Genomic DNA, 57671 nt, shown 5'->3' on the forward strand with positions numbered 1-57671 from the left:
GGTCATCGTGCTGGAACATTGCTTCCTCCGGGCAGAATCCCACGCACATGTAGCATCCCACGCAGTCCTTCTTGTTAAGCCTTACCACTCCCTTGATGTCCTTCACAAGGGCCATTGTAGGGCAGATCTCCGCACAAACTCCGCACTGGGTGCATATTGTTAGTCGGTTCCAGTTTCTGTCTTCAAATTTTTCCACTCTTATTCTAGATTTATTCTCGTTGTTTTCCTTGAAGTATGCCGACGAGCATTTTTCTACGCATGCTCCGCATCCTATGCATTTTGATTCGTCTTTTATGAGTCTTCTCATTGGACACCTCCACTCCTTATTGAAACACCATTTCAAAAATAGTATATCATTAAACCACTGATGGCTCAAGTATTAAATTGCCCTTTTCAAATCTGTCGATGCCCAAAAGGCTCACATCCACAGTCGGTTCGGATTTTGTTATCATTTCCGAAATAACTATTCCAGTCAGAGGTCCAAACATGAAGCCGTGACCGCTGAATCCAACTGCCATATAGAAATTATCAAGGCCTTCTTCAAGTCCGTAAATCGGCTGCTTGTCCGGAGTCATATTGTAAAGACCTGACCATTGTCTTACTACTCTAAGATTTCCAACAGGAGGAAGCGTAGCTGTAACAGTTTTTGCCATTTCTTCCAGGAACTCCCAACTTGAAGTTATCCTCAAGTCTCTAGGTTCGGTGTCATCTCCCCTGCCCATTATGAATGTTCCTTTTGCAGGATTCTGCTGGCAATATATATTTTTGGAGAACGACATGACCATTGGTCCCTGTACATGCTCTATCGGCTCTGTGACAAGAATCTGATGCCTTTCCGAATATACAGGCAGGTCAATTCCCACCATGTCACATATGTTTTTTGAATAACCTCCTGCAGCGTTTACAACTGTATTTGTTCGTATATTTCCTTTAGTTGTCATTACTTCAGTTACCTTATGTCCTTCTCTCTTTATACCGGTAACTTCAGTATATGTCATAAATTCGACACCTCTTTTTTTAGCAGCCTTGTAAAAAGCATCGGTAGTCAGGAAAGGATCAAGGAACCCGTCTTTTTGACAGAAGGCAGCACCTTTGATATCATCAGTATTCAGATGAGGAACTATTTCTTTCGCTTCCTCTATAGATACGATTCTTGACGGAATATCAAGTGAATTCTGAAGCTCAACATTTTTTTCAAACTGCTCCATTTCCTTGTCCGTGGAAGCAAGGAGAAGATATCCACCCTGATAAAAGCTTACATCCCTGTCGTATTCAAGTATTTCATTTGCATTTTCATAAAATTCTATACTTTGCTTGGCAAGTCTGCAATTCATTTCTGTTCCCCACTGCATCCTTACTCCGGCTCCACATCTTCCTGTAGAACCGCTTGCAATATACCCTTTATCTATAACCACTATATTCTTAACACCTTTTTCAGCAAGATGGTATGCTATTGAACAACCTGAAATACCTGCTCCGATTATTACTACATCAGCAATTCTAGTCATCATGACGGGCCTCCTTTGCAATCAAGTTTAGTTTTACGCCAACAATCGGCGGTCTGTTTGTCTGGAATTTCAACTCTGAAACAGGCTTTCCTGTGGCCTTTGACAGTTCCCTTAAAACAATCTGTCCACAGGTTTTTCCCTGACATGGTCCCATTCCTATTCTAGTGATCCTTTTTATTTCTTCAAAAGTGTGGTACCCTTCATCTATCAAATCTCTAAGTTCCTTCATGGTTACATCAGAGCATCTGCAAACAATTACATTTTCGTCCTTCATCATTCTACCTCCACTTCTATATTTCTGAATTTATAAAGCAAATCCCTAGGTACTTCAAGAGTTACAACCAAGGTCCTGTCAAGTGACTTGGAATTGAGCACTTTTACAACCCTTACATCTCCAAGATAATTTCCTTCTCTGTCAAGACCCTTAACAATGCTGTCCTTGACAGGAACAGGCATCATTTCATAAGGAATACTCATGTGAAGATAATCTTCCGATTTTGATCCATCTACCAGCATTATGGCTAGTCCTGGACATTTACCAAGACACACTCCACATCCTACGCAATTTTCGGATGAAACCTGTGGCAAATTGTTAATATCATCTCCCATGTCTATTGCATTGAATTTGCATGATGTTGTACATGGATTGCAGGGAATCTTCTGAAAACATTCAATAACTGCTACAGGTCCCTTGTTTATGGTTTCAATTGAAGGAAATACCTTCAAAATTTGTTCTTCAGTTGCTAATCCGTTAACTTCAAGCATTGTCGCGTCTCCTTTCGATTTGATCTATTCCATCCCTAATATGCTTTCCTACCGGTCCGGACCTCAAGCTGTTAAGCTGACTCTTGTAATCATTTAACAATTCATCATAATTTTCATGCACCTTGCCTACTTTTTTGGCTGTACATAAACCTGCCAGGTATCCCTCAACCATTGCCGCACTTGCTTCTTCTACTCCGCTGCTGTCTCCTGCCGTGAAAATGTTTTCTACAGTAGTTTCATAGTTGTCGTATCTCATTGGAACAAATCCGCTTAAGCTGGGTACATACTTCATTTCACATCCAACCATGGAAAGAAGTTCATTCAGGGGTGCCAGGCCAACGGATATACACATTACATCCACATCAAGCTCTTTTTCTGTACCTTCTATGGGATTCCATTTTTCATCAAGTTCACAGATGACTGCTTTTTCAAGATATTCTTCACCCTTGGCTTCAACAACTGTATGTCTTGTCAAGATTGGTATTCCCATTCTTCTGATTTTTGAAGCATGTACATGATATCCACCGATTTTTGGAGCCGCATCAATGACAGCTTCAACCTTCACTCCAGCCTGCATCAGCTGATAACTTACTATCAACCCTATGTTGCCTGCTCCAACCATAAGGACCTTGTCTCCAGGTCTGACACCATAAACATTCATCAATGTCTGTACTGCCCCGGCACCATATATTCCCGGAAGATCGTTATTCTTGAATGAAAGGAATTTTTCAGAAGCGCCGGTTGCAACTATTACCGCTTCAGGTTTGATTTTATAATATTTAGATTCATCCTCCATAAGAGTTATCATTCCGTCTTCATACAATCCTACTACATTTGTATTATTGATAATTTCAATATTTTCCTTGTATTCTTCCAATTTTTTGAAAAGTATTTCCGGTATATCTATTCCTCTGGTGGATGCATATTGCTTTTCAGATCCAAAGAACATGTGAGTCTGCTTTACAAGCTGTCCTCCAAGATTGCTGTTCCTTTCAATAACCGTCACCTTTGCTCCGGAAGAAGCTGCGCTTATAGCTGCACAAAGTCCCGCAGGACCCCCTCCTACAATTGCTATTTCTGTAGTTTTCATTCCAATCCTCCTTTGCCTCTTTGTGTTTCAACTATCATTCCCTCTTCAAGCTGAGTAACACAGGTCTTTACATTGGATTTTCCGTTTACAACCATAAGACAAGATGAACAATTTCCTATGGCGCAATAGAAGCCTCTAGGTCTGTGCTTGAAAATACTTTCCCCCAAAACCTTTACATTAGATGCATGTAACGCGGCGGCTACTGTTTCCCCTTCATAGCCTTCCATTTTTTCACCATTGAATGTGAATTCGATTTTTTTCCCTCTCTCAAACTTTAAGACAGGATGCTCTTCAATTCTCATAGTTCCCTCCTCAATTAATGTTCATGACTAATATCTATGACATACATTCATGATTAATATCTGACTTATATTAATGCAATTTGCGTGCCAACAAATAATTTTATAAAAAAAGAAAAAAATGTATAAAAAAAGAGAACAAACCACAATTTTTGTGGCTCATTCCCGTATTTTTTTTGTTATTTTTCCGTCAATCCATGTCTGGTTTTCGACATCGCAGTCAGTTTTTCGTCACTTTTGTTGGATTATTTAAAATCTACAGTCCGTATTTTTCAATTTTGTAATACAAATTACTCCTTGGCATTCTAAGATGCTCTGCTGTTTTTTTCTTGTTGTAATTGAATCTGGCAAGAGTCTTGCTGATTATTTCCTTTTCGATTTTCTCCAGGTAGTCTTCAATTCCCTCAGAAAATGAATCATAATCAATGGAAATCTCTTCCTCGATATTAATCTCCTGCAAATAATCCGGCAAAAATTCAACAAGGATCTTTTCATTATTGCTTTCCTTTGCAAGAAGGACACATCGCTGCATTATATTCCTTAGTTCCCTAACATTACCTTCCCAACTGTGTCTTTTGAATATTGCTAATATTTCATTGGGTATTTCAATGATATTCATTCTGTTTTCCATGCATATCTGTTGCAGGAACTTGTTTGCCAAAAGGACAATATCTTCTTTTCTTTCCCTCAGTGGAATCAATCCTATCTGGAATGTATTAAGCCTATAGTACAAGTCCTTCCTGAAGCTTCCGTCATTTACAGCTTCCTTCAAATTCTTGTTTGTAGCCGATACGATCCTTACATCTATTTCTATTTTTTTGTTGCTCCCTATTCTGGTCACATATCCATCTTCAAGGATCCTTAGTATCTTCGGTTGCAAGGAAACAGGCATGTCTCCTATCTCATCAAGAAACAATGTTCCATTGTTGGCCTCTTCAAACTTCCCAGGCTTGCCTTTTTTATTTGCACCGGTAAAGGCTCCTCCCTCATAACCAAAAAGTTCACTTTCAAACAACTCTTCAGGTATTGCAGAACAGTTTACTGCTACAAAATTACCTTTTCTTCCACTTTCATAGTGTACAGCTTTTGAAAAGAGCTCTTTACCAGTACCACTTTCACCGTTCAGCAATATATTCATAGGTGTCCTTGATATATTCTTGCATAAATTTATCCTTTTGATAAATTCAGCATTATTGCTTATTATGTTTGAAAAATATGATTCCATATTTACAGTCGCTGACAGTTCCTTTTCAAGTTCCGCCAAGCTGTTTTGTGTTTTAGAAAGTACATCGCTCAATTTAACATATTCAGTTATGTCGCGATCTCTTGAAAGGCCTCCGATTAAATTACCTTCCTTGTCGTACAAAGGAATAGCACTTATTATCGTATAAGTTTTCTCTCTTGGGCTATTGTAAATATCAAAAAAAGACTTTTCACTTTCAATAACTTTCGGAAGCAGCGAACTGGGAAAAACATCCCTTAAATCCTTCCCAATAATATCTTCTTTCTTTACATCAAAATACTCTTCAGAAGTCTTGTTAAAAAATACGGTGTTTAAATCTGTATCGACAACAGTTATAGCATCTGGGATATTATCAAGTATATATTCAAACACTTCTTTGTTTTCATCGTTGAATTTAATAGTCATTACCTATTTCCTCATTATGATATTTTTCGATAAAGAGATCATCCAGATTCCAGAACTTCTTAAACTCATTGTACTTCATCTTTGCAGTAATTACATCTTGTCCTTTTTTTATTCCCTTAATCATTATATTCTTGGGAGTATGTTCCATAGCTACAAATTCAACAAGTTTGACTTCATACCCTTCATTGTTCAGGTACAACGTCCGCAAAGTATCCGTTACCAGTGATGACAGCCTTTCCTTTATAAGTCCATGTTCAATCATGGGTAAAAGGCTATCATTCTCTATCTTGCTGAAAAATTCATGCTGGCAACATGGTACTGAAAGAATATAATCAACATCCCATTTCACTGCTTTCACAAGGGCTGCATCAGTTGCATTGTTGCATGCATGGAGTGTTACTATCATGTCTATATTGCTTTGAGCATTAAAATCAGATATATCCCCTTTAATGAATTCAAGCTTTTCATAGCCTATGTTCTTACTGGTTTTATTGCAGAAGTCAATAACATCATCCTTCAAGTCCAGGCCTATTATTTCAACATCTTTCTTCAATATATTGTTGAAATAATAGTATAACCCAAATGTCAAATATGCCTTTCCGCACCCAAAATCCACTATTCTTAATTTTTCTTCAAATTTTTCACCATCAATAGTCCCATCAACAATTTCGAGGAATTTGTTTATCTGTCTGAATTTATCATATTTTTTCTTGTAAACCTTTCCGTTTTCATCCATAACTCCGAGTTCCATCAGGAAATCACATTTTTCATTGTCAGGAATTATATATTCTTTTTTTCTGTTATGCGAAAGGTCCAGACATACTTTTCCCGCATCCCTTTTTTTGCAAGTCAGTTTACCTTTTTTCGAAACCATGCATTGATATTCATGGAATTCTGTTCTAATAAATATATTCTTGAAATCTTCAGTCAAGGTTTTTGTGAGCTTTTCGATGGCCTCATCTGCTTCAAGATTTTCATGAAAGGCCTTATTGCTTACAATCGATTCAAATTGAAGTAAATATTCATCCTTTATTGTTACAGGTTTAATATTTATCCTTTTACATTCATTTTGTTTTCTTCTGTAATTCGAAACAACCATATTGACAAGAGAATTACCCCTAATAATATCTTCGATAAATTGATTCAGCTCCATTACAACTCCTTAAAAGGCCGTCATATAAATGACGGCCATATTATTATCCTCTAGCTAGGCTTTATTGCTGTCAAGCCGGCCTATTGTATTATTGGTTTTAAGCTCACTTTTTCTTCCAAGAACTTTTCAGGGAAACTATCCTGTTGAATACAATCTTTTCACTTTCCTCTGTGTTCTTGTCGATTATGAAATATCCATGTCGCAAAAACTGGAACCTGTCTCCTGTTAACGCTTCAGACATATTTGGTTCAATTTTACAGTTTTCAAGTGTCACCTTTGACATAGGATTGAGCTTTTCAAGGAAATTTGTTTTGTCAAAATCCTCATCCTCCATCATGTAGTCATAAAGTCTCACTTCAGCATCAAGTGCATAGTTAGCTGAAACCCAATGAAGAGTTCCCTTTACCTTTCTCTCAGTAAACCCGCTGCCACTTTTTGTTTCCGGATCATAGGTACATCTAAGCTCGACTACTTCACCATTCTCATCCTTAACCACTTCATTGCACTTTACAAAATATGCGTGTCTAAGCCTTACTTCATTTCCTGGAAACAATCTGAAGAATTTTTTTGGTGGCACTTCCATGAAATCTTCTCTCTCAACATATATTTCACGACTGAAAGGTATGCTTCTCTTGCCCATTTCAGGATTTTCCGGATTGACATCTGCATCAAGGTATTCTACTTCTCCCTCCGGATAGTTTGTAATAACAATCTTTAACGGGTCCAAGACAGCCATGGTCCTTGGAGCCTTCATCCTCAAATCTTCCCTTATGGAATGCTCAAGCATTGAAATATCAACAACACTTTGAGCTTTCGAAACTCCTATGTCATCACAAAATTTTCTTATTGATTCCGAAGTGTATCCGCGTCTTCTGTATCCTGAAATTGTCGGCATCCTGGGATCATCCCATCCGTCTACATAGTTCTCATCAACCAATTGCTTAAGGTATCTCTTACCCATCATAGTCTTTGATAGAAATAGCTTTGCAAATTCAATCTGTTTAGGAGCCTGAACCTTGAATCTGTCAATATTTGCCAGAACCCAGTCGTATAGAGGTCTATGATCCTCAAATTCCAATGTGCATATTGAGTGGGTAATTCTCTCAACAGCATCCTGGATAGGATGAGCGAAGTCATACATTGGATAAATGCACCATGAATCTCCCGTATTGTGATGATATGCCCTCAATATTCTATAAATAACAGGATCTCTCATGTTGAGGTTTGGACTAGCCATATCTATCTTGGCCCTCAAAGCCTTCTCGCCATCCTTATACTCGCCATTTCTCATATTCCTGAAAAGTTCAAGATTCACATCTACGGACCTGTCCCTGTACGGACTTTCCTTTCCAGGCTCAGTGAGGGTTCCCCTGTATTCCCTCATTTCATCCGAAGTAAGGTCATCCACATAAGCAAGACCTTTTTCGATCAATTCTTCAGCACATTCATACATTGTCTCGAAATAGTTGGATGCATAGAACACCTCGCCATTCCATTCCGGACACAGCCACTTAACATCCTCGATTATGGCTTTAATATACTTGTCGTCTTCCTTCACAGGATTTGTATCGTCAAATCTAAGGTTAAAGATTCCCTTGTTGTTCATTGCCAGGCTGTAATTCAAACATATTGACTTAGCGTGTCCTATATGCAGATAGCCATTTGGTTCAGGGGGAAATCTTGTATGCACTCTATTGTCATAAATACCTTCTTTATTATCATTATCAATTATTTTCTGTATAAAATTCGAACTTTCGCTGTTTATTTCGGTCATAAGAACCTCCTAATCATTTCAATCGATAGAGATATATTAGCATATTTATGCCATTAAATCAATTTTAGAAAGTATTAAAAAGTATTAAATTGAAATTGTGAATAATTCTGAATTTAAAGAGAGTTCCTTAAGAAAGATTGTTCAGTTGATTAAGCCTTGGTTCAATCTTTCTTGGATAGTCGGTTATAACATCAGCGCCACTCTTATTTATTATTACTGTATCTGAATGTCTAAACCCTCCTATGCCCGGAACATATATACCAGGTTCAATTGAAAACACCATATTTTCCTTAATAATCACATCAGAGTCAAATCTGATATATGATTCTTCATGAAAAGCCAGTCCTATAGCATGTCCTGCTCGATGTATGAAATAATCTCCATAACCTGCATCCTGAACAATTTTTCTGGCAACAGAATCAACTTCACTCATTTTCAATCCAGGTTTTATAAAATCCATACATACCTGCTAAGCCTCAACCATGACATTGAATATTTTTCTTTGATCATCAGATGGTTCACCAATAAAAAACGTCCTTTCACATTCTGCATGATAATCGTATATTCCTGCCTGTCGACTATGAATAACTATATCATTTCTCTGAAATTTCCTTGTATTTGAAAACACATGCGGCATATTAGTTCTATAAATTCCAGATGGAGACATGACCAATAATTCAGAAGCTGTGGCATTTGGGTATTTGATGGATATTTGCTCGTAAAGTTTTTTTGTTCCATATGAATCAAACTCAAGCTCACTTATACCTTCCTGTGCTTTCTCAAAGGATTTAGCTAATGCATAGCTGACGAGTTCTCCTGATCTAACAAGATATTCAATCTCATTTTCATCTTTAATGAATCTCATCCTTTGGATTTTTTTGCCTATATATTTTAATCCGAATCCTTTTGATTTCAATAAATTAGTCATTTCCAAATTAATTGAATTGAATTCTATTCCTATGGAATTGTTCATATTGTAATCCAAAAGTACATCGTCAAACAATGCAAGGAAATTTTTCTTTTCATATGCTTTTTCGGGATGTTCATAATATACATATAGATTATCTACGTCCGCTTCATCTTTAGCGTGATTTTCTTCAAGACATGGAATTATTAGGCTTTTTTTATCTCTTGAAACGATTAGAACAATCGGTCTTGAGTACATAAGAGCTTTAAACCCAGATATATAGTACTGACTTAGAGGATTTGTTATGATGCATAAATCTATTCCCTCATTCTCCATGAAATCTCTTAACTCTTTCATTCTTTTTCCTGTATTCATAGTTTCCTCCATAAATTTTCTATTTACATGCGCTTTCATTTTTCATTTTTATTATATTGCTGTCTTTAGTTACCAAACTCACTATTATCAGAACAATAACTGCTAACGGAAGCGAGACTATGACACTGTTCAGGTTGTATGGTCTTGCCATAGGAATTTCCCAAATCAAAGTAGTAGCAACGCCAGTCAGCATGGATAATATTCCGCCCTGTTTTGTGACATTTTCCCAGAAGAAGACTGCAAGTACTGCAGGACACAAACTAGCTCCATACACGGTATATGCATACATTTGAAGAGATAGTATGCTTGGGAAAAATCTAATCATCACAAAGGCTATTACACCTAAAAGCACTACAAATGTCTTAATGAACATCAACTTTTCCCTGTCTGTTGCATTAGGATTAATAAATTTCCCATAAACATCATACGTTACATTTGTTGCAGCAGATAGCAGATAAGAATTACCCGTAGTTATAATGAATGCTGATGCCAATAGTATTCCGCCTATAACATTTGGCAATACTACAGTAGTTGATATCAAGGCCATACCTGGTGCAATATCCGGGAAAATTGATTTAGCGACATAAGCAATTACTGCAACACTTGGCATAATTATCAATACACCAATGAACCAACCTATCATACCTATTTTTGCAGATTTATCTTCCTTTGAAGAAGCTAGTCTCTGATACATGTTCTGATCGCTTAAAAGCAAAACCAGCAATGGAAGATAAAAACCTATCAGCTGAAGAAAAGAGAGAGAACCAGTTACCGTATTGTTCTCGGCAGGTACAGATGCTGATATATGCTCCCAACCTCCACCGAAGGCAATTATCGCCGGCACAACCAGTTCCAGTCCTATCAACATGAGAAACGAACTCAAGGCATCAGTTGGAGCTACTGACATCAATCCTCCTATTGATGCTAAGAATATGATCAATACTGCACCAATGATAGTTCCTAGTTCCACTGATATTCCCGTAGTTACATTCAAAATAAAACCGAATCCTTTGTACTGATATGATACTATTCCTATGAAAGCTAGAATAATTATTATGGAAGCCAACCCTCTCGCAAAAGGTCCATATTTCTCTTCCAGAATCTCTGAAACTGTATATTTCCCTCTAGCTCTAACCTTTGGAGCAATTTTATAGATTATTACTATTCCTATAATAGAAGGGATTGCGAACATCAGTCCAGGAATCAGCCCGTAACTATATGATAGCGAATTAGGTCCCCCAGTAACTGTGCCACTTCCACACCAAGTGGCAATCAATGTACCCATCAGAATAAACGGACCCAATCCTTTACCAGCTAGAATAAAATCTTCACTGTTTGTAATTTTTTTTGAATATCTTATGCCCATTGCCACCATCACTACACTATACAAAACCAGGTAAATTAATAATTTGGGATTATTCGTAATTTCCATAATCTTTTCTCCTCTATGAATACAATAAAACTGACACAACGTCAAATAAAAGCTCAGGAAACAAAAAATAACATATTTAACTGTGCCATAGAATTGTTTAACTCAGAAGGCTACAACAACGTCACAGTTAATGATATCACTAAAAAAGCAGGTACTGTAAAGGGATCTTTTTATACTCATTTCAAATCAAAAGATCAAATAATAATTGAAGAATTCAAAAAATTCGATATCTATTACGAAGAAATATTTAATAAAATAAAAAAACTAATTCTTATGATATACTCTATGAATTTTTAATTAATTTGCTTGAATATTTTATGGAAGAAGTTGGTTATGATATTTTGTACATCATATACAGTACTCAATTATCATATAAAAAGGAAAAAACATTCATTATAGATGAAAGCCGCCCCCTCTATGTGACAATTAATGAAATAATTAAAAAAGGACAAGACAAAGGAGAATTCCGAAATGATATATCTTCAGCAGAATTGACTAAAATGATATTCAGAACCATTAGAGGCACTTTTTATGAATGGTGTTTGAATGACGGTAAGTTTAATTTGATAGATGATGGTGCAAAGTTTTATAAAATATTTCTATCCTCCTTCAGAAAAGATGTAAGTCAACCATAATATTAAATGCAAATATAATCAAGAAGATTTGGTTTTTAAATCATTTACAAATATTTATACATTTGATATTATATTTAAATAAAATATCAATATGGAGAGTATTATGAACAAGATAGGTTTTATAGGAGCAGGAAATGTTACTAAAGCCATAATTACCGGTATGGCAAAAAATAAATTTGAACTTGATAGGATATATGTAAATTCAAAATCTAATGAATCGAAAGAAAAGCTAAGCTTGGACTTGATGGTTAAATGTGCAAAAAACAATGTTGACCTTGTTAAGAAATGTAAATACATATTTTTTTCAATCAAATCCCAACACTATGCGAAAGTATTCAATGAAATCAAGGATGTAATTGATCCCGAAAGACATGTGATAATAAGTCTTGCACCAGGTTATTCCATTGAGGAATGCAGAGAGCACGCTGAAATAGAAAATTTGAAGGTAGTAAGGGCAATGCCCAATATTCCTTCCCTGGTTGGAGAAGGGATGACAGGAATATATTATGCTAGAAATGTTTTTACTGATGAAGAAAAGAAAGAAATTGAAATCATATTCAAAGGATTTGGTGAAGTCCAGGAACTTGACGAAGAAGAACACATGGATACACTTGTGTCTATCTCAGCAAGTTCACCTGCATACGTATATATAATGATTGAAGCCATGGGTGACGCAGGAGTACTTACCGGTCTTCCAAGGAAAATGTCCTACAACCTTGCTGCCCAGGCTGTAATGGGTGCAGCGAAAATGGTAAAAGAACTTGATGTACATCCGGGCGAACTTAAGGATTCCGTTTGTTCCCCTGGAGGAACTACAATAGAGGCCATCAAGGTTCTTGAAGACAGAGGCTTCAGAAGCGCTCTCATAGAATCAATGTTGGCTTGCTATAAAAAAGCAAAAAATTTAAAAAGATAATCAAATGTTTCATTTTCATAAATTAGAAGGAGCCGTTCTTAAACAGCTCCTTTTTGATTGCAGCATATCTTAATCCCAATGTTAAAAGAGAGAAATCACTGAAAAATATATAAGTGGTATAAACAATGCCGGCAACATGTTCCCAACTTTCAGCCTGTCCCTAATAAAAACATTGAAACCAAGTCCCATAATCAACAAACCTCCTACGGCAGACATTTCATTTATGACAACATCCGTCAATACATCTTTCAAAGACCCGGCAAGAAGAACTATGGATCCCTGATACAGGAATACAGCTGCACTTGAAAATATTACACCTATTCCGAGTGATGCAGTCATTGCAATTGATATGATTCCATCCAAAAGCGACTTGGCAAACAATACGTCATGCTTGCCAAGGAGACCTCCTTCAATTGCTCCTATAATAGCCATTGATCCTACACAATACATAAGTGATGAAGTTACAAATCCCTGGCTTATATTACTGTCTCCGCTTATCCTGTTTTGAAGCATTTCTCCTGCTCCTTCAAGCTTCGACTCTATATCAGCCATCTCTCCAATCAATGTTCCTATTACCATACTGCAGATAACCAAGAGTATATTCTCTGTTCCCGTGGCCATCTTTACGCCTATGAGCACTATAGCCAAACTGATTGATTTCATTATGCTTTCACTGAATCTATCAGGTATCAGATTCTTGAAAAAGTATCCTGTAAGACTTCCAAAAATTATTGCTACTGCATTTACGATTGTTCCCAACATAATTATGTCCTCGCTAAGTAGAATTTAAAATCAAACCGCCATTGCAGCAGTCATGCAAATCATTATAACACAAATATTCAAATGTTAAACTTTGAATTCATTATTTTTTTCAATCACTTCAAGACCGTATCTTTCAAGCTGCTGATCTATCCTTTTCCTCTTAGCAGTGCCCGGTGCTTTTATATCACCCATAAAGAAAAGTCTTTCTATCAAATCTGCATCCTTAAGTATTTCATCATAAGGGCCGTGGTTCTTTCCTTTTTTTGAATGTTTCGAGATGCTTCTGCAAACGATTTCTATCTCTTCACTGTCAAATAGGCCTGTATCCTCTAGAAACCCTTCCACTAAAATAGCTCCCGAAGGACCATGGGCTTTTGTATAGTCATCATTTATTATCCTTCCAACGTCATGGAGCAGCCCGATTATATAACCAAGTTCCGGGTCCAGTCCTTTTGAGTAAGCTGCAGAAGCACAGAAATATGCAACACCATAAGAATGAATCATTTCATCAAAACTTCCGTCATCAAAAACAAAACCCATATCATTCAACATAGTAAGATGCTTGTTCAAATATTCCATTACATACTTGATTCTTTCCACATTATCACCCGTCACAATATCTTTATATGATTAGATTTGTTTGAAGCCTTAATCATATGGATTAAGGCTTCATTCGCGTTTTTATATAGCTTAATAAATACTTGTGCAATTGACGCGGCTAAGCCGCTTTCTTGATTCAGAAAAATTTAATGTTTAAGCTTTGTCTATAGAGCCGAATATCTCCATCTTTTCCTTAACTGTAGCTTTGATCGCTTCAAATCCAGGCGCCAGAAGTTTTCTCGGATCATATCCCTTTCCTTCAAGGTCCTTGCCATCTTCAATATATTTCCTTACAGCCGCTGTAAATGACAGCTGGCACTCGGTATTCACATTGATTTTTGCAACTCCCAGTGAGATGGCTTCCTTGATCATATCTACAGGTATTCCTGTACCACCGTGAAGCACAAGAGGCATATCGCCAGTGAGTTCCTTGATTTTTGCCAATATGTCAAAATTCAAACCAGTCCAGTTGGCAGGATACTTACCGTGGATGTTGCCAATTCCCGCTGCAAGCATTGTAACTCCAAGATCTGCAATCATTTTACATTCCTGTGGATCTGCCATTTCTCCCGTTCCAACAACACCATCTTCTTCACCGCCTATTGCACCAACTTCAGCTTCAACAGTTATTCCTTGAGCTTCGGCAATGGCAATTATTTCTTTTGTCTTCTCAACATTTTCATCTATTCCATATTTAGAACCGTCAAACATTACAGAGGTAAATCCAGCTTCCATAGCTTTCTTTGCACCTTCATAAGAACCATGATCAAGGTGTACGGAAACAGGTACTGTAATATTCAACTCTTCTATCATACCCTTAACCATTCCTACAACAGTTTTAAAGCCGCCCATGTATTTTCCCGCGCCTTCTGATACTCCAAGCATTACAGGCGAATTATTTTCCTGTGCTGTCAATAGTATTGCTTTTGTCCACTCAAGATTGTTAATATTGAATGCCCCAACTGCATACTTCCCTTTTACTGCATCTGCCATCATTTGTTTAGCTGATACCAACATAATAATACCTCCAGATAATTTTGTTATATCAAACCGGATATTGCACAATCATTTTATTTCAAGAAAGCAGCTTCGCTACTTTAACCGCATAATACCAATGCTTCAAGGGATTATGCATTTTAAACTCTCTTAAGCTGCAAAAAAAAAGGATGCGTCAAATCTACTCATCTTTTATTGACAAGTGCTCCCGTTAAGACTATTAATAAAATCACTGCTACAATTCCAGTAATTAATATCATTCTTCAGCACCTTAAATAATTATTCTCGTTTCCCCTATAATTATAGCAGAAATATTTCTTTTTTTCTATAGACAAAGTTTATATTTGAGTAAAATTTCATTCAACATCAATCTATTTCAGTTTTTCGACTTTCTTCTTTATTATTTTGTGTATTTTCTCATAACTCGGCGGCGGTCCCTTTTGAATAGTCTTGCCGTCTACATATACACCGTCCAGTATTCCCCATTCCCTGTAAACGTCAATATCGGTCGTGTCATAGATTTCCACTATGACACTATCCTTAAACTCCTCAACAGCTTTCCTGGTTCTTTCAAAAACAATATTCTGCGCAGGACACCAGCCGTTTACAAAGGCATCTATTTTGACTTTTCCTTCAACAAGTTCAGGTTTTTTTCTCATCTTGATTAAAACCGGCGGTTCTATACCTTCAACAAAAGGTTTCCAAAGCAATACCCTTATACTGTCCTTGTCGATTTTCCTGTAGCCATGTTTCTTGAACCATGAAGCCTTCATGAAAAACGGCACGGAAACACCCCACGCCAGAAGAGCCTTCACACCCATTTCCCTGCAGTCCTTTTCTGCGGCTTCTATCAGCATAGTGCCAATTCCCTTTTTCTGTCGATTGCCTACACCTTCATCATACCCATGCACCCAAATGCACATAATCATATAGAAACCTTCTTTCCCTATGAAAGAGTATTCAGAAGGAACGTATTGAATCATCCCGCAGGCCCTGCCCTCATCATCAACTGCCAGTTTGACCCTAAGCCCCTTATCTTTCATCTTTTCATACCACAGGGACTTATGATTACCTGCATCCTTCATTTCTTCGCTCCAGTCTTCCAGACAATTGAAGTAAGTATTATTATATTCAGTCTTCAAATCCATGATTTTCATATTAACCTCCAACAATTTGAAATGATTTTCAGTCGATACTGTCCGCTTACTACTATTATACACCTTCTTAAAAATATATTAAAATTCTCAGGACACTTTCCTTCGTGGTTAAATATCGACTATGTCGATAACGCAGCAGAGCTGCTTTCCTTCCTTCGAATTATTTGAAATTCTAGCTAATGATAATTTGCAAAAACCGAAATTATCTTAAACGTCATGTAAATAAAAAAGCACTTCCAAACTTAATGCTTGAAAGTGCTCTTACACTGGTGCCGAAGGTGGGACTCGAACCCACACGAGTGTTACCTCACTGGATTTTGAGTCCAGCGCGTCTGCCAGTTCCACCACTTCGGCGCGACCCGTAATTAAGATAATAGCACAAAGTTTCAACCAGTGCAAGTATAATTTTACTTATTTTTAACTTTTGAATAATATAATGTTGTAACCTTTTTATTATCAAGTCCCTTAAGAATCTCTTCTTTACTGAATCTATATTCAAATCCACATTTTTCACTAACTTTTTGTGAATTCTTGTTAAAGTCAAAATGACCGCTCCAGACAATATCCAGCCCCATTTCCTTGAAGCAATATTCAACCAGATAATCTACTGCTTCAGGCACATATCCATTTCCCCAATAATCAGGATTCAATACATATCCTATTTCCCTTTGCTTCAGATCTCTATTTTTAGGATCAGGACATCTTTCATGAATTCCTATGCTTCCGATAACCTTTTTCGTCTTCTTTAATTCTATGGCATAAACTTCTTCACCATTAATAAAAGATTTAATAATCTCCCTGCTTTTGTTAATACTGCTGTGAGGCTTCCACCCGGCATTAGGTCCGACCAGTTCGTTCTGAGCATATTCGAAAAAGTCTTCAAGATCAGAAATTTTCCATTGTCTTAAAATCAATCTTTCAGTTTCAATTGTTTTCATAACGACTCCCCTTCATATTTGATATTTTTAGTTCATTCTTACAGCTCAGGAAAGTCAAAAATGCATAATCCCTTGAACTATTGGTATTATGCGTTCAATGAAACTTTCCTTCGCGTCTTAATAACCGCTTACGCGGTTAACGCGGCAAAGCCGCTTTCTTGTATTATACACGAGCATCTTCAAAAACGCAAAAGCACCTTGAAGTCGATTCTTCAAGGTGCTTTATTACGGTGTTTTGTTTTGGTGCCGAAGGTGGGACTCGAACCCACACGAGTGTTACCTCACTGGATTTTGAGTCCAGCGCGTCTGCCAGTTCCACCACTTCGGCGTAACCCGTAATTAAGATAATAGCACAAAGCGGTATGTAACGCAAGGACAAATTTAATTTTTATTGAATAATTTCTATTCGACTGACATCATTAAAAATCCAGAAAATGAAGCATTGTCGCAACCGGCCTTTATATCAACTTCCCTTCTCATTTCCTTGAAATATTTTTTATATTTCGAATAGAATTCATATGATGGCCTTGGCTTGTATATTATGTCTTCAAGTTCATAATATGCAATGATCTTCTTTACTGTTGTAGGCTTGATAAAAACCTCTTCATCAGGATTATAATACAGAGGACATATTGTTATAATAGGCCATTTTGCAAGTTTTGCCTTTTCAAGGACATCTATCATCAAATCAAAACCCTTTTCCATATCTCCATGTATTGTTTCATAAAGACCTTCCACCAGTTGACTTTTATCCGGTTCTTGGAGAGCTTTCCCATAATCCTTAAATCTTGCCTTTTCAAAAACCGATACCAGAGATGATCTAGATACAATTTTAATCAAGTCTTCCATTACAGCATCTATATCCAAGAATCTATCTTCAGCAAACATTTCTCTCGCCATATCCTTCATTTTGCTTATTTTATGCTTCTCGGCAATCTTCTTCATTTCCTCTTCTTCAAATCCTTTCGGATATCTTGAAAAGAATATCTCTTCCGCTTCCTTTAATTTTTCTAGATTCACTGTTCTCCTCCTGAAAAAAACGTATTCATTCATATTTTAATACAATACCAGTGAAATTGCTACAACTAAAAAAACACGGGAACGACATCAATCATTTCCGTGTTTTTCTTTAATTCTATTCAACTGTTACAGATTTAGCCAGATTCCTTGGCTTGTCGATATCGCAATCTCTGTATAGCGCGGCATAATAAGCCAATAACTGTGCAGGTATTGCAGATACCAGTGGTGTAAGCTTTTCATGTACATCATCAATTATTATCTGGTCTGTTTCAGCACTGAGTCTTCTCATAGAGATGGCGATTACAGCCGCTCCCCTTGCCTTCACTTCCTTGATATTGCTTCTAGTGTTTAGATTAATCTTTTCCTGTGTTATTATGGCAACTACAGGCGTATTGTCTTCTATCAGGGCGATTGTACCATGTTTCAATTCTCCTGCAGCAAAACCTTCAGCCTGGATATACGATATTTCCTTCAGCTTAAGTGCCGCTTCCAGACAAGTATAATAATCAACATGCCTTCCAATATAGAAACAGTTCCTGGATTCAATAAGGTACTCCTTCGCAAGGTTCTCGTAAAGCTCCTTGTTATCGCATAGTCCTTCCATAACACTTGCAGCTCTTGAAAGCTCATTGAGCATGTCGAAACTGCAATCATCCTCTATTGTACATGCCAATATTGAAAGAACCGCTATCTGAGCCGTATACGCCTTGGTGGATGCAACTGCAATCTCAGGTCCGGCATGAAGCAGCATCTGGTAGTCTGTTTCCCTGTAAAGAGTCGCTCCTTTTACATTTGTTATGGCTATTGAAGGATATCCCATTTCTTTAATCTTAACCAACACCGCCCTGCTGTCAGCGGTCTCACCACTTTGTGATATGAATATAAACAGTGGTTTCTCACTTAGAATAGGCGTATTGTAAACAAACTCGCTCGATATATGAACCTCGGTAGGTTTTTTTGAAATGTTTTCAAGAAGGCTTTTCCCGACCAGACCAGCATTATAGCTTGTGCCACATGCTACTATATACAGTCTGTCCGCTTCTTTAACAGCATTTACTATTTCCGACGATACAGCAAGCTTTCCATTCTCATCCTGATAGTTCGCTATGATCCTTCTTAAAACAAATGGCTGTTCATCGATTTCCTTCAGCATGTAATGGGGATATGTACCCTTTTCTATATCCGATGCATCAATCTCACCTTTAAAGGTCTCTCTGTCAAGCTTGATGCCGTACAAATTGTATATCGAAACTTCGTCTCTTCCCAATATTACAAATTCCTTGTCCTGCAATTCATAGAATTCATTTGTATGGTTTATCATGGCCATTGCGTCGCTTGCTATGAGATTGAAATCCTCACCTTTTCCAATAAGAAGAGGCGATTTGTTTTTGGCAGCATAAATCACGTCAGGGTTTTCACTGTCTATTATGGCCAGCGCATAGGATCCTTTAAGAAGCGAAAGGGTATGTCTTATTGCAAGAGGAACATCCCCGTCCTTGTCAGTAAACTTCTGAATAAGCTGTACTATGACTTCAGTATCCGTATCACTTGTAAATTTCGTATCCTGAAGATACTCCTTTTTTAGGATGCTTTCGTTTTCTATTATACCATTGTGCACCAGTGTAAATCTCTCTGAAGAGCTTTGATGCGGATGGGAATTGACCCTGTTGGGTATACCATGTGTAGCCCACCTGGTATGTCCTATGCCCAACGTTCCCATCTGGCTAAAATCCACTACTTCCCTCAGATTGGTAATTCTTCCCTTATCCTTGTAAATATGTATACCGTCTCCATTCAAAATAGCAATACCTGCAGAGTCGTAACCTCTGTATTCAAGTTTTTCAAGCCCTGAAAGTATTGTTTCCTTTACGTCTTCGCGTCCGATGTATCCAACTATTCCGCACATAGTTTTCTCCTTTCAATTGTCATGGTTCGAATTTCAGGATGAATATTTTCTTTGTCCTCAAAATCACTTTTGAGTTTTGAAAATACCTGCGGCAATCCTGTCTACCGTGGGGCATCCGCCGAATTTTCGATACTCCCCATCCTCGTCAACTTGAATGCATTTCCGGTCCCATTCAAGTTCAGGCGCTTAATCGTTTCAACAATAGATTGATCGGACATGGGACTCGTTGTCCAATCCACATCCTCCTTTCATACTAATATATAATACAACAGAGACCTACTTATGTAAATCTCTGTTTTGTATGTTTTGTTAATATTTTATTAAACGACTTTTTTTATACCTATGTATTTGTCTCCAACTTCAGCAATCAATACCGACATGAAAATCACTACAAAGCCTATCAACATGATGCAATTATATCCTTCCTTCAAGAACAGTATGGCCAAAATGCTTCCAAATACAGATTCGAGACTCAGAATGATTGCAGCATGGGATGCCGATGTAAATTTCTGAGCAGTTGTCTGCAATGCAAAACAAACGAAGGTGCTCATTACACCCAGGTATACAGATCCGCCTATATTGGCCATACTTACAGGCATTGAAGATTTATCGAACAATAGTATAACTCCAAAATAAGCAGTTGAAAAAACTATTTGCACCGTGCTCAGTACAATGGGATCCTTGTTCTCAACAAATTTTCCTGTAGACACAATATGGAACGCAAAAAACACTGCTCCAAGAATAGTCAGGAAATCTCCCTTGCTGAAATCTCCAAAATGCTCAAAATCAAATGTCAGTAAAAATATGCCAATTAGCATCATGAATGCAGCAATTATATTGTTTGTTTTAGGTTTCATCCTAATGGTTATCCAATATACAAAGGGAACCATTACCACCGAAGTGCTTGTCAAAAATGCATTATTGGCTGCCGATGTATAGATCAGCCCTACAGTTTGAAACACAAAGCCCGTAGCAAGAAAGAAACCCATTATCGACCCTGACACCATATCTCTTTTATTCATACCTTTAAGTCTTTTCCTGAAAAATACTGAAGATATTATTCCTGCAGTTAAAAACCGGTAAAACATTATCTGCATCGCCGAAAGAGTATCAAGAGAATTTTTAGTGACTACAAATCCACTTCCCCATATTAAAGCAACGATCAACATAGTCAGATCGGCTTGTTTTGATGTTAATTTCTTCATTATTCACCTGCCTTAATGATATACGGTTATTCTACATCATATGCCCAAATTGTCAATACAAATAAAAAGTTATGACAGCAAATTAATATTTTTTAATGGCAAAAAAAAAGTGCCGAAGCACTTTTAATGTAATTTTACATTTTCAATAAATCCGATCCTCATAAAATCAAGATAATTGAAAAGTCTTCTCTTCATGTCTTCTACACCACCATTAGACAAAATTATGTAATTAACACCTTTTGTGAGGGATGTAGAAAGGGTCATGCATAGATTCTCCAAATCCTCATCGGTCATGTCGTTTTTCCTACAGAAATTCTTTGCAATTTCGTTCAGACTTTTGGACATGTACTCTGTCATTGCCTTCTCTACATTGTATTTTGTCTTAACCTGATCTGTAGCCTTAATCAAGATAATAAATACGTCTTCATTTGTTGAATAAAGATCTATGAAATCACTTATGCATTCTTTAAGTAATATAAATACGTCATCAATTGACTCTCCACATTTGCATCTGTCCATTACAGACATGATCTTTTCAGCCAGGTCCTTGACTATAACATCAAACAATTCTTCCTTGTTCTTGAAATATCTGTAAATATTACCAACAGAAATTCCCGCTTCTACTGCAATTGCATTCATTGAAGATTTGTTATAATCCTTTTCTCTGAAAATTTTTACGGCTGCGTTTAAAATACTGTTTCTCACTTCTTCTTTTAATACTTGAGGCATTTGAACCACCATTCTTTTTTATTTAATTTTATCATGAATTCACTAATAAGTCAAATCATAAACCGATAATTGTTTTTTTTGCTGTTGAAAAAGCAAATTGGAGATTATACCCTCCGGTCTCGCCATCAATATCTACCATTTCACCTATGAAATGAAGGTTTTTGTTCCTCACCCAGGACATGTTTTTGGGTTCAATTTCATCAACGCTTACTCCACCACTGGTAACCATTGCACTTTCAAATCCGCTGAAAGAATTTATCTTGAATCTATATTCCTTGCAGTTGGTAATGAATCTTCTTATTTCTTTCTTTGACACTTCAGATATTTTTTTCATCGGATCAAATTCCGATGCATCGATAAGCCTTTCTATCAATCTATTTGGAAGATCAATATTTTCTTCCAGGACAGATTTAACCGCTTTTTTAGGTGCACCGGAAGCTGCTTCCCTTATCTTTTTTTCTAAAAAATCCATGGTATCACCAGCAATGAAATCAACAACAATTTCATCACCTTTATCCATATACCGGGAATTATTCAATATTACGGGACCCGAAATATCTTTATGGGTAAATAATATATCCCCTGTTTTTTTGATCTTCTTTTTATCAGGGCCTGAAATTGTTATATTGACATTCTTGATTGCAACACCCGACAATTCTTTAAAAGAATAGTCTTCAACACGAACCGAAGTCAAGGCAGGCCTTGGCTCACTGACTGTTACTCCGATATTTTTTAATATGCTAAACAAGCTGCCGTCTGAACCGGTTGCCGGATAGGATTTGCCTCCTCCGGCAAGTATAAGTTTCCTGGCGGAATAATTGTTGTTCCCCGTTTTGACATTGAACATTTCTGCAGTTTCAATATATTTGATTTCCGCTACTTTCTCATTCAACTTAATCTCATGGTTTCTTTTTTTGATTTCTCCGACAAAAAATTCTACAACAGTTGAAGCCTTGTAGTCGGCAGGAAAAACCTTGTTATCTTCTCTAACAGCAAGTTTCAATCCGTTCTTTTCAAAATATTCCATCAGCATGATATTGTTGAATTCATACAATATTTTCCTGACGAAACCAGGATTATTATACCTTGAAGGAAACTTTTTAATATTCTCAGCATTTGTTATATTGCATTGACCGGCTCCAGTCATAAGAAACTTGACTCCAACCCTCTTGTTGCCTTCCAGTAGAACCGTCTTGTATTTTTTATCAATATTGGCAGCCGCAAAAAGTCCCGCCGGACCTCCCCCGACAATAATTACATCATATATCATTTTTTCTCCATTATTATAAATCAAACTGCCCCTTTGGACAGTCCGATTTCTTCCATCTGTTAAAGTTTTTTATCATCAACCTTGTCAAGCCATTCTCCAATAGGACCGCTGACATAGTTTATTGTATCTTCTTCAAAGGGACTCTTCAGGTTTGCATATTTTACCAATTCAAGAAACGGGCTACTGCCTCCCGCCTTGCAAAGCTTATGATAATCAATCCAGGCACTTTCCCTGTCCTCGTTGAATCTTATCCAAAACTGATATGCACAAATCTGAGCTAACGTGTAGTCTATGTAATAGAATGGATCATTGAAAATATGTCCCTGTCTAAACCAATATCCTCCCCTTTCAAAGAATTCATTGTCTTCATAATCCTTGGTTGGAAGATATTTCTTTTCTATTTCCCTCCACATGGATTTTCTTTCGTCAGGAGTTGCTTCCGGATTTTCATATATAAAATGCTGGAATTCATCAACAAGCACGCCATATGGTATGAAGAGAACTCCTGAAGCCAAATGACTGAACTTGTACTTCATTTCATCGTCTTCAAAGAAAAGGTTCATCCAAGGCCATGTTATGAATTCCATCGACATTGAATGTATTTCACAGGCTTCGAGGGTCGGCCAGATATATTCGGGGACCTTGAAGTTCCTGCTTGAATATGTCTGGAAAGCATGACCTGCTTCATGGGTCAATACATCTATGTCGTGTGATGTTCCGTTAAAATTGGCAAATATGAACGGAGACTGATAATCCGGAATAAACGTGCAATATCCTCCGGCTCTCTTTCCCGGTTTACTGTCAAGGTCCATCAAACCATCATCCACCATCAACTGGAAAAACTCCTTAGTTTCATCCGACAACTCGGCATACATTGTTTTCGCATGGTTCACCATCCAATCCCTGTCGCCTTTAGGAACGGCATTGCCCGAATTGAATTCAAGACTTTCATCATAATACTTCAGACTGTCAAGGCCAAGTCTTTCTGCCTGTCTTTTTCTCAAGTCAATTGTTATGGGAACAAGATTTTTTTCCACCTGATCCCTGAACACCTTAACTTCCTGTGGGCCATATTCACTCCTTCCCAGCCTGTAGTATCCCAGTTTCACGAAGTTGTCATAACCAAGCTTCAGTGCAATTCCATGTCTGATTTGAACAAGCTTGTCATATATCTCATCAAACTCGCTTTCATTGTCCTCGAAAAATCTAGTTACAGCCAGACTAGCTTCCTTACGTGTGGCCCTGTCCTTTGACTGTGTGTATGGAGTCATTTGAGACAGATTATTTATCTTGCCGTCAAATTCTATTTTAGCAGAAGCAAGGAGTTTTCCATATCTGCTTGTGAGCTTGTTTTCCTCCTGAAGGTCTTCTATTATTACCGGGTCAAATGTTTTCAGCTGGAGTTCTGCAATTTCAAAAAGGAATTTCCCCCACTTTTCTTCAAGCTTCTTCCTGAATTTTGAATTCACAAGAATTTTGTAGTAATCGCTTATCATACCCTGATAAACAGGTACTACATTGTCATAGTATTCATTCTCCTTGTCATAAAACTCATCATTGGTATCTATTGAATGCCTCACGCTTACAATAGTCGCCATTGTATCGAAGTTATTCCTCATTCTGTTTATTTCACTCATTGCGTTGTCCTGAGATTCAAAATCAACGGCTTCTTTAAAGTTCTTTAAATGTCTGTTGAATTCAACCTCGAACTTTTCCATATCTATTCTTTCGTATTTATACTCATTGAATTTCATATTTCACCATCCTCGTAATCACTCGTTTTACAGTGCAAAACACACTGTCTGTCATATCTATACTTTTTATTTTAATATCAGTCAATAATAAATACAAATTAAATTTCTGTCCAATTTAAATTTAAATGAGCGATAATCCCCAGAAGCCGGAATTATCTTGAATATCACATCGCAAAAAACCGCCGGATCCAAAGATCAGGCGGTTCTAGTAAATTGCTGTTATAGAATTTCTACAGTATATTTTGCTTTGAGTTCTGCAACCTTGTTGTTGTATGCTTCAAACTGTTTCTGATTAAGAAGGTTCTGCTTGATTCCATCTTTAACCTCTTCGAAACTCATAGTTCCAGCTTCCGTCTTGCTGTCAACCATGATCAGGTGATATCCAAACTGAGTCTTTACCGGCTCGCTCAACTGACCTATTTCAAGATTAAATGCCGCTTCTTCAAATTCAGGTACCATCTTGCCTTTGCTGAAGCTTCCAAGGGTTCCTCCAGCTTGCTTAGAAGGGCATGAAGAATATTTCGTAGCTGCTTCAGCGAAATCAAGGCCGCCCTCTATTTCCTCTTTCACATCTTTAATTTTCTCTTCATCGTCAACAAGTATGTGTCTTGCTGATACCTCGGCAGCCTTTTCAAACTGAGCTGAATTTGATTCATAGTATGTTTTGGCGTCTTCATCACTAGCACTTACGCCAGCAATTATACTTTCCACTGCATATCTTTGAAGAAGGCTTCTCTTTGCATCTTCAAGCAATTCAATGAAGTTCTTTTCCTTGTCCATTTCTTTATCAACAGCATCAAAATACAACAACTCTCCCGAAACAACTTCGTCAAGAAGCCTTTTCTGTCCTTCTTCACTCTTCATCTGAGCAACTTGCTGCGGGGGTATATTTTGCATTATTCTGTCCAACATTGACTGTGTTATTTCTTTTCCATTTACTTTTGCTAATATTTTATTTTCCAAATCAAATCTCCTTATGTTTTATCCTGACTATCATATAATATATTGAGTTTTTTTGCAAATCATTCTCCGAAAATTTTATTGACAACCGCAACAAACTCATTGTATATGCAAATACCCTCAAGGGAATGGAAACATTTGACCAGTTCAGTATAATACCACTTTTGATCTTCGTATCCTGCATTGAATCTGTCCCATATTTCGTCACCAATTATATTCATGTCAAAAAGTATGCTTTTTACATTGCTGAGCTTGTCTGCACAAGATATGAGTTTAACGTCATGACAATCATTGTTTTTTAGTTCATTGATGGTTTCAAGCTTCCTTTCTTTCCATGACATGGTCTTATCCTCTTCACTTAAGTCCTTGACCAGTTCTGAAACCCTGACTCCGAAAAGAATCTCTATCTCTTCATATGTCACATCTGCATCCTCTACAGAGTCGTGAAGAAGGGCTGCGACCACCATTTCTTCATCACAACCAAGCTGTGCCACATAACATGCAGTATCAGTTAAATGAAATACATATGGTATGCTTGACCCTTTTCTTAATTGATTCTTGTGTTTTTCATTAACAAAATCCAAAGCCCGTTTAATCATAGATATCCCTTCCTAATTCACTATCAAATGACTCCAGTTGGTTATTTTCTCCTTGTCTCCAATAATGAAATATTTTGTTTCATGCGGTTTTATATCAATTATTGTCGCTTTCTTGAAATCTTCCCTGTGCCTATTGAAACAGTCATACCTCAAAATAGCTGTCTTGACTGCATCATTTGAATTAAAATAGACTTCATAACGAAATTCACCATACATCAATTTGATTTTGTATACATTATCAATTATTTCCATATGATAGACATTAAGATCAATGAGAGGATACAAAGACTTCAAAGTGTGCTTCTCGAGGTCATTATAATTGGCGATATTGTCTGAATTCATTATAACATTTCCCATAACATATGACAAAAACAGCATAGAGTACTTCTCGTGCTTGTTCAAATTGGACCCCTTGTTCTTTAAGGTGAATATTCCCGGAACGCTATTGAACATGTTCTTATTTAATCTATATCTGTTCAATGTGCTGACAAGGGAATTGTAGACGCTTCTTCTTTCCTTTAGATTGCTGTTTTTTTCAGCCGTATTTTCCCAGGAATAACCATTCAGACAGCTGACACTACAGTAGTCAACTTTTTTAAATGCATTAACCAGAGGTGTGCCGCTTAGCATTATCCTGGTGCCTTTTGAAATTTCTTCAATATACGATATTGCCTCATTAAGTACCATACCTCTGTTCTTGCCTTTTCCAGGAATCATGCAGGAAGCATGCATATAGTCGACGTTTATAAATTCAAATCCACAGTTCTTCAGATAATCAAAAACTTCCTTCAGATAAACCTTGAATTCTTCATTTTGAATATCCAGTGCAAGGATTTTACCACCCAGAGACGAATCCCTGCCAGCCGCCACCTCTGCATTTTGGCTGTTTTTCAACAGCCATTCCTTATGGTTCTTATATATGCTTGATTTGTTGCTGCAGATAAATGGCGCAATCCATATTCCAGGGACATAACCCTTTTCCTTAATTTTATCTGCAACAAATTTTAATCCCTGTGGAAATCCCTTGCTGGATTCCATCCAGTCTCCCAGGTTTGCTTCATATCCACCATCTATTTGAATTATATCATAGGCTATATTATTCTCACGGATACTATCAAGGTTGTTAATGATCTCCTTGCAATCAACTCCATGTCCATATCGTCCGAAACTTCTCCACATGGAAATTTTCCTGTTTTCAACATTCTTTCCCTTCACAAGCTTAGAATAGTACTTCCACGAATCATCAACATCATATGACATCATGATTTTTAAAACTTCCATGGAATCCTCAACTTCAGTACCTGAAAGGTCTTTTAGGACCTTAATCTTCTTGTCAGATATATTACCGTAAAAAAATGTAAATCCCTTGTCTTCATTCAATGATGCAGCAAAAAGAGTTGACTTGAAGCTTTTCAGATATGTATATCCCGTAGAATGAATACACCCTTTCTTTCTGACATAATCGACAAATCTGTAATCCCCATAGCTGTCATAGCCTCTGATTCGATTCATCAACCCGGCTTTTTTCATTCTTTCAGTCTTTAGATACTCCCTGCTCTCGCTCATGCTTTGGTATCCATTTGAAAACATGCTGAAATAAGATGCTCTGAAATTAAAGTCAAGCTCTATCCTCTCCAGGTAACATTTTTTAGTCGTTTTTAATACTATACTGTAGATTTCACCATTCCTTATGTTTTCAGTTTTAATTTCCAGATGTATTCCATCTTTGCGTGCCTTATCCAAATCATTGAATTTTATTGTTTTTGTTTTGTTTCCTATACTTAGCTTAATAATGCCTTCATCAAACTTCATAGGGTTCTCCCTTAAATGAAATTCTAAAGGTGTATTTATATTCAGCATTTTTGTTCAGTTTGTATTTATCCAATATTTCCGCATCTGTCACTGCATCACCGCCTACACCTTTCTGTCCGTAATCAACATTTAAAACCGTTTTTTCTTCACGTTGCTCAATACTGAAATCAAATTTCCTTTCACCAATCGCTTCCACTTCTATGGAATTTATGTCACTATATGATTTCATCCACCTCACATCTGTACGGTTCCCTCTTTCCTGTTCATTCAAATAATCATAGTTGAAGTCCCTCAGCTGCAACTCATGAATCCCTGTCTTTGCACCTTTGTTTCTATCTATATAGTTTTCATGGGGACCCTTCCCATAATATCTTACAAAGTCAAGCTGTTCAGCAAGTTCAAACTGCATTCCAAATCTTGGCATTTCCTTTGTCGGCTCAATTTCATTATGAATAAGAAAATCACAGTTGTTTCTAATCTCATAACTTAAAAACGAAGGACTCTTGGCCAAAGGATATTCAATTTCAAAATATACAACAACCTTGTCAGCATACTTTTCAGTAATTGTATTTAATACTTTTTTCTTTTTCAGCACATTTTCCCACTGGTCATTTCTGTTTAATATATTTCTAAAAGTATTTTTATCCTTCCGTTTATCAACATCAGTAGCATCTCTATCAAATCTATGCAAAATTTCCTTATACAGAATATTTCCATTTCCCATGTTGATGTTTTTTATGTTCCCCGTCTTCTTGTTTATGATAATGCTGCATTCACTGTTTTTTATACTGATGAACTCTCCTGTTTCAAGAACTGTTAAGGGCTCGCCTTCAGTATCTTCTACAGCCTTGCATGCATACATGGAATCATATAATACAAATTGGTCCCATGCAAGTTCAAAACCTTGGGGCGCCCAATCAACATCCTTTTTTAACATCCATGAAACTGTAAGTATATACTCACAATCTTCAACTTTCTCTATCTCTGGAGTAAATTCAAAAATGGTCTTTCCTCCCTCTGCTTTCAACTCCATTATTACATCTCTTTCATATATCTTGTTGCCATTTTCCGCTATGCTTATATTCAATACAAAATCATCAAAAGTGAAATGCTTGTACCTGTTTTCAATTTCCAGTATTATACTGTCGCCATCTTCCCGTTTGAATGTATCAATATTTTGAAATACTTTCTTAATTTCATAGAACATAGGCTTAGGTGTACCCTCAATATCAATCAAACCTTCTCTTTCGATATTTTGGTTGCCATTTCTATATATGCCTATATCCTTCATGTCCGAAATAAATCCACCACAAAGGTTGTTGTATTTCTTGTAGTTTTCCATATGCTCATACATGTTTCCAAGACAATTGCCTTCAATAAATGACAGCTTGCTGCTGAATACCGGCTTCTTGATATAGTCGCTTATCTTAAGAGATTTACTTTCATTAATCGCCTTTGTGTCCTTGAAAAAATTCTTTATTGATTTAAGTGTACCTATCTTTTGCTCAATTTCAATAGTCGGATACTGGGTGCAAAGCACATCTCCTCCTATTGAGCCAGTACTTCCAATATAGCTTACCGGTCTTGAATCATCAAAATCATCCAAATAGTCTTTCATCATCAAATAGTTGAGTCCACAACCCGTATCCTTACCAAGATACCACATGACGATCGATGGATGGTTTTTATCTCTCTTTACAGTATTGGTTACTCTATTCAATGCAGCCCGGTTCCAGTCAAAGCCTTCAGGAAGTTTCTTAAGAGACTGGCTTGTATTGATTCCCAGTTCAGCTACCACATAAATTCCATATTTATCGCACAGGTCATAGAAGGCAGGATCGCTGGGAAAGTCGCAGGCTAAAACAGCATTTATATTATTTCGTTTAAGCAGCTTTATATCGTCTTCCCTTATATTTTTATCAACATCATCATTTGATATGCTTTCCAAATCCGTCCTGTTGACTCCTTTAAATATTATAGGTGTTCCATTGACAAGAAACTGTGATTTCCTTATCTCGACTTGTCTGAATCCATGTTTAATTCTTCTTTCCGACAAGACACTATCATCATTGTCCTTAAGTACTATATCAACATCATAGAGATAAGGATTTTCATCATTCCACTTGATTGGCTTTTCAATGAGCTTGCATATGTACACTTTTTCTTCAGAATCCTTGTTGACTACAAAACCCGCTGTCATTAGAACCCTGTTACCTATTCTAAGTTCAAGCTTCAAATCCCTGTTTTTTTCTGTTGAATTTTCAACCCAGGTTTCCACACACAGTCTTGCATCCTCATAATCATCGTCAAAAGTGCTCCTGACAAAGAGATCTTTTATAAATATTTCAGGTTCCGAATGCAATTCTATACTTCTGAAAATCCCGCTCAAAAACCAATCCATTGAACAATCAAGGAATGAAGCATTGGAAAATCTTTGTACTTTTAATGCCAGCAGGTTTTTACCCGGTTTGACAAATTTCGTCATATCAAAATAGAGGTCACCCATGGTACCCAGTGAATAACCAACTTTCTCTCCATTAACCCACACTTCTATACTGGACTTGACTCCTCCAACTTTGAGAAAAGCTTTTCGTCCCTCCCATGAAGATGGTATTTCAATCGTTTTTCTATAATAACCGGTATGTACAGGTTTATCAAAAATACCTGTAGTCCTGTCGATTTTTCTGTTCAAGTTCTTGATAACGTTCTCATAATTCTTTTCAGGACTTCCGTGGCCTTCCATCTGCCATACAAAAGGAATATCTATAACATCCCAATCACTGTCATCAAATTCGTAATCTAGATAGTTGTATTCATTGGAGTGTTTTTCAATATATTTGGATTTCCATCCACTACATATATTTATTGTCCATCTTTCTCTTTTTTCAGAAAAGTCCATAAAATCATCTCCCGTCATTTTTGCAGCATCTAAAACCAACACAATCCACTCAGTGTCCGGCGCGACTTTGCTGCAGTGTATAGTTACATCTATTTTATCACTATTGTCAATTATAAAACAAGATTCAAATTACTTATATCAATTGACTTTTTTTAAATATGAACTATAATTAAATCAGGCTATTTACTTGATTAATAAGATTTGGAGATTTTTATGAATAAAGCAGAAGTATTCTTTAACCATAGCAATAAGGCTATACGTGTCGAAAAGGGTACTCTTCTTTCTGATGCCTGTTCTATGGCCGGCTATCCCCTGGACCTGGTTTGCGGAGGCAAAGGTACATGCGGAAAATGCAAGGTGACAATCAGATGCAACGGCAAAAAAGAAGAGGTTCTTTCCTGCATCACAAAAGTTGAAAAAGACGTGACAGTTTATTTGAATCCTGAAGATATCAAAAAAGACGCTGCCATCCTTACTAATGGAGGAGAAAAATTCAATTTTAATCCTTCAATAGGTAAAAAATATATTAGGAAAACTGATATCCCCTTGAACCACTGTGGATATTATTGGGAATATTTCAAGAAAGAACTCAATCTTGAAATCGACTACAATACAACTAAAACCCTTGAAAGGGTCATCAACAATAATAATGTTGACGGATTTACTATTGTGTATGACAAAAGCAAGCTGATAGATGTTCAAGAGAATGATCAGTCACATCTATTGTACGGCGCAGCCATAGACATAGGAACAACTTCTGTTGTCATGTATCTGTATGATATGTGCACAGGCAAGCTTATAGGTACTTATTCAGACCTGAATCAGCAAATATCCAGAGGAGCGGATGTAATAAGCAGAATAATGCACTGCACTTCAAATGAAGATGGAATAGATGAACTTCAAAGAAAAATAATACAAACTATAAACGGACTTCTTGACAGGGCAGAAAAAGATTATCCGCATCTACCCTACAATCTGTATCAAACAATAATTTGCGGGAACAGCACCATGCAGCATCTGTTTCACGGCTTCAATCCGTCAAACCTTGGAATGTCTCCTTTTGTTTCAATATACAAGGATGAAATAAAGTCAAGAGGAACAGAACTTGGAATACAGGGTCCTGCCAGCAACCATATTACGTTCCTGCCGTTACTTGGAGGGTTTGTCGGAGCGGATACAACTGCAGTATTGACAGCATTGAAGGATGACCCTAAGATAAAGCTTGTTGTAGACCTTGGAACAAACGGCGAAATAGGAATAGGCAACAACGACAGATACATTGTAGCCTCTACCGCCTGTGGTCCGGCTCTTGAGGGTGCCGGATTGGAATACGGCATGAGAGGTACGACTGGAGCCATAGAAAGATTTGAAATACTGGATGGAAAAGCATTATATTCAGTAATAGGAAATACAAAAGCCAAAGGGATTTGTGGATCAGGAATTGTTGATATTGTTGCAGAACTCTTTAAATTCGGTTTCATAAACGCATCCGGTAAAATGCTTTCCCAGGAGGAATTCGACAAACTGAGGCCAAACTGCAGCTTGACCCATAGAATATGCAACCATAACGGAATTACGGCTTTCCAGCTTGTACTTCCTGAAGACAGTGTAAATGGAGACGGAGTTTTCGTAACACAAAAGGATATAAGACAAATCCAGCTTGCGAAAAGCGCAATATATACGGGATGTGTAATGCTTATTGAAAAGTACGGCATTACAGAAAACAATCTTGACGAGATACTACTTGCAGGAGCCTTCGGCAACTATATAAACATCAAGAATGCCGAAAGTATTGGACTGCTTCCCTATTTTGAAAATGTAACAGCAAAATCCATTGGAAACGCTGCAGGTACCGGAGTACAGATGTATCTCCTGGATGAAGATGTTTCAAGTACATGCAGGGAAATAGTATCAAACACCACCCATCTTGAACTGGCTTCAGATCCTGAATTCCAGAACAACTACATCATGAGCATGGGATTCTAGGAGGCTATAATGAAAGAAGTGTTTAAACCAACCATAAAACTTGACAAGAAAAAGATATATACCAGAATCAGAGTCAGAGAAGATTCTCCGATTTACGATACCATAGATGAACTTTATGAAAAATATGTGGAAAATATTGAAGACAGAATTGAATTCCAGGTTATCTATAGCGTTAAACCAAATGAATTCAACTTTGACATTTCCGATGTAGACAACTGCGAAAAGGTTGTATTCTGTTATGCAACCATAGGTAATCCTTTAAACGACGATATAGTAAAACTCTTCGATGACAAGAACTACCTTGAAGGATATTTGTTGAATGAAGTTGCAAACGACATAGTTATGGAAGCTACAAACCAGCTATATTCCTATCTGAAAAAAAGAATGAAAGAAATGGGATATTTCCTTACAAAAAGATATTCCCCAGGCGAATGCACCTTCGAAATGGAATACCAAAAGCCCATAATGGAAGAACTAGAAAAGGACTTTGACGTTAATGGAGAATTGACTGAATCCTTCATGATAAATCCCGAGAAATCAACCCTTTACATTTATGGCGCAGATAAGAATATTCCTGAATTGGAAGTTGATTTTGACTGCAGCACCTGCCAGTCACACAACTGTCCTTTCAGAAGAGAAGGTATATAGATGTATTCAAAAACTAAAGGAACTGTCCCGACGGACAGTTCCCTTTTTTCAACTTTCTTTTCTGAACTTTCTTGGAGTCTTTCCAGTAATCTTCTTGAATACCTTGGTAAAATAACTTTGGTCTTCGTATCCTACGAACAGAGCTATATCAAGAATTTCCATATCCGTATCCTTCAAAAGCTCCCTGCTCCTCTTTGTCCTTACTTCATTAAGGTATTCAGTAAAGCTCATTCCCATCTCCTGTTTAAACAGCTTGGAAAGATAGGAAGAATTGATATGAAGGTAATTTGACACCTTGGCAAGCGTTATTTTGTTCATATAGTTGGCATTTACATGCTGTATTGTCTGACTAACAATATATGAATTACCTGAATAGATGTTTCCAAAAACATTCTCCACGAAGTGATCCGTTATTTTTGCCGACCAGTTAATCAATTCCTGTATATTGTCAATACTGTTAAGAGAGTTTATCAAATCAAAGTTTATACCAAATATTTTCTGGAGTGACGCTCCCCCCTCAACAGAAGCTCTGGACAATATTGTACATAATTCAAGAACCCTTGCCTTTATTACCTCTATATTTCCTCCTTCCAGAAGAAGAACCTCATTCAACAAGGATTTGAATATCTCTTTGGCGCCTGTACTATCGCCATCCTTCACCTTCCTTATAAGTTCCTTTTCCTTTTCATAAGGATATACCATCTCGATATTGAGCTTCTTATACTCGTGTATGTTCTCCCCTATTCTGGCCTGTTCCTTATAATTGGTGTTGATTTTTTCATATTCTGTCTGACAGGAATACATACTCATAACACAACAATTCAACAGATATGCCAAATGATTGACCTTGCCCGGGGTATAAATCTTCATATTCCTCAGAAACAATGTAATCTTTGAAAATATGTCCATACTGGCTTCATGTATCTTGAAAAGATCCTTAACAGTATCTTCGACAATCGGACCCATTGCTATGGGACCGGCAATAAAAGCTCCGAAAAATTCACTTTCCTTTAAAATCGCTATGGAAATATTAACAAATCCGGAAGGACAAACAAATATGTAAGGCTCCCCTAATTTGGCAGCAAGTTCCGATGAAAAAACGAGGTTGTTCCCGCAAACACTGTTCTTTTTACTGTATATATCGAAAAAACAGCAGATCTTCTTTTCATTTAAGCTTTCAGCTATTATATCCATATTGTCATCAAATACAGTAACAGGTACGTCTGTAGAAAAACTGAAAGAATCTATTGTATCCTGAATTACAGCAACATTGAGTTTGCCGCTTTCAAGAAATATATTACGTCCCATATGGTCCTCCTGGAAATTATTTACAATTTTGTATATCATTTTTACAAATATTCACTAGGTTTCATGTTATAAAATAACGGGAAACCGCTTTTTTGTATATAAATTTACAATTTTCAGCATTCACGATACTATTTTTTTACAATTAATTTATGTATAATGTTACCATCAAGCAAAATAAAAATCAAGTAAACAGCCAAATATTTATCGGAGGAAATTTAAAAATGGGAAAAGAGTTAATATTCCAAACACTTAGACATGAAAAGACAGAAAGAGCTCCATGGGTACCTTTTGCAGGAGTGCACGCAGGAAAACTTAAAGGATACACAGCCGAGGAAGTTCTTAGAGATGGAGACAAATTATATGAGTCTCTTATCGAAGTAAACAAATTATACACTCCTGATGGAATGCCTATAGTTTTCGACCTGCAGTTGGAAGCGGAGATCCTTGGATGCGAACTTTTGTGGGCACAGGATAATCCTCCATCAGTAATGAGTCACCCATTGATGGGAAGCGAAAAGAAAATACCTTGCAAATGTACAATACCATCAAAGGAATCGGGAAGAATTCCTATGATTCTTGACGTAATGAGAAGAGTCAAGGCTGAAATCGGAGATCAAACAGCTTTATACGGTCTTATATGCGGACCTTTCACACTTGCATCTCACTTAAGAGGAAGCGAAATATTCATGGACATGATCATGGATGAGCAATATGTAAGAGACCTTATGGACTTCTGTACGGAAGTTGCATGCGCAATGACAGATTATTATGTTGAAGCAGGGATGGATGTAATAGCAGTTGTCGATCCACTTGTGTCTCAAGTATCCCCTGACCACTTCACAGCAATGCTCTCAGATGGTTTTACAGCTACATACGACTACATTAGATCAAAGGGAGTATTCTCATCATTCTTCGTTTGCGGTAACGCAACAGTACAAATGGATGTAATGTGTAAAACAAATCCTGACTCTGTTTCAATTGACGAGAACGTTTGTATCCAAGATGTAAAGAACGTTACTGACAAATACAATATAGCACTAGGTGGAAACATCCCTCTAACTACTACAATGCTCTTCGGTAACCAACAGGACAACATGAAATATGTCGTTGACATGATAGATTCAATGGACCACCACAACCTCATAGTTGCTCCAGGTTGCGACATGCCTTATGATGTGCCGATCGAAAACACTATTGCTGTTGCTCAGGCGGTACTTGAAACTGATGAGACAAGAGAAATGGTTAAAAACTATGAAGCAGCCAGCTCAATGGATATTGATATAGAGCTTCCTGATTACGAGAATCTTGACAAGCCTTTAGTAGAAGCCTTCCTTCTGGATCCCCTTGCATGTGCAGCATGTACATACATGAAGGATGCAGCAAGAATTCAAAAGGATGAATTTGGCGATAAAATAGATGTAAACTACTATCAGTATAATATCAAGGAAGACATAGCAAGAACAATGAAAATGGAAGTTAAGCAACTGCCTTCAATATATGTAAACGGCGAGCTTAAGTGGTCTTCAATAATACCAAGCAAAAAAGAATTCTCTGAAGTTATCGAAAAGCTTCTATAAGAATCTGCAATAACCAAAATATATGGTAAGATATTAAGGGGAGTTATACTCCCCTTTTTTCAAATTCGTCAATTGTTCAATGAAATAAATTGACTGTAAAGAGGTGATACAATGAAACTGGTACTTATAACGGGTTTTCTAGGCTCAGGTAAAACAACTTTCCTTACAAACCTGCTAAGAGACTTCAAGGATGAGAAGGTTGGAGTCATTATGAACGAATTCGGAGAAAAAGGCATCGACGGAACATTGATACAAAAAAACGGCATTGACCTTATGGAGCTCAACAACGGCTCAATATTCTGCGCCTGTATCAAGGACAACTTCATCAAGGCTCTTGCAGAAATGACTAGATACGATTTCGAATATGTCATAGTGGAAGCTTCCGGTCTCGCTGACCCTTCAAACATAGAAACCATACTTGGTTCCGTCAATAAAATAGCTGAAAAAGAATATGACTATTCCGGTTCCGTATGCATAGTCGATTCCCTCTACTTTTTACAGCAGCTGCAGCTCCTCCCTGCCCTTACGCGACAGATTCAGTACAGCAGCTCAGCCATAGTCAACAAAACTGACCTTCAGTCAAAAGACAAGATCAATGAAATTGAAGTCAAGCTGTTGGAACTAAACAATAATATCAATATATATAAGACCGTCTACTGCGACACCGATATCAAAGAGCTTCTGGACAATCTTAGCCCTGTTGATTATGAGTCACAGGATACTACAAACACAAGGGAAAACAGACCAAAGACACTGGTTTTGAAAACTGATGAAACTGTGGATTACAAAGGACTCAGCAACTTCATAGATGACGTCAAGGACTCCACCTTCAGGATGAAGGGCTTCGTCAATACGGAAAAAGGTCTTTTTGAAGTCAGTGCGGTAAACAGCCAACTGAGAATTTCCCCCTGGGACAAAAGCGATGAAGATACAAACCTTGTAATCATTTCCTCTGTAGGAATCAAGATCATCAGCGTCGTTACGAATTCTTGGAGGAAACACCTAAACATACCCATATCAATATAATATTTATCCCTCAATAAATGTTATTTCCCTCACTGCTCACTTGAGCAGTATTTTTTTACCCCAATTTATATGTATATAAAACGTATCTTATACTAGATAAAAAAATTCAATGTACTTAAAAAAAGTTTAAGTACTATATGGGGTGTTAAAGTATGAAAAAAGTTTTACTTGTTTTACTGGCACTAATAATGGTGTTGAGTATGATGACCACAGCTGTTGCTATACCTGGAAATGGAAATATTCCTCCGGGACAGGCAAAACAAATGATTAAAGCTGGAATGTTTGACGATATTGCAAGCGTCGAGGACTGGGCAGGTGATGCAATCTACTTCATAGCAGAAAAAGGAATAATCAAGGGAGACGGCTACGGCAACTTCCTTCCAAACAAACCAGTTACTCATGGAGAGGTAGTAACCATGCTAATCAGAATGTTGGACCTTGAGCCAGAAGTTGACATGGATGCTGACCTTCCTGAATGGATTGACGAAGAAGATGCAGCTAGCTGGATGTATGGCTATCTTGCCATGGCTGATGAATTTTTTGGAGAGTACAGCGGGTTCAGGGCCATGATGAATCCAAACACTCCTGTAAAAAGAATGGAAATCGCCCAATACATCAAATGGATAATAGATAATGAAGAAGATTTTTCTGCAGAAATATCAGACGACTTAGATTCAATGTTTGTTGATGCAGATGAAGTTGATCCTGATTATGTTGAAGCCGTTAAACTAATGAAGCATACAGGGCTGATGATAGGTTACAACAATAAAATGCAACCCCAAAAACCTGTTACAAGAGCTCAATTCACTTTGATAATGCAGAGACTCTTCGTTGATTTCGATTTTGATTTTGATTGGATGGATAATGACAAAACTGAAAAATATACAACAGGAATACTAACAGACATTGACGAAAGTGATAGTACTACACTTGAAGCCATCGAGCTGGACGACGAGATTGATTTTGACAGTTTTGATGAAGACCTTGAGATTGAAATTGATAACAACTGTTGCAAAGATGCTGATGACGAAATAGATCTTGAAGACTTTATTGATGACAAGGAAAAGTACGAAGGTCTTGAAGTTGCTGTTTTTGAAGAAGACGATGTCGTTGTGAAAATCAAGATATTCTATGATGAACTTGAAGGCACTATCGATGTTGACGAAACTCAAGATGAAGAATACGCTTATTTAATAGAAGATGAAGACTCAGACAAATATGATTTTGATGAAAACATAGAAATCTGCATAAACGGAGAATCCTTGTCAGAAGAAGACTTCGATGATTTCACATTCTATGATGTCGATGACTTAGAGTATAAAGTTGAAGCCAGGCTATTAGGGAATGGAGATTTGATTGAACTTTGCATAACTGCTGAGTATGAGTTTGTACTTCTCGATTACGAAATTGATGAAAATGGTTCCGGAGACGAGGATGACGAACTCGAAAAAATCATTGTTTATATCGACGACAAGAATATCGATAAGGAAAAGGATAAAAAAATTGATTTTGAACTAACAATTGACTGTGAAATAAGTCCTGATTTTGATGACATTGATGATTTAAAAGATGTGCTAGATGATTTGATTGATGATGAAGAAAGTGTTAAGTTCAAGGTTGATGGTGAAGGTGAAATTATTAAACTTGAACTATAATAATTAAGACTTTTTCAATTGAAGGAAGCCCGCACAATGCGGCTTCCTTTTATTCAACAAAAAAACGTTACCCCAACTATTCCCTCTTCCCTATCGTATATTATAATAGCAGGAAAATAAATTAAATAGAGGTGTTTGTTATGAAGAGATTTATACTGATTATGATAGCTGTCATGCTCATCATCAGCATGACGGCACCTGCAGCTTTTGCAGATCCATATAGAGGAAATTTCATCCCACCGGGTCAGGCAAAAAAAATCGCAATGTTCAATGATTTGAACAACTACGACTGGGCACGGGAATCAATAATGTTCCTGGCCGACAAAGGCATACTTAGAGGTGTAGGTTATGGGATATTTTCACCACAGCGTTCTGCAAGCGAAATTGAAGTGTTGGTAATGCTCATAAGGATGCTGGGACTTGAAGATGAGATCGATGACCATCCAACCAGATATGATGAGCTTCCCGAAGAGTACGAGGGTGGAACACCTGCATCTTGGATGATTCCCTACATCGCTCTTGCATGGGATGAAGGAATACTCAACGAGGACAATATTGAAGACTTCAGGCCCAATTCATCAGCATCAAGAGAAGAGACCGCAAAACTTATTATCACAGCTCTGGAAGGCAATGGTGATTATGAAGATGTTGTAGATGAACTCGGAGAATGGTTTGACGACGATGACGAGATCAGCGGAAAATATGGATGGTTTGTATACAAAATGAAGCTCAAAGGATTCATGATAGGCTACAAGAACAAGTTCCAGCCCAAAAAATCACTTTCAAGAGCAGAATGCGCCGTACTGATGTACAGAATTTTCAACAACTATGATTTTGATTACAATTACGGCAATTATGACTATGTAACTGGAGAGCTTATCAACGTCGATTTCAACAGCAGCGGAGATGATACAGATGATGAAATAGAGATCAGAACAGATGATGGAACTCCGAAGTATGACATCCATGAAGACGTTGAAGTCTTCGATGATGATGACGAATTGACTCTTGAGGAACTGGATGATGACTATAAGGGCGATACTGTAAGACTTAAAATAAACAATGATGATTTGGTTGTAAAAATCGATGTAATTGAAACTTCCGTAGAAGAAGATGAAGAAACAGGAACACTTGAAGATTTCGATTATGACGATGATGTTTTTGACTGGGTTGAAGTGGATTCAGTCAGGTACTCAGACATCGATGAAGATGTTGAAATCGAAGTCAGAAACACATGTTGCGAGGAAGCGGAGGATCAACTGGATGAACTTGAAACCAAGCATTTGGATCTTGAAGTCAAATTATACCTTGAAGACGATGTAGTAGTAAAAATCATTGTATACTATGATGAACTTGAAGGCGAGCTTGAATACGACAATAACCTGGATGACGATGGCACTGTGGATATAATCCCCGAAGAAGAATCAAGTCCTGATGAGTTTGACTTTGATGAAAACATTGAAATATTCATGAATGGTGAGGAAGTAAGCATATCCGAATTCGAGGACTTTGACATGGATGAAGATGTCGATTATGAAGTGAAGGCAGGTCTTTTAGGCAACAATGATATTATCTGCATGTGCATTTCCTACGATGAAGAAGAAGCCAATCTTGAAGGAACATTGTCAGAATTCGATTATGACGATGATGTTCTTGTTGAAATAACATTGGAAGAAGACGGAGATGAAACCGTATTTTATGATATTGATGAAGATGTTGAAATTCTAGTTGGCAACAACTGTGATAATGATGCCGAGGATGAAATTGACAGACTGAGTCACTACAAACATGTTGGTCTCGAAGTAGAAATTACAGAGGAAAATGGAGATATCGTCGAAATCCTTATATTTTACGAAGAGCTTGAGGGTGAACTGGAGTACGATGCGAACCTGGATGACGATGACAGTGTTGATATAATCCCCAAAGGAAAATCAAGTCCTGACGAATTCGACTTTGATAAAGACATTGAAATATTCATGAATGGTGAAGAAATCAGCATAACAGAATATGAAGACTTTGATATGGATAATGATACAGAGTACAAAGTTGAAGCCAGATTGTTGGCAAACGGCGACATCATAAGTCTATGCATTTTCTACGATGATTAACATTAATCATGTTTCTTATAAAATCAAGCATAAAGCCCGCTAATGCGGGCTTCATTTTTTTGAATTATCGGTTCTATATCCTGGCAACTCCCGAATCAATTGCGGCCTTTTTGACAGCTTCAGCCACTTTCTCTGAATATCCTTCATCGAAAGCCTTTGGAAGAATGAAGTCAACAGCAAGCTTGTCTCCTACTGAATCGGCAAGAGCCTTGGCAGCGGCCATCTTCATTTCCTCGTTGATGTCAGAAGCTCTAACATCAAGAGCTCCCCTGAAAATTCCAGGGAATGCAAGAACATTGTTTACCTGGTTAGGGAAATCCGACCTTCCAGTACCTACTACCATTGCTCCAGCTTCTATCGCAAGGTCCGGCATGATTTCAGGAACCGGATTTGCCATCGGAAGGACTATTGCCTTTTCATTCATGGATGCAACCATTTCCTTTGACACTATGCCAGGTGCCGAAACTCCTATGAATATGTCGGCTCCAGACATTGCATCCGCAAGACTACCAATCCTGTTTTCATTGTTTGTAATTTCAGAAAGCTCTTTCTTGTACTTGTCAAGACCCTCCCTGTCTTTGTAAATTATTCCCTTCCTGTCGCACATGAATATATCCTTGATTCCCATACTGAGAAGAAGCTTTGCTATAGAGTTACCTGCCGCTCCGGATCCGTTTATAACAGCTTTGACATCCTCGAATTTCTTTCCTGTAATCTTAAGAGCGTTTATTATGGCTGCAGTCGTCACAACTGCTGTACCATGCTGGTCATCATGGAATATTGGTATATTCGTAACCTTCTTGAGCTTCTCCTCTATTTCAAAGCATCTTGGTGCAGCGATGTCCTCAAGGTTTATTCCGCCGAATACAGGTTCCATCAGCTGTACAGTCCTTACAATTTCATCAACATCCTTGGTGTCAAGACAGATAGGGAATGCATCAACATTTCCAAATTCCTTGAACAGTACGCATTTGCCTTCCATTACTGGAATCGATGCTGCAGCTCCTATGTCTCCTAGTCCCAATACTGCAGAACCGTCCGATACAACCGCTATGAGGTTGGATTTCGCAGTATAGTCGTATACGGTTTCCGGTTTCTCGTGTATAACCCTGCAGGGCTCCGCTACCCCTGGCGTATAAGCAGTTGACAGGTCGTCCTTGTTGTTTACCGGAGCCTTGCTTGTTACTGATATCTTTCCAACAAGCTTTTTGTGCATTTCAAGTGCCATTTTATTATAATCCATTATACCCTCCATAATATTATAAATAGTTTGCTATTAAAGATAATAACATTTTTTTCATCCGAGAAAAAGGATTAATTTTTCTATATGAAAAGATTCAAAAGTGCTGTTGCCAACAGAATCATGAAAGCGCCGCCCAGCCTTGAAGATATCTGTGCAAAAGGCATCAGTTCCATTCTTTTTGAAGCCGAAAGAACCGCTACATCTCCGGTTCCACCCATGTTCGCCATACACAGACCTCCTGTTATAGCTGCTTCTATTGGATAGAATCCAAGCAGCCTTCCCACGAATCCGGAACCTATTATGGATCCTATTACAGTTACTATGACCAGTAGTATGTATTGTATGGTAAATGCATCGGCGAGCTGTTGAATATTTATATATACAAATCCTATTCCCACCAGCAATGCAGCTGTGAAATTTTTGGAAACGAAAGCATACCACTGATGACATCCTTCACCGTATTTTTCCGGGAGAAGATTGAATCCCTTTACAAGAGCAACGGATATTATCATTAGGGCGTACCTGTGAATAGGTATGAATTTAGATAATATGTTTCCAAGAACATAGAACATGCATGCTATGGCTATACCAATGCCCATAAGCTTAATATCGATTGCAGCCCTTTTTTCTTCCACCTCAAAATCATCTACGTTCTCCTGGGAGATCAGAAGCTTTCCATATCCTGTAAGTTTTGGATACTTGCTTCCCAGTTTGCTAAGAAGTCCTCCTGCCACAATTGCAACTGCATTTCCAAGGGCAAGGGCCGGTACAACTATGGTAAGAATGTTTCCCGGATCCTCCTCCATTATCTGGCCGTAGATTTCAGACAATGGAATTGCACCTGCTCCCATGCCGCCTCCCATTATGGGTATTCCAATATAAAGGACGGCTTCCTTGAATCCGTATCCTATAATCATTCCGGCAATTCCAACCAGCACAAGTGCAGCTGCCACTCCTCCCAGTATTATGGGAAGATACTTCGCAAAAGCTTTTATAAGAAGATCCCTGCTCATTCCAAGTATGCTTCCGCAAATAAGCGCAGCGATATAGAAGTTCAGGAATTCTCCACCCTTCATGAATTCAGTGATGGATGCAACTGTAGCTTCAGGAATCAACCCGAAATACGACAACAGTGCGGAACCGAATATCGCTACTATTGCTCCTCCTCCAAGGTAACTTTTTATTATGGGAGTGTAATTGCCTACAAGGTCGAGTATTGCACCTAGTACCATCATGAAACCTAAAACTATGAGCCCGCTTGGAAGATTACCTGAATACACGGCAATAATATAGATTATTGCTATGATGATGAAATATGGTAATTCAATACCCATGATTGAAAACGTTTGCCCGCTTTCGTTACTCGTTTTCTTTTCAAGATTTGACATATCTTTTCCTCCTCTTTTTCTTAATTGTACATCAACGGTGAAAAAAAAGTAAGTGTTTAATAAATAAAAATATTTATTTGAATATATCAAAGCTGTCAATTTTCAAACTATCTTATAAAAGCTCTTCGGCCTCCCCACTGTTCCATATCTGATTGTCGAATTGATTCTTTGAATGGTTTCCATATATTCAAGGTATCTTCTTACTGTTACAGAACTGATATCTATTTCTTCAGAAATGCTCTCGGCGGTAAATTCCTTATCCTGACAATTTTCCAGTATATATGCCCAGATTTTTTCAAGGGTTTTCTTTTGAAGGCCCTTAGGCAACTCCTTTACTGACTCCTTTTTCTTAATAAGCTTATCTATTTCCTCCTGTCTCATGGAGTCTCCCCTGTTCAACGAATCCCTTCTTTCCTTGAACCTGTTGAGTGTATCAACAAGTCTGTCATACTTGAAAGGCTTGATTAAATAATCTACTGCGCCATATTTCAATGCCGTATCGATATCCTCCCTGTCGTTCGATGCAGTCACTAGTATTATGTCCGTCTTGATCTGCTTTTTTCTAATTTCACGTATAAGAGTAAGACCGTCCATATCCGGCATATAAATATCCACTATGGCAAGTTCAACATCTCTACGTCCAAGAATTTTAAGTGCTTCCAAACCATTTTTTACAATATCAACCACTTCATATCCGGCAACACTTTCAACATATCTTTTGTTTATATCCCCTACCATTGGGTCATCATCTACTATGAGCACTTTAATCATTGTCTACTCCTTATGTAAAATTATATTGAATTTTGTACCTTCACCTTCTGATGAATCCATCTCTACTGTTCCATTCATGCTTCTTACGCTTTTCATTGTCAAAAAGAGGCCTACTCCTGTATTTTCTTCCTTGGTGGTGAAGCCCCTGTCAAAAATGAGTTCTCTTATTCCAGGTTTTATTCCGGTACCATTGTCACTGACATTAATTTCTATTATACTTTCTGTCTCCATCAATTTCAATTCAACAATCTTCTTCCTCTTGCCTGAAATACTCACTGCTTCGAATGCATTCTCGATAAGATTGCCGATTATGGTTACAAGATTGTTGTTGTATGGGAATGTTTCGTTAGACAAGGACGATAATTTATCCATGGTGAAATTAATATTGAGTTCCTTAGCCCTGCTGAATTTGCCAAGTATGAGGGCGGCAACAGTTCTATTTAATATTCTTTTCGATACCAATCCGACTATCTCTTCCTGCCGTTCATATGTATCCATTATATATTCCTCAGCCATTTCATAGTCTTTTACATGCAAAAAACCAAGGAGTACATGCAATTTGTTCTTGAATTCATGCTGATTGGCTCTCAAGGCTTCCACCAGTTGCCTCACTCCAGTAAGTTCTTCAGCAAGATTCATGACTTCTGTCTTGTCGACAAAGGATGCCATTGCGCCTATGGTTTCGTCTTTATCCTTTATAGGAACACGATTTGTTATGTATGCCGTATTCTTGATTATAATATCCTCATTCACCTCGCTTATTCCAGTCTCCAATACTCTTGGCAGTTTCGATTCAGGAATAACTTCAATGATGTTCTTTCCTATTATCGTACCACTGGACTCATCAATTTTCATGGATTTCATAGCCGCATCGTTAATCATGGTAATGTTGCTGTCCCTGTCTATTGCCACCAGACCTTCGTTCACAGCATTAAGCATTGCCTCTTTTTCATTGTACAGTGCAGCTATCTCAAATGGTTCCAGTCCCAGTATTGATTTCTTAATATTACGAGACAGAAGAATTGTTCCCAACAATCCAATGAGCAAACCAATAGTAACAGTGACCATCGAATCCATTATGGCCTTTTTTCTCACTTCTTCAATGTTCTTTGACAAGGTTCCTGCGCTGACAAATCCGATAAGATTATCATCATAATCATAAACAGGAGCAAAAGCTCTAAGGGACACACCAAGTGTACCAAGCGATTCAGTATGATAACTTTCTCCAGTATTCACAACCCTGTCTTCATCGTTTCCAGAAAAGGTTCCTCCAATGTTTTCCGGATTTGGATGTGAAAGTCTTATGCTATCAAGGTTCGCAACGGTAATAAATTCAACATTTTCGGTGTTTTGCAATATTCCCTGGGTATATTCCTGGACAGGTCCTGATTCCATGTTGATAAGCCCGTCTATTACCGTCTTGTTCCTGCTTACAGCCTGGGCAAGATTCATGATATTTTGCTTTGAGTAATAATCTATTGTCTTCAATTCACTTGAAACATCTGATATGGTTGATATTGTCATGGATATGAAAATCAATAAAATTACAAGAAGTGATATTTTTTTCGATAGGCTCATGTTTTTCATTCTGTTTCCTCCTGCGCAGGTTTAAAATATTGATTCCCATTTTTTCTTTCTTTGTATGCTCTCCTCATCAAGAGGCACCCTTAAAAACTTCTTCATGTTCCTGAATACGAGGTATAAAAATGCTAATCCGATAATAATCTCTGTTTTTCTGTCAATAAGTCTGTCCAACACGCCGCTGTCGCTGAAACTATAAAGGGTAATCAGTTTTTTATATCCTTCATAATCTGTGCTTCTCATCCGGTCAGGAAGATGCTCTCTGTAATATTCTCCATCAAGCTCATATCCCATTTCCTTGAAAAGTCTAATGTTTCCTTCTATATATGCATCCATCAAGCTTTTAACCTCTTCCGATTTTTCTGCCAGTATCTTGTAGGCCCCCATATCAACAGCCTGTGCAATATTTGCCTTGAATTCCCGGCTCGCATAAAGTGAATATTCCCTGATATATCCCATCTCCAGGTTTTTTTCCGAGTACTTCCTGTTTACCAGTTCAGACCACTGTCTGAAAGAGTATCCTTCATTATAATAAAACTCAAGGCCGTATTCGTCAATAAGCCTGTCCATTTCATGATATGGATTGTTTTCTTCATCGCCAGATTTATAGTATTCTTCCCTTATATGGAAAAACTCATGGGCCAAGACCATTTTTATCCATATCTGTGAACTGTTTTCAGTTATGTCTATGGCTGTATACATTGATTTATCAACTATTGTTCCTGCATAGTCGGTATTTCTTATTTTCAGTTTATCCACCATATATATCTTGTCGACAAATCTGCCAATGACATCAGCAGGATATGTGCTCAGATAAATTATTGCATCACTTTCTGCATTTTTTCCCTCCAGTTCATTGTACGGGCGTATGTTCCACCCCTTTACCTGTTCGCAGTCCTCTATACACAATCTTTCATCGGTAATTATCTCAACTCCCCTGTCGGAATAGTATTCTATATCTCCCCAGTCGGAAAGCCAGGAGTAATATTCATTTTCTGCAATATCAATGTCATCTCCACTTGCCTGCAATAATGCTTGTGTGGAGACCAGAAAAATCATTAAAATAATTAAAACAGCAAATTTGTATTTCATTCTCATCACTCTTTCCTTTTCTATAATCATTTTACCATAATTATTGCGGTTTTCCTGTATTTTAATGCTATTAATGAATTGTTTCATTTATTTAGTATTGTATAAAGGATTTCATTCCTGAAAATTAAAGGTTTTTGTAGTATAATATTTATAAGTATCTAAATATATGAAAGAAGGTGTATCAATGACAAAGCCCGTAGCTCAACAGGAAACTTACAGTGCTTCTAATCTTCCAATTGAAAAGTACAATGAATTGGACGATTATATTGCAACCTTGGATGACAAGAAAGGTTCACTCATCCATGTTTTGCACAAAGCCCAGGACATCTTTGGATTCCTTCCAAAGGAAGTTCAGCTATACGTAGCAAGGAAACTCGATTTGCCAGGTGCAAAAGTCTTTGGAGTTGCCAGTTTTTACTCCTATTTCACAAGTAATCCCGTAGGAAGGCACAAGATTAGTGTTTGCATGGGAACCGCCTGCTTCGTAAGAGGCGCAGAAAAAATATTTGAAGAACTTAAGTCCAAACTTGATGTAGAGGCTGGAGGCACCACAGAAGACAACCAGTTTACATTAAAAGATGTACGTTGCATAGGTGCATGCGGTCTTGCTCCTATCGTAATGATTGACGACAAGGTATTTGGAAGAGTCAAGCTTGAAGAACTTGACAACATTCTTGATGAATTTAGAGAGGAGGATTAATTTGAATATTAAATCACTTGATGAACTAAAAGAAATCAGGGAAAAATCCTTGAAAAAAGTCAATCTAAGAGAAACAGGCGAAAGCGGAGAAGATACAATTGAATTGATGGTTGGAATGGCTACATGCGGAATAGCAGCCGGCGCCAGAGTCACTCTGGAAGCTCTCCTAGATGAAATCAACAAGCAGGATTTAAAAAATATTAGAGTAGTACAGGTTGGATGTCTTGGATACTGTCATTCAGAACCTATTGTCCAGGTAAATGAGCCCGGCAAGGAGCCCATTTTGTACGGAAAGGTTGATGATGCCAAGGCAAGGGACATTATCAACAAACATATCTTGAAACATGAACTGCTGGATGATTCAATAATTATTAACACATTTGATAAAGCTTAATTATAAGGAGGGTGAAATGGACAAAGTCAGAAGTCACATTATGGTCTGTGGAGGCACCGGCTGCATATCTTCAGGAAGTGAAGAATTAATTACCGCTCTAAATAATGAACTGGTTAATGCAGGTTATGACAAGGAAATAACCGTCATAAAAACAGGCTGTTTCGGATTTTGCGGTCAGGGTCCAATTGTTAAGATACACCCTGACAATGTATTCTATGTTCAGGTAAAACCAGAAGATGCCAAAGAAATTATTGATGAACATATAATAAAGGGACGTCTTGTTGAAAGACTGCTGTTTGAGGAACCTGAGGAAAAGAAAAAGCTTGAAAAGCATGACAAAATGGCTTTTTACAAGAAGCAATATAGGATCGCCCTTAGAAACTGTGGTCTAATAGACCCTGAAGACATAGAAGAATATATAGCCTTCAGAGGTTACGAAGCTTTGGGAACAGTTCTTAGCGAAATGAATCCAACGGAAGTATGCATCTTGATTAAGGATGCAGGACTGAGAGGCCGTGGCGGCGGCGGATTCCCTACAGGTCTTAAATGGGAATTGACAAACAAGTCGCCCGGAGATGAAAAATATATCATTTGCAATGCTGACGAAGGCGACCCTGGTGCATTCATGGACAGGTCAATACTTGAGGGAGATCCCCACTCTGTTATTGAAGCAATGGCAATAGGAGGTTTTGCAACTGGTGCAAATACAGGAATCATATATATAAGGGCCGAATATCCCCTTGCAATAAAAAGACTTGAAAACGCTCTTGGTCAGGCAAGAAACTACGGACTTTTGGGCAAGAACATATTCGATTCAGGATTTGATTTCGATATTATGGTAAAACTAGGTGCAGGTGCATTTGTCTGTGGAGAGGAAACCGCTCTCATACATTCAGTTGAAGGGTCAAGAGGCGAACCTACAAAGAAACCACCCTTCCCTTCCGAAGCAGGATATTTGGGAAAACCCACAACAGTCAACAATGTAGAAACTTATGCAAACATCTGCCCGATAATATTAAACGGACCTGATTGGTTCTCTTCAATAGGAACTGAAACTTCAAAAGGAACGAAGGTCTTTGCCCTTGCAGGAAATGTAAATAATGTTGGCCTTGTTGAGGTTCCAATGGGAACGACCCTTAGGGAAATCATCTATGATATAGGTGGAGGAATTGTCGGAGACAAGGGTTTCAAGGCTGTACAAACCGGTGGTCCATCAGGCGGTGTAATAACTGCCAAAGATTTGGATACACCAATTGACTACGAAAGTCTCAAAGCTATAGGTTCAATGATGGGTTCAGGCGGAATGATTGTTATGGACGATGAAACATGCATGGTCAACATAGCAAAATTCTATCTGGATTTTACCCAGGATGAGTCCTGCGGTAAATGTACTCCCTGTAGAATAGGCACTAAAAGAATGTATGAAATACTTGAAAAAATCACAGATGGCAAAGGTACTTTGGAAGACCTTGAAAATCTTGATATTCTTGCAAGAATGATAAAGGATACTGCCCTTTGCGGTCTTGGACAAACCGCTCCAAATCCAGTACTTAGCACTTTGAAATACTTCAAGGATGAATATATTGAACATGTTGTTGAAGGCAAATGCAGGGCCGGCGAATGTAAGGCTTTAGCAAAATATTCAATAAATCCTGAAAAATGCATAGGATGCACGGCATGTGCAAAGGTCTGCCCGGTTGATTGCATTGAAGGAAAAGTCAAGGAAGTGCATATAATCGACCAGGACAAGTGCATTAAATGCGGCGCCTGCTACGATGCCTGCAAGTTTGATGCAGTAATAAAACCGTAAAGGAGGTATGGCGAATGGAAATGGTAAACATAGAGTTCAACGGTACCAAAATGCAAGTTGAAAAAGGAAGTACAATACTTGAGGCTGCAAACAAGATTGGTGTTCACATACCTACATTATGCCACTTGAACCTTGAAGGTTTTGGAATTGTAAACCAGGTTGCTTCATGTAGGGTATGTGTTGTGGAAGTTGAAGGAAGGCCTACTCTCGTACCTTCCTGTGCAGAGAAAGTTTATGAGGGAATGGTTATACACTCGGACTCATTCAGAGCAATGAACGGAAGAAGGATGGCGGTAAAACTTCTGTTGTCAAACCATCCAAAGGATTGTTTGAGCTGTCCAAAAAACCTGGAATGCGAACTTCAGGCACTTGCCCAGGAGCTCGGTATACGAGAGATACCATGGGAAGGCGAAAGACTTGACTATGAAAAAGACAACTCCAGTTTTTCGCTGGTTAAAGATCCAAACAAGTGCGTAATGTGCAGAAGGTGCGAAACCATGTGTAATGAGGTTCAAACCTGTAATATACTTTCTGCAGTGAACAGAGGATTTGAATCCTTTGTTGGACCTGCTTTCAACATGGATATGGCAGATTCATCATGTACATTCTGCGGCCAGTGTGTAGCCGTATGTCCTACTGCAGCACTTACAGAAGTGGACAATACCCGTCACGTATGGAATGCCCTGGCAAATCCCGAGAAGCATGTAGTGGTTCAGATAGCACCAGCTGTGAGGGTTGCAATAGGTGAAATGTTTGACATGGCACCGGGCTCGATAACTACGGGGAAAATAGCAACGGCCCTTAGAAGAATGGGCTTTGACGGCGTATTCGATACCGATTTCAGTGCCGACCTTACAATAATGGAGGAAGCTACGGAATTGATACACAGGATTCAGCACAACGGAACTCTCCCAATGCTTACAAGCTGCTGCCCTGCATGGGTTAAGTTCTTCGAGCATCAGTTCCCTGATCTTCTAGATATTCCTTCAACATGCAAGTCACCTCAAATCATGTTCGGAGCCATTGCAAAGACATATTACGCTGAAAAGAAAAATCTCGATCCACAGAATATTACTGTAGTATCCATAATGCCATGTCTTGCCAAGAAGGCTGAATCCAAGAGACCTGAACTAACCAAGGACGAGAATTCAAATGTCGATATCGTTATTACAACCAGGGAATTTGGTAGAATGATGAAATCTGCAGGTATTGACTTCCCTAATCTTGAAGATAGTGATTTCGACAAGCTTATGGGAGAAAGTACAGGAGCTTCAGTAATTTTCGGTACTACAGGTGGCGTAATCGAAGCTGCTACAAGAACCGCTTATGAGTGGATAACTGGCGAGGAACTTGAAAATGTTGATTTTGTTCAACTGAGAGGCCTTGAGGGTATCCGTGAAGCTACCGTTACAATCGGAGACATGGACCTCCACATAGGCATTGCCCACGGACTTGGAAATGCAAGAAAACTTCTTGATGAAATACGAGCCGGCAAATCAAAATTCCATGCCATCGAGATCATGGCCTGTCCGGGAGGATGTATTGGCGGAGGCGGCCAGCCGTACCACCATGGCGATATGAATATCATAAGAGAGCGTCAAAAAGCCATATATGAAGAGGATAAGGGAAAGAAAAGAAGAAAATCACATGAAAACGAAGAAATTATTAAACTTTACGAGGAATTTCTCGGTGAACCTTACGGTCAAAAAGCCCATGACCTTCTTCATACACACTACGAAGCAAGAGAAAAAATTTAGGTTTGATGCAGCATTAAGGCCAATTAATAAAAATGAGCTGATATCAATTGGTATCAGCTCATTCACTGTAAACAACCTTATTCAACTTTTTGAAAATCTTCCTTGCCTGCTCCGCACAAAGGACAGACCCAGTCTTCGGGTAAATCTTCAAATTTAACTCCCGGTGCTATTCCTCCGTCTTCATCGCCCTCTGATGGATCATAAATATATCCACAAGGTATGCATTCCCACTTATCCATGTAATATCCTCCTATAATCTATACTTGTGATATACATTCAACTGGACATTCTCCGGAACATGCACCGCAGTCTATACATGAATCTTCGTCGATTTTTCTTTTCGAATCTTCAACTTCTGATATGCATGATACGGGACAAACAGGTTCACAAGCTCCACAACCTATACACTCGTCTTCGTTGATTCTATAAGCCATTATTACACCTCCTTCAAGAATATTTAATCAAACAAATCTATCTTTTTAATTTGTTTATTCTGTCCTTGAATTCTTCCTTCGTCAAAATTCCCGACTCGTATAGATTCCTGTATTGTTTTGCATAATGATCGGTTTCATCTATTTCAATTATTTCTGAATCTTTCTTTTTCCGGCCTTCAAAAGGTTTATTTCTTGACGGCTTCTTATTCTTCAATTTAGGTTCATTGACCTTGTCAGCTTTCTCAGGTCCTTCCAAGAGAGACTTTGCCGTTTCTGCAAAATTGTATCTGCTGTCGGACTTTCTTGAATCAAAATCCGATTTACTCTGTCTTGAAAACCTGGATGCAGAACTAATTATCCTTGAAATCAGTATTATTCCTATTATCAGAGGGATAATAAAATTACCAACTCTTATATTCAAGTTCGCTCCGGTAAGGTTTCTAAGAACTGTAATTAAAATATATATTGCTATTATAGTCCCAATCAGCGAACCGGATTTCTTGTTTTTCCCAGCCATAACTCCTCCTGTTAACCCTTAATATCCATTCTCTGGAATGTTTACTAAATACATATATATTATATACTCAATCAAAAAAAATAACCAGTATTTTACCGGTTATTCGATCAATTATTATTCGATTTCCATTTCGTTCAAAATATCCCTAAGCTGTATCAGCTCTTCTGCTGTAAAGGTTACTCCCTTTGTCATCTTTTCATGAGCAGGGTCCCATTCCCTTATATCATACTTGGGATCTCTTTCATTCCAGCTTACCAGTGTAAGTTCCTTTTTCCAGCCTTTTGCGTTTTCGGACAATTCACCGAACTTAGTGACAACTTCAAATTTAAATGCCATTTCAACCTCCGCATATTTCTGTTTATTCAAATCATATTTTTTCTAATTGATAATAACACAGATATGACGGATAAATCAATATTATATTAGTATATTTTCTTCAATCAATTGTTGTTTTTTAAAATGAATGAATCTACCTTCCCGTTCTTACAAGCTCGATAAACCGTCTGATTTTTTCAGGATCTTTTGACCCTTTTGTTTCCACCCCCGAACTCACATCCACACAGAAAGGCTTTATTGTCTCCAACCCCTCCATTACATTAAATTCATTGAGTCCTCCCGCAAGTACTATAGGATATTTCTTCCCAATATCCCTGTATCTTTCCCAGCTGAATTTTTCTCCGAGACCTCCGTAGGCCTTGTTTGAAAGCTTGTCCAGAAGGAATCCGTCCACATTGCCGAAGGAGTCAAGGTATTCACTGACCATGTCAACTGGCTGTTCCCCAAGCCTGACAGCCTTCCAAATCTCAAAGTCATATTCCTTCTTCAATTCTTCCAGCTTTTCAATATACTTGTCATTCTCATCTCCGTGAAGCTGAACCACCTTAATTCCCGCCCCTATTGTCTGCTCAACATAATGGATGCTATGGTTGACAAACACCCCTACAGGGATTATACCTTTGTCAAGCTGTTCCAGAAGAATCTTAAGGTGGCTCCTGCATACCTTTCGCTTGCTGTCGGCAAGCACAAAGCCGACATAATCAGGTCTGTATTTATTTACAGCCTTTATATCCTCCATAGTCCTAAGACCACAGATCTTAACCTTTATCATTTCAACCCTCTCAATTCACTGAATTTGCCTTCCATGTCCCTCGACTTCATTATGGCCTCTCCAATGAGTACTGCATCCACTCCTATGCTTTCTAGATATTTCATGTCATCATACGTGTTTATACCGCTTTCACTTACCTTTACAATATTATCAGGCATAAGACTGATCAGTTTTTCAGTGTTTTTAAGGTCCACAGTGAAGGTTTCAAGATCCCTGTTATTCACACCAATAATCCTGGCACCTGTATTCAAAGCCTTTTTGACATCATCTTCATCGTGAACTTCTACAAGACATTCAAGACCAAGTCCATATGCTGTATCAATGAATTCTTTCAATTTCTTTTCTTCTAGTATCCTGCAGATCAAAAGAATTGCATCAGCATTCAAAACCTTGGCTTCATAGATTTGATATTCATCTATTATAAAGTCTTTTCTAAGAACCGGAATTTCCACTTTTTCCTTCACTTCAGTCAAGTACCTGCCACTTCCCAAAAAGAAATCCTCTTCAGTTAAAACTGAAATGGCATCAGCATTTTTATTGTAGATATCTGCATAATCCAAATACTTGAATTCTTCAGAAATAAGACCTTTTGAAGGCGAAGCTTTCTTTATTTCCGCTATGATGGACATCCTTTTCTTATTATGTAAACTTCTTTCGAATTTATATGTTGTTTTTTTGTCCAACCCTTCAATTTCCATCTTCAAAACATCCAGGCTTCTATTTTCTTTTGTTTTAATTAATTTTTCAAGCTTTTTGTCTATTATCATATCCAAGATCATCTGTCTATCTCCTTGTTTCCATCCTCATTTTTTCAAGTTTTTCATAAGCTTTTCCAGAATCTACGGACTCTATTGCTTTATGTAAACCTTCTTCGTAGCTGTCAGCCACTCCGGATATATATATGGCTGCCGCAGCATTAAGAATGGCAATATCCCTTCTGAAGCCAGTGTCTCCCCTAAGGATCGACTCTAATATATCAGCATTGACCCCAGGACCTTCTCCTGATATATCCACAAGTTCACACAACTTGAATCCGTAATCCTCAGGATTTATCATATATTCCACAACCTTGTCGTCTTTTATTTCAGATACATAAGTCTTGCCTGTTAGTGTAATCTCGTCAAGACCATCTTCACCGTGTATCACCATTGCCCTTTTAACTCCAAGCTCCTTCAAAACATTTGCGCATACATGCACCAGGCCCTTGTCATATACACCCATTATCTGTTTTTCAACAGAGGCAGGATTAACCATGGGGCCAAGTATGTTGAATACTGTTCTGAACTTAAGTTCCTTTCTGACAGGTACTACATTCTTGAATGACTTGTGGTGGTGAGGAGCAAACATGAATCCTATGTTTGCCTTATCAAGACAGTTTTTTATTTTCTCGTTTTCATCAGTAAGATGAACTCCAAGCTTTTCCAGGACATCTGCTGATCCACTCTTGCTGGATACAGACCTGTTGCCGTGCTTTGCAACTTTCACTCCTGCACCGGCTGCTATAAAAGATGCCGTTGTAGAGATATTGAATGTGTTTGCACCGTCTCCACCTGTACCTACGCAATCCACAAGATGTTCATGCTTGTATTCCAGCTTGCTGGCATTACTTATTACAGACATGGCGCAGCCGCTTATTTCCTCTACAGTCTCACCTTTCATCTTAAGGGCGGTAAGAAAAGAAGCAGTCTGAACAGGAGACGACTCCCCCTTCATTATGGAATTCATTGCCTCCAGAGCTTCATCCTTGGTTAAATTTTCCTTGTTTGACAGTTTAAACAATATTTCAGATCTCATATCATCACCTCATCAATTTTTTCAGGAATTCATCTACTTTCTCTATTCCCTCGTTCTCTATTACCCTCGTTATGGCACTCCCTATTATTGCTATGTCTGCATGTCCTGCAAGAAAATCAATGTCCTTCTTTTCCTGTATTCCAAATCCAACGGCACATTTCATCTTGGTAACTTCCTTGATTCTCTCTATTTTTTCAGTAACTTCACCGCTGAACCTGGTCTTTATACCCGTAACCCCTGCACGAGGAACGTAATATATAAAGCCCTTTCCCTTTTCCGCTATCTTTTCAAGCCTTGCCTCATCAGTATAGGGAGTGGCAATCACAACAGGATTGATATCATATTTATCACAATATTCAAAAAGTTCCGATGCATCCTCCAAAGTGGCATCAGGGATTATCAGGCCCCATACGCCTATTTCCGATGCTTTCTTCACAAATTCCTCTACGCCGTATTGGTAAACAATGTTGTAATATGTCATTATGAGTATATTCATATCGAATTTCTTCACAGACTTTTCAATGAATTCAAGGGAACCTTTTACAGTTGTTCCCTTGTCAAGTGCTTCCTGGTTGGCCTTCACAAAGGTAGGTCCATCAGCAGAAGGATCAGAAAAAGGTATTTGAAGCTCTGTAAACTCAACTCCATTTTTCTCGAATATTTCAAGTGCCCTTTCATTGGTTTCCATATCGGGATAACCGATTACCTGGTGCGTCATCAAAGTGATCTTATCTTTCATAGCTGTCTCCCCTTTCCTTTACGAATTTCATCCAGTCTGCATCCCCGAGAGCTTCGCCGATATTGAATATATCCTTGTCACCTCTTCCAGACATGTTTACGACGATTATCTCATCCTTCCCGGTTTTTTCTATGTCCCTTATCATTGCAGCAAAAGCATGGCTTGATTCGAGAGCAGGTATTATCCCTTCCTTTCTTGAAACAAGCTTAAATGCTTCAATTACCTCTTCATCAGTTGCCGCCTCAACATTGACCCTTCCTATATCCGACAAATAGGCACTTATGGGCGAAACGCCAATATAGTCAAGGCCTGCTGAAATACTCCATGTATCCATCATCTGGCCTTCTTCATTTTGAAGGAATATTGTCTTGTAGCCCTGGGCAACTCCTGTTTTCCCCGTCTTGTAGGCAATTCTTGACGCATGCATTCCGGATCCTTCTCCTTTTCCTCCAGCCTCTACTCCAATAAGTTTTACTGATTCGTCATCGAGGAATTCATAGAAGGCACCCATGCTGTTTGATCCACCTCCCAGACATGCATATACCCTGTCCGGAAGTTTGTTTTCCCTCTCCTTCAGCTGCTTCTTTATTTCCTTGCTGATCACTGACTGAAAATATGTAACCATTTCAGGAAAAGGATGGGGTCCGCAAGTAGTACCCAGGCAGTAATGGGTATCCTCAAAATTCGATGCCCAATCTCTCATTGATTCGTTTATGGCATCCTTTAAGGTTGCAGTTCCATCTTCCACGGCAACAACCTTTGCTCCAAGATTTCTCATCCAGAATACATTGGGATACTGCCTGGCAACGTCTTCAGCTCCCATGTAAATTGTTGCATCAAATCCCATCTTTGCTGCCATGACTGCCGTTGCAACACCATGCTGGCCTGCTCCCGTCTCAGCTATTACACGTGTTTTCCCAAGCTTT

53 protein-coding genes, 2 tRNA genes and 1 pseudogene (1 of these 56 running past the window's edge) are annotated in these 57671 nt (G+C 38.0%); 13 read left to right on the forward strand and 43 right to left on the reverse strand.

The window, feature by feature from the left end:
• From BUB05_RS12290 to BUB05_RS12340, 11 genes and pseudogenes are all read right to left on the reverse strand, one after another.
• Positions 1-307, reverse strand: a 307-nt coding sequence (locus tag BUB05_RS12290; RefSeq protein ID WP_073049917.1) for a 4Fe-4S binding protein, incomplete at its 3' end; no start/stop codon positions are given.
• 49 nt (positions 308-356) lie between these two features.
• Entirely contained in the window at positions 357-1508 is a 1152-nt protein-coding gene (locus BUB05_RS12295) for an NAD(P)/FAD-dependent oxidoreductase (RefSeq protein WP_073049977.1), read from the reverse strand.
• On the reverse strand, positions 1501-1785 hold the full coding sequence (locus tag BUB05_RS12300) for a (2Fe-2S)-binding protein (RefSeq protein WP_342747111.1): 285 nt from the start codon (positions 1783-1785) through the stop codon (positions 1501-1503). The genes BUB05_RS12295 and BUB05_RS12300 overlap by 8 nt, the downstream gene beginning before the upstream one ends.
• Entirely contained in the window at positions 1782-2273 is a 492-nt protein-coding gene (locus BUB05_RS12305) for a 4Fe-4S dicluster domain-containing protein (RefSeq protein ID WP_073049918.1), read from the reverse strand. The genes BUB05_RS12300 and BUB05_RS12305 overlap by 4 nt, the downstream gene beginning before the upstream one ends.
• Positions 2266-3363, reverse strand: coding sequence for an NAD(P)/FAD-dependent oxidoreductase (locus BUB05_RS12310; protein ID WP_073049919.1), 1098 nt, complete (start codon positions 3361-3363; stop codon positions 2266-2268). The genes BUB05_RS12305 and BUB05_RS12310 overlap by 8 nt, the downstream gene beginning before the upstream one ends.
• Complete coding sequence (locus BUB05_RS18705; protein WP_073049920.1) at positions 3360-3665, reverse strand: (2Fe-2S)-binding protein; 306 nt, start codon at positions 3663-3665, stop codon at positions 3360-3362. Before BUB05_RS18705 ends, BUB05_RS12310 begins: the two co-directional genes overlap by 4 nt.
• A 253-nt stretch (positions 3666-3918) precedes the next feature.
• Entirely contained in the window at positions 3919-5310 is a 1392-nt protein-coding gene (locus BUB05_RS12320; protein WP_073049921.1) for a sigma-54 interaction domain-containing protein, read from the reverse strand.
• Positions 5300-6463, reverse strand: a complete 1164-nt coding sequence (locus BUB05_RS12325) for a class I SAM-dependent methyltransferase (protein ID WP_073049922.1) — start codon at positions 6461-6463, stop codon at positions 5300-5302. The genes BUB05_RS12320 and BUB05_RS12325 overlap by 11 nt, the downstream gene beginning before the upstream one ends.
• A gap of 103 nt (positions 6464-6566) precedes the next feature.
• Complete coding sequence (locus BUB05_RS12330; protein WP_073049923.1) at positions 6567-8237, reverse strand: glutamine--tRNA ligase/YqeY domain fusion protein; 1671 nt, start codon at positions 8235-8237, stop codon at positions 6567-6569.
• A 127-nt stretch (positions 8238-8364) separates the two neighbouring features.
• Positions 8365-9558: pseudogene (locus BUB05_RS12335) on the reverse strand (M24 family metallopeptidase).
• Positions 9539-10951, reverse strand: coding sequence for a sodium:solute symporter family protein (locus BUB05_RS12340; RefSeq protein ID WP_073049924.1), 1413 nt, complete (start codon positions 10949-10951; stop codon positions 9539-9541). The pseudogene BUB05_RS12335 and the gene BUB05_RS12340 overlap by 20 nt, the downstream one beginning before the upstream one ends.
• Positions 10952-10966: 15 nt before the next feature.
• On the opposite strand from BUB05_RS12340, the gene BUB05_RS19015 reads away from it, so the two are divergent.
• The 3 genes from BUB05_RS19015 to proC all read left to right on the forward strand — a co-directional run bounded on the left by BUB05_RS19015 (position 10967) and on the right by proC (position 12502).
• The gene (locus BUB05_RS19015) at positions 10967-11248 is read left to right on the forward strand and encodes a TetR/AcrR family transcriptional regulator (RefSeq protein ID WP_073049925.1); all 282 of its coding nucleotides are present in this window, start codon (positions 10967-10969) and stop codon (positions 11246-11248) included.
• A gap of 20 nt (positions 11249-11268) precedes the next feature.
• Positions 11269-11586: a TetR/AcrR family transcriptional regulator C-terminal domain-containing protein gene (locus BUB05_RS12350; RefSeq protein ID WP_073049926.1), complete on the forward strand. Its 318-nt coding sequence runs from the start codon at positions 11269-11271 to the stop codon at positions 11584-11586.
• A gap of 103 nt (positions 11587-11689) precedes the next feature.
• Positions 11690-12502 carry a pyrroline-5-carboxylate reductase gene (gene proC / locus BUB05_RS12355; RefSeq protein ID WP_073049927.1) on the forward strand — a complete coding sequence of 271 codons (813 nt, stop codon included), beginning with the start codon at positions 11690-11692 and terminating at the stop codon, positions 12500-12502.
• Positions 12503-12583: 81 nt separating this feature from the next.
• Here the strand turns inward: proC and BUB05_RS12360 are convergent, their stop codons facing one another.
• The 17 genes from BUB05_RS12360 to BUB05_RS12440 form a co-directional block, all read right to left on the reverse strand.
• The gene (locus tag BUB05_RS12360; RefSeq protein WP_073049928.1) at positions 12584-13264 is read right to left on the reverse strand and encodes a DUF554 domain-containing protein; all 681 of its coding nucleotides are present in this window, start codon (positions 13262-13264) and stop codon (positions 12584-12586) included.
• 84 nt (positions 13265-13348) lie between these two features.
• Entirely contained in the window at positions 13349-13864 is a 516-nt protein-coding gene (locus BUB05_RS12365) for an HD domain-containing protein (protein WP_073049929.1), read from the reverse strand.
• A 153-nt stretch (positions 13865-14017) separates the two neighbouring features.
• Positions 14018-14881, reverse strand: coding sequence for a class II fructose-1,6-bisphosphate aldolase (gene fba, locus BUB05_RS12370; protein WP_073049930.1), 864 nt, complete (start codon positions 14879-14881; stop codon positions 14018-14020).
• Positions 14882-15231: 350 nt separating this feature from the next.
• A complete protein-coding gene (locus BUB05_RS12375; RefSeq protein WP_073049931.1) occupies positions 15232-16017 on the reverse strand; it encodes a GNAT family N-acetyltransferase in 786 nt (261 codons plus the stop codon).
• 267 nt (positions 16018-16284) lie between these two features.
• A tRNA-Leu gene (locus BUB05_RS12380) sits at positions 16285-16371 on the reverse strand.
• Between the two features lie 53 nt (positions 16372-16424).
• Positions 16425-16955, reverse strand: coding sequence for a GNAT family N-acetyltransferase (locus tag BUB05_RS12385; protein WP_073049932.1), 531 nt, complete (start codon positions 16953-16955; stop codon positions 16425-16427).
• Positions 16956-17196: 241 nt separating this feature from the next.
• Positions 17197-17283 (reverse strand) — tRNA-Leu (locus BUB05_RS12390).
• A gap of 74 nt (positions 17284-17357) precedes the next feature.
• Positions 17358-17975 carry a hypothetical protein gene (locus BUB05_RS12395; protein ID WP_073049933.1) on the reverse strand — a complete coding sequence of 206 codons (618 nt, stop codon included), beginning with the start codon at positions 17973-17975 and terminating at the stop codon, positions 17358-17360.
• A gap of 115 nt (positions 17976-18090) precedes the next feature.
• On the reverse strand, positions 18091-19881 hold the full coding sequence (glmS, locus tag BUB05_RS12400) for a glutamine--fructose-6-phosphate transaminase (isomerizing) (RefSeq protein ID WP_073049934.1): 1791 nt from the start codon (positions 19879-19881) through the stop codon (positions 18091-18093).
• A 320-nt stretch (positions 19882-20201) separates the two neighbouring features.
• On the reverse strand, positions 20202-21086 hold the full coding sequence (locus BUB05_RS12405) for a DMT family transporter (RefSeq protein WP_073049935.1): 885 nt from the start codon (positions 21084-21086) through the stop codon (positions 20202-20204).
• A gap of 123 nt (positions 21087-21209) precedes the next feature.
• Entirely contained in the window at positions 21210-21815 is a 606-nt protein-coding gene (locus tag BUB05_RS12410) for a TetR/AcrR family transcriptional regulator (RefSeq protein WP_073049936.1), read from the reverse strand.
• Between the two features lie 55 nt (positions 21816-21870).
• The gene (locus tag BUB05_RS12415; RefSeq protein WP_094762912.1) at positions 21871-23085 is read right to left on the reverse strand and encodes a BaiN/RdsA family NAD(P)/FAD-dependent oxidoreductase; all 1215 of its coding nucleotides are present in this window, start codon (positions 23083-23085) and stop codon (positions 21871-21873) included.
• A 59-nt stretch (positions 23086-23144) separates the two neighbouring features.
• Entirely contained in the window at positions 23145-24839 is a 1695-nt protein-coding gene (locus tag BUB05_RS12420) for a M3 family oligoendopeptidase (RefSeq protein WP_073049937.1), read from the reverse strand.
• A gap of 219 nt (positions 24840-25058) precedes the next feature.
• Complete coding sequence (locus BUB05_RS12425) at positions 25059-25802, reverse strand: peptidylprolyl isomerase (RefSeq protein ID WP_073049938.1); 744 nt, start codon at positions 25800-25802, stop codon at positions 25059-25061.
• A 59-nt stretch (positions 25803-25861) separates the two neighbouring features.
• Positions 25862-26398, reverse strand: a complete 537-nt coding sequence (locus BUB05_RS12430) for an HD domain-containing protein (protein WP_073049939.1) — start codon at positions 26396-26398, stop codon at positions 25862-25864.
• Between the two features lie 12 nt (positions 26399-26410).
• Positions 26411-28210: an alpha-galactosidase gene (locus tag BUB05_RS12435; protein WP_073049940.1), complete on the reverse strand. Its 1800-nt coding sequence runs from the start codon at positions 28208-28210 to the stop codon at positions 26411-26413.
• Positions 28200-31109 (reverse strand): glycoside hydrolase family 2 TIM barrel-domain containing protein, encoded by a 2910-nt coding sequence (locus BUB05_RS12440; protein ID WP_073049941.1) that lies wholly within the window; start codon positions 31107-31109, stop codon positions 28200-28202. Before BUB05_RS12440 ends, BUB05_RS12435 begins: the two co-directional genes overlap by 11 nt.
• Before the next feature lie 213 nt (positions 31110-31322).
• Here BUB05_RS12440 and BUB05_RS12445 point away from each other — a divergent pair, with 213 nt between their 5' ends.
• Together BUB05_RS12445 and BUB05_RS12450 are read left to right on the forward strand one after the other, a co-directional pair.
• On the forward strand, positions 31323-33095 hold the full coding sequence (locus tag BUB05_RS12445; RefSeq protein WP_073049942.1) for an ASKHA domain-containing protein: 1773 nt from the start codon (positions 31323-31325) through the stop codon (positions 33093-33095).
• A gap of 9 nt (positions 33096-33104) precedes the next feature.
• A complete protein-coding gene (locus BUB05_RS12450) occupies positions 33105-33743 on the forward strand; it encodes a hypothetical protein (protein ID WP_073049943.1) in 639 nt (212 codons plus the stop codon).
• 48 nt (positions 33744-33791) lie between these two features.
• Here the strand turns inward: BUB05_RS12450 and BUB05_RS12455 are convergent, their stop codons facing one another.
• Positions 33792-35051: a helix-turn-helix domain-containing protein gene (locus tag BUB05_RS12455; protein ID WP_073049944.1), complete on the reverse strand. Its 1260-nt coding sequence runs from the start codon at positions 35049-35051 to the stop codon at positions 33792-33794.
• A 221-nt stretch (positions 35052-35272) separates the two neighbouring features.
• Here BUB05_RS12455 and BUB05_RS12460 point away from each other — a divergent pair, with 221 nt between their 5' ends.
• The 4 genes from BUB05_RS12460 (at position 35273) to BUB05_RS12475 (ending at position 41417) form a co-directional block, all read left to right on the forward strand.
• On the forward strand, positions 35273-36628 hold the full coding sequence (locus BUB05_RS12460; protein WP_073049945.1) for a uroporphyrinogen decarboxylase family protein: 1356 nt from the start codon (positions 35273-35275) through the stop codon (positions 36626-36628).
• A gap of 111 nt (positions 36629-36739) precedes the next feature.
• Positions 36740-37654 (forward strand): CobW family GTP-binding protein, encoded by a 915-nt coding sequence (locus BUB05_RS12465; RefSeq protein ID WP_073049946.1) that lies wholly within the window; start codon positions 36740-36742, stop codon positions 37652-37654.
• A gap of 152 nt (positions 37655-37806) precedes the next feature.
• Positions 37807-39309 (forward strand): S-layer homology domain-containing protein, encoded by a 1503-nt coding sequence (locus BUB05_RS12470; RefSeq protein WP_094762916.1) that lies wholly within the window; start codon positions 37807-37809, stop codon positions 39307-39309.
• Between the two features lie 140 nt (positions 39310-39449).
• Positions 39450-41417: an S-layer homology domain-containing protein gene (locus BUB05_RS12475; protein ID WP_073049948.1), complete on the forward strand. Its 1968-nt coding sequence runs from the start codon at positions 39450-39452 to the stop codon at positions 41415-41417.
• A gap of 73 nt (positions 41418-41490) precedes the next feature.
• On the opposite strand, the gene BUB05_RS12480 is transcribed toward BUB05_RS12475, so the two are convergent.
• From BUB05_RS12480 to BUB05_RS12500, 5 genes are all read right to left on the reverse strand, one after another.
• Positions 41491-42660 (reverse strand): NAD(P)-dependent malic enzyme, encoded by a 1170-nt coding sequence (locus BUB05_RS12480; RefSeq protein ID WP_073049949.1) that lies wholly within the window; start codon positions 42658-42660, stop codon positions 41491-41493.
• Positions 42661-42740: 80 nt separating this feature from the next.
• Positions 42741-44048: a 2-hydroxycarboxylate transporter family protein gene (locus tag BUB05_RS12485; protein WP_073049950.1), complete on the reverse strand. Its 1308-nt coding sequence runs from the start codon at positions 44046-44048 to the stop codon at positions 42741-42743.
• Positions 44049-44150: 102 nt separating this feature from the next.
• Positions 44151-44819 carry a response regulator gene (locus BUB05_RS12490; protein ID WP_073049951.1) on the reverse strand — a complete coding sequence of 223 codons (669 nt, stop codon included), beginning with the start codon at positions 44817-44819 and terminating at the stop codon, positions 44151-44153.
• Positions 44820-44822: 3 nt separating this feature from the next.
• A complete protein-coding gene (locus tag BUB05_RS12495; protein WP_073049952.1) occupies positions 44823-46406 on the reverse strand; it encodes an ATP-binding protein in 1584 nt (527 codons plus the stop codon).
• A gap of 21 nt (positions 46407-46427) precedes the next feature.
• Positions 46428-47492, reverse strand: coding sequence for a hypothetical protein (locus tag BUB05_RS12500; RefSeq protein WP_139258009.1), 1065 nt, complete (start codon positions 47490-47492; stop codon positions 46428-46430).
• Positions 47493-47676: 184 nt separating this feature from the next.
• Between BUB05_RS12500 and nuoE the strand changes: the two genes are divergently transcribed.
• The 4 genes from nuoE to BUB05_RS12520 are packed head-to-tail and all read left to right on the forward strand — an operon-like array spanning position 47677 to position 52153.
• Entirely contained in the window at positions 47677-48192 is a 516-nt protein-coding gene (gene nuoE / locus BUB05_RS12505) for an NADH-quinone oxidoreductase subunit NuoE (protein WP_073049954.1), read from the forward strand.
• Between the two features lies 1 nt (position 48193).
• Positions 48194-48586, forward strand: coding sequence for a (2Fe-2S) ferredoxin domain-containing protein (locus BUB05_RS12510; RefSeq protein WP_073049955.1), 393 nt, complete (start codon positions 48194-48196; stop codon positions 48584-48586).
• Between the two features lie 16 nt (positions 48587-48602).
• Positions 48603-50396, forward strand: a complete 1794-nt coding sequence (locus BUB05_RS12515) for an NADH-quinone oxidoreductase subunit NuoF (RefSeq protein WP_073049956.1) — start codon at positions 48603-48605, stop codon at positions 50394-50396.
• 20 nt (positions 50397-50416) lie between these two features.
• The gene (locus BUB05_RS12520) at positions 50417-52153 is read left to right on the forward strand and encodes an NADH-dependent [FeFe] hydrogenase, group A6 (protein WP_175548564.1); all 1737 of its coding nucleotides are present in this window, start codon (positions 50417-50419) and stop codon (positions 52151-52153) included.
• A gap of 77 nt (positions 52154-52230) precedes the next feature.
• On the opposite strand, the gene rd is transcribed toward BUB05_RS12520, so the two are convergent.
• The 9 genes from rd to trpB form a co-directional block, all read right to left on the reverse strand.
• Positions 52231-52392: a rubredoxin gene (gene rd, locus BUB05_RS12525; protein WP_073049958.1), complete on the reverse strand. Its 162-nt coding sequence runs from the start codon at positions 52390-52392 to the stop codon at positions 52231-52233.
• Positions 52393-52410: 18 nt separating this feature from the next.
• Positions 52411-52587 carry a ferredoxin family protein gene (locus BUB05_RS12530; protein WP_073049959.1) on the reverse strand — a complete coding sequence of 59 codons (177 nt, stop codon included), beginning with the start codon at positions 52585-52587 and terminating at the stop codon, positions 52411-52413.
• Positions 52588-52624: 37 nt separating this feature from the next.
• Positions 52625-53104 (reverse strand): hypothetical protein, encoded by a 480-nt coding sequence (locus tag BUB05_RS12535; RefSeq protein WP_073049960.1) that lies wholly within the window; start codon positions 53102-53104, stop codon positions 52625-52627.
• 114 nt (positions 53105-53218) lie between these two features.
• Positions 53219-53440 (reverse strand): YdbC family protein, encoded by a 222-nt coding sequence (locus BUB05_RS12540; protein ID WP_073049961.1) that lies wholly within the window; start codon positions 53438-53440, stop codon positions 53219-53221.
• A 133-nt stretch (positions 53441-53573) separates the two neighbouring features.
• Positions 53574-54212, reverse strand: coding sequence for a phosphoribosylanthranilate isomerase (locus BUB05_RS12545; protein WP_073049962.1), 639 nt, complete (start codon positions 54210-54212; stop codon positions 53574-53576).
• A complete protein-coding gene (gene trpC, locus BUB05_RS12550) occupies positions 54209-54991 on the reverse strand; it encodes an indole-3-glycerol phosphate synthase TrpC (RefSeq protein WP_073049963.1) in 783 nt (260 codons plus the stop codon). Before trpC ends, BUB05_RS12545 begins: the two co-directional genes overlap by 4 nt.
• 4 nt (positions 54992-54995) lie before the next feature.
• Positions 54996-56006, reverse strand: coding sequence for an anthranilate phosphoribosyltransferase (gene trpD / locus BUB05_RS12555; RefSeq protein WP_073049964.1), 1011 nt, complete (start codon positions 56004-56006; stop codon positions 54996-54998).
• Between the two features lie 4 nt (positions 56007-56010).
• Positions 56011-56745, reverse strand: a complete 735-nt coding sequence (gene trpA, locus BUB05_RS12560; RefSeq protein WP_073049965.1) for a tryptophan synthase subunit alpha — start codon at positions 56743-56745, stop codon at positions 56011-56013.
• Positions 56735-57671, reverse strand: the 3' portion of a protein-coding gene (gene trpB / locus BUB05_RS12565) for a tryptophan synthase subunit beta (protein WP_073049966.1). It continues 308 nt past the right edge of the window; only the last 937 of its 1245 coding nucleotides appear in the window; its start codon lies beyond the right edge, outside the window; it ends in the stop codon at positions 56735-56737. Before trpB ends, trpA begins: the two co-directional genes overlap by 11 nt.

The organism is Dethiosulfatibacter aminovorans DSM 17477, assembly GCF_900142005.1.
GTDB classification, from domain to species: Bacteria; Bacillota; Clostridia; order Tissierellales; family Dethiosulfatibacteraceae; genus Dethiosulfatibacter; species Dethiosulfatibacter aminovorans.

What these genes read in the sequence shown, in the direction of transcription:
- BUB05_RS12295 (WP_073049977.1), bottom strand. Translation starts at nt 1,508, where the DNA reads ATGACTAGAATTGCTGATGTAGTAATAATCGGAGCAGGTATTTCAGGT.
- BUB05_RS12300 (WP_342747111.1), bottom strand. Translation starts at nt 1,785, where the DNA reads ATGATGAAGGACGAAAATGTAATTGTTTGCAGATGCTCTGATGTAACC.
- BUB05_RS12305 (WP_073049918.1), bottom strand. Translation starts at nt 2,273, where the DNA reads ATGCTTGAAGTTAACGGATTAGCAACTGAAGAACAAATTTTGAAGGTA.
- BUB05_RS12310 (WP_073049919.1), bottom strand. Translation starts at nt 3,363, where the DNA reads ATGAAAACTACAGAAATAGCAATTGTAGGAGGGGGTCCTGCGGGACTT.
- BUB05_RS18705 (WP_073049920.1), bottom strand. Translation starts at nt 3,665, where the DNA reads ATGAGAATTGAAGAGCATCCTGTCTTAAAGTTTGAGAGAGGGAAAAAA.
- BUB05_RS12320 (WP_073049921.1), bottom strand. Translation starts at nt 5,310, where the DNA reads ATGACTATTAAATTCAACGATGAAAACAAAGAAGTGTTTGAATATATA.
- BUB05_RS12325 (WP_073049922.1), bottom strand. Translation starts at nt 6,463, where the DNA reads ATGGAGCTGAATCAATTTATCGAAGATATTATTAGGGGTAATTCTCTT.
- BUB05_RS12330 (WP_073049923.1), bottom strand. Translation starts at nt 8,237, where the DNA reads ATGACCGAAATAAACAGCGAAAGTTCGAATTTTATACAGAAAATAATT.
- BUB05_RS12340 (WP_073049924.1), bottom strand. Translation starts at nt 10,951, where the DNA reads ATGGAAATTACGAATAATCCCAAATTATTAATTTACCTGGTTTTGTAT.
- BUB05_RS19015 (WP_073049925.1), top strand. Translation starts at nt 10,967, where the DNA reads ATGAATACAATAAAACTGACACAACGTCAAATAAAAGCTCAGGAAACA.
- BUB05_RS12350 (WP_073049926.1), top strand. Translation starts at nt 11,269, where the DNA reads ATGGAAGAAGTTGGTTATGATATTTTGTACATCATATACAGTACTCAA.
- proC (WP_073049927.1), top strand. Translation starts at nt 11,690, where the DNA reads ATGAACAAGATAGGTTTTATAGGAGCAGGAAATGTTACTAAAGCCATA.
- BUB05_RS12360 (WP_073049928.1), bottom strand. Translation starts at nt 13,264, where the DNA reads ATGTTGGGAACAATCGTAAATGCAGTAGCAATAATTTTTGGAAGTCTT.
- fba (WP_073049930.1), bottom strand. Translation starts at nt 14,881, where the DNA reads ATGTTGGTATCAGCTAAACAAATGATGGCAGATGCAGTAAAAGGGAAG.
- BUB05_RS12375 (WP_073049931.1), bottom strand. Translation starts at nt 16,017, where the DNA reads ATGAAAATCATGGATTTGAAGACTGAATATAATAATACTTACTTCAAT.
- BUB05_RS12385 (WP_073049932.1), bottom strand. Translation starts at nt 16,955, where the DNA reads ATGAAAACAATTGAAACTGAAAGATTGATTTTAAGACAATGGAAAATT.
- glmS (WP_073049934.1), bottom strand. Translation starts at nt 19,881, where the DNA reads ATGTGCGGAATAGTTGGATACATCGGACGCGAAGACGTAAAGGAAACA.
- BUB05_RS12405 (WP_073049935.1), bottom strand. Translation starts at nt 21,086, where the DNA reads ATGAAGAAATTAACATCAAAACAAGCCGATCTGACTATGTTGATCGTT.
- BUB05_RS12410 (WP_073049936.1), bottom strand. Translation starts at nt 21,815, where the DNA reads ATGCCTCAAGTATTAAAAGAAGAAGTGAGAAACAGTATTTTAAACGCA.
- BUB05_RS12415 (WP_094762912.1), bottom strand. Translation starts at nt 23,085, where the DNA reads ATGATATATGATGTAATTATTGTCGGGGGAGGTCCGGCGGGACTTTTT.
- BUB05_RS12420 (WP_073049937.1), bottom strand. Translation starts at nt 24,839, where the DNA reads ATGAAATTCAATGAGTATAAATACGAAAGAATAGATATGGAAAAGTTC.
- BUB05_RS12430 (WP_073049939.1), bottom strand. Translation starts at nt 26,398, where the DNA reads ATGATTAAACGGGCTTTGGATTTTGTTAATGAAAAACACAAGAATCAA.
- BUB05_RS12435 (WP_073049940.1), bottom strand. Translation starts at nt 28,210, where the DNA reads ATGAAGTTTGATGAAGGCATTATTAAGCTAAGTATAGGAAACAAAACA.
- BUB05_RS12440 (WP_073049941.1), bottom strand. Translation starts at nt 31,109, where the DNA reads ATGGACTTTTCTGAAAAAAGAGAAAGATGGACAATAAATATATGTAGT.
- BUB05_RS12445 (WP_073049942.1), top strand. Translation starts at nt 31,323, where the DNA reads ATGAATAAAGCAGAAGTATTCTTTAACCATAGCAATAAGGCTATACGT.
- BUB05_RS12450 (WP_073049943.1), top strand. Translation starts at nt 33,105, where the DNA reads ATGAAAGAAGTGTTTAAACCAACCATAAAACTTGACAAGAAAAAGATA.
- BUB05_RS12455 (WP_073049944.1), bottom strand. Translation starts at nt 35,051, where the DNA reads ATGGGACGTAATATATTTCTTGAAAGCGGCAAACTCAATGTTGCTGTA.
- BUB05_RS12460 (WP_073049945.1), top strand. Translation starts at nt 35,273, where the DNA reads ATGGGAAAAGAGTTAATATTCCAAACACTTAGACATGAAAAGACAGAA.
- BUB05_RS12465 (WP_073049946.1), top strand. Translation starts at nt 36,740, where the DNA reads ATGAAACTGGTACTTATAACGGGTTTTCTAGGCTCAGGTAAAACAACT.
- BUB05_RS12470 (WP_094762916.1), top strand. Translation starts at nt 37,807, where the DNA reads ATGAAAAAAGTTTTACTTGTTTTACTGGCACTAATAATGGTGTTGAGT.
- BUB05_RS12475 (WP_073049948.1), top strand. Translation starts at nt 39,450, where the DNA reads ATGAAGAGATTTATACTGATTATGATAGCTGTCATGCTCATCATCAGC.
- BUB05_RS12480 (WP_073049949.1), bottom strand. Translation starts at nt 42,660, where the DNA reads ATGGATTATAATAAAATGGCACTTGAAATGCACAAAAAGCTTGTTGGA.
- BUB05_RS12485 (WP_073049950.1), bottom strand. Translation starts at nt 44,048, where the DNA reads ATGTCAAATCTTGAAAAGAAAACGAGTAACGAAAGCGGGCAAACGTTT.
- BUB05_RS12490 (WP_073049951.1), bottom strand. Translation starts at nt 44,819, where the DNA reads ATGATTAAAGTGCTCATAGTAGATGATGACCCAATGGTAGGGGATATA.
- BUB05_RS12495 (WP_073049952.1), bottom strand. Translation starts at nt 46,406, where the DNA reads ATGAAAAACATGAGCCTATCGAAAAAAATATCACTTCTTGTAATTTTA.
- BUB05_RS12500 (WP_139258009.1), bottom strand. Translation starts at nt 47,492, where the DNA reads ATGAAATACAAATTTGCTGTTTTAATTATTTTAATGATTTTTCTGGTC.
- nuoE (WP_073049954.1), top strand. Translation starts at nt 47,677, where the DNA reads ATGACAAAGCCCGTAGCTCAACAGGAAACTTACAGTGCTTCTAATCTT.
- BUB05_RS12515 (WP_073049956.1), top strand. Translation starts at nt 48,603, where the DNA reads ATGGACAAAGTCAGAAGTCACATTATGGTCTGTGGAGGCACCGGCTGC.
- BUB05_RS12520 (WP_175548564.1), top strand. Translation starts at nt 50,417, where the DNA reads ATGGTAAACATAGAGTTCAACGGTACCAAAATGCAAGTTGAAAAAGGA.
- rd (WP_073049958.1), bottom strand. Translation starts at nt 52,392, where the DNA reads ATGGATAAGTGGGAATGCATACCTTGTGGATATATTTATGATCCATCA.
- BUB05_RS12530 (WP_073049959.1), bottom strand. Translation starts at nt 52,587, where the DNA reads ATGGCTTATAGAATCAACGAAGACGAGTGTATAGGTTGTGGAGCTTGT.
- BUB05_RS12535 (WP_073049960.1), bottom strand. Translation starts at nt 53,104, where the DNA reads ATGGCTGGGAAAAACAAGAAATCCGGTTCGCTGATTGGGACTATAATA.
- BUB05_RS12540 (WP_073049961.1), bottom strand. Translation starts at nt 53,440, where the DNA reads ATGGCATTTAAATTTGAAGTTGTCACTAAGTTCGGTGAATTGTCCGAA.
- BUB05_RS12545 (WP_073049962.1), bottom strand. Translation starts at nt 54,212, where the DNA reads ATGATAAAGGTTAAGATCTGTGGTCTTAGGACTATGGAGGATATAAAG.
- trpC (WP_073049963.1), bottom strand. Translation starts at nt 54,991, where the DNA reads ATGATCTTGGATATGATAATAGACAAAAAGCTTGAAAAATTAATTAAA.
- trpD (WP_073049964.1), bottom strand. Translation starts at nt 56,006, where the DNA reads ATGAGATCTGAAATATTGTTTAAACTGTCAAACAAGGAAAATTTAACC.
- trpA (WP_073049965.1), bottom strand. Translation starts at nt 56,745, where the DNA reads ATGAAAGATAAGATCACTTTGATGACGCACCAGGTAATCGGTTATCCC.